At 70.9% G+C, this 55,980-nt stretch carries 49 protein-coding genes and 2 pseudogenes (2 of these 51 only partly in view); 23 read left to right on the top strand and 28 right to left on the bottom strand.

All coding sequences use genetic code 11. From position 1 onward, the window contains the following. Positions 1 to 238: the 3' portion of a S1 family peptidase gene (locus ACGFNI_RS06195; RefSeq protein WP_393681058.1), read on the top strand. Its footprint begins 578 nt before the window's first position; only the last 238 of its 816 coding nucleotides appear in the window; the start codon falls outside the window, past its left edge; its stop codon occupies positions 236 to 238. A 57-nt stretch (positions 239 to 295) separates the two neighbouring features. Here the strand turns inward: ACGFNI_RS06195 and ACGFNI_RS06190 are convergent, their stop codons facing one another. Then, positions 296 to 817 carry a CGNR zinc finger domain-containing protein gene (locus ACGFNI_RS06190; protein ID WP_393681057.1) on the bottom strand — a complete coding sequence of 174 codons (522 nt, stop codon included), beginning with the start codon at positions 815 to 817 and terminating at the stop codon, positions 296 to 298. A gap of 25 nt (positions 818 to 842) precedes the next feature. Between ACGFNI_RS06190 and ACGFNI_RS06185 the strand changes: the two genes are divergently transcribed. From ACGFNI_RS06185 to ACGFNI_RS06160, 6 genes are all read left to right on the top strand, one after another. Further along, positions 843 to 2,324, top strand: coding sequence for an MFS transporter (locus tag ACGFNI_RS06185; protein ID WP_393681055.1), 1,482 nt, complete (start codon positions 843 to 845; stop codon positions 2,322 to 2,324). 74 nt (positions 2,325 to 2,398) lie between these two features. Beyond that, positions 2,399 to 2,680, top strand: coding sequence for a hypothetical protein (locus ACGFNI_RS06180; RefSeq protein ID WP_393681053.1), 282 nt, complete (start codon positions 2,399 to 2,401; stop codon positions 2,678 to 2,680). 50 nt (positions 2,681 to 2,730) lie between these two features. Further along, a complete protein-coding gene (locus ACGFNI_RS06175) occupies positions 2,731 to 2,922 on the top strand; it encodes a hypothetical protein (protein WP_393681464.1) in 192 nt (63 codons plus the stop codon). 265 nt (positions 2,923 to 3,187) lie between these two features. Then, the gene (locus ACGFNI_RS06170) at positions 3,188 to 3,397 is read left to right on the top strand and encodes a hypothetical protein (RefSeq protein WP_393681051.1); all 210 of its coding nucleotides are present in this window, start codon (positions 3,188 to 3,190) and stop codon (positions 3,395 to 3,397) included. A gap of 38 nt (positions 3,398 to 3,435) precedes the next feature. Continuing rightward, complete coding sequence (locus ACGFNI_RS06165) at positions 3,436 to 4,116, top strand: restriction endonuclease (RefSeq protein ID WP_393681050.1); 681 nt, start codon at positions 3,436 to 3,438, stop codon at positions 4,114 to 4,116. A gap of 120 nt (positions 4,117 to 4,236) precedes the next feature. Further along, positions 4,237 to 5,067, top strand: coding sequence for a polysaccharide deacetylase family protein (locus ACGFNI_RS06160; RefSeq protein ID WP_393681048.1), 831 nt, complete (start codon positions 4,237 to 4,239; stop codon positions 5,065 to 5,067). 7 nt (positions 5,068 to 5,074) lie between these two features. Here the strand turns inward: ACGFNI_RS06160 and ACGFNI_RS06155 are convergent, their stop codons facing one another. The 6 genes from ACGFNI_RS06155 to ACGFNI_RS06130 form a co-directional block, all read right to left on the bottom strand. After that, positions 5,075 to 5,791 (bottom strand): alpha/beta fold hydrolase, encoded by a 717-nt coding sequence (locus tag ACGFNI_RS06155; RefSeq protein WP_393681046.1) that lies wholly within the window; start codon positions 5,789 to 5,791, stop codon positions 5,075 to 5,077. An 11-nt stretch (positions 5,792 to 5,802) separates the two neighbouring features. Continuing rightward, entirely contained in the window at positions 5,803 to 6,933 is a 1,131-nt protein-coding gene (locus ACGFNI_RS06150) for a C45 family autoproteolytic acyltransferase/hydolase (protein WP_393681044.1), read from the bottom strand. After that, on the bottom strand, positions 6,930 to 8,564 hold the full coding sequence (locus ACGFNI_RS06145; protein WP_393681042.1) for an amidohydrolase: 1,635 nt from the start codon (positions 8,562 to 8,564) through the stop codon (positions 6,930 to 6,932). Before ACGFNI_RS06145 ends, ACGFNI_RS06150 begins: the two co-directional genes overlap by 4 nt. A 54-nt stretch (positions 8,565 to 8,618) precedes the next feature. After that, positions 8,619 to 10,064: a purine-cytosine permease family protein gene (locus tag ACGFNI_RS06140; RefSeq protein ID WP_393681040.1), complete on the bottom strand. Its 1,446-nt coding sequence runs from the start codon at positions 10,062 to 10,064 to the stop codon at positions 8,619 to 8,621. 371 nt (positions 10,065 to 10,435) lie between these two features. Then, the gene (locus ACGFNI_RS06135; RefSeq protein WP_393681038.1) at positions 10,436 to 10,741 is read right to left on the bottom strand and encodes a hypothetical protein; all 306 of its coding nucleotides are present in this window, start codon (positions 10,739 to 10,741) and stop codon (positions 10,436 to 10,438) included. A 202-nt stretch (positions 10,742 to 10,943) separates the two neighbouring features. Further along, positions 10,944 to 12,347, bottom strand: a complete 1,404-nt coding sequence (locus ACGFNI_RS06130; protein ID WP_393681036.1) for a M14 family zinc carboxypeptidase — start codon at positions 12,345 to 12,347, stop codon at positions 10,944 to 10,946. 216 nt (positions 12,348 to 12,563) lie between these two features. Here ACGFNI_RS06130 and ACGFNI_RS06125 point away from each other — a divergent pair, with 216 nt between their 5' ends. Continuing rightward, a complete protein-coding gene (locus tag ACGFNI_RS06125; RefSeq protein WP_393681035.1) occupies positions 12,564 to 13,334 on the top strand; it encodes a methyltransferase domain-containing protein in 771 nt (256 codons plus the stop codon). Here ACGFNI_RS06125 and ACGFNI_RS06120 read toward each other — a convergent pair. The 8 genes and pseudogenes from ACGFNI_RS06120 to ACGFNI_RS06085 all read right to left on the bottom strand — a co-directional run bounded on the left by ACGFNI_RS06120 (position 13,325) and on the right by ACGFNI_RS06085 (position 20,634). After that, entirely contained in the window at positions 13,325 to 14,170 is an 846-nt protein-coding gene (locus ACGFNI_RS06120; RefSeq protein WP_393681033.1) for an urease accessory protein UreD, read from the bottom strand. The genes ACGFNI_RS06125 and ACGFNI_RS06120 overlap by 10 nt on opposite strands. Beyond that, positions 14,167 to 14,862, bottom strand: a complete 696-nt coding sequence (gene ureG / locus ACGFNI_RS06115) for an urease accessory protein UreG (RefSeq protein WP_393681031.1) — start codon at positions 14,860 to 14,862, stop codon at positions 14,167 to 14,169. Before ureG ends, ACGFNI_RS06120 begins: the two co-directional genes overlap by 4 nt. 34 nt (positions 14,863 to 14,896) lie before the next feature. Beyond that, entirely contained in the window at positions 14,897 to 15,571 is a 675-nt protein-coding gene (locus ACGFNI_RS06110) for an urease accessory protein UreF (protein ID WP_393681029.1), read from the bottom strand. A 91-nt stretch (positions 15,572 to 15,662) separates the two neighbouring features. Next, positions 15,663 to 17,405, bottom strand: coding sequence for an urease subunit alpha (locus tag ACGFNI_RS06105; protein WP_393681462.1), 1,743 nt, complete (start codon positions 17,403 to 17,405; stop codon positions 15,663 to 15,665). A gap of 20 nt (positions 17,406 to 17,425) precedes the next feature. After that, positions 17,426 to 17,785 carry an urease subunit beta gene (gene ureB, locus ACGFNI_RS06100; RefSeq protein ID WP_393681027.1) on the bottom strand — a complete coding sequence of 120 codons (360 nt, stop codon included), beginning with the start codon at positions 17,783 to 17,785 and terminating at the stop codon, positions 17,426 to 17,428. A 65-nt stretch (positions 17,786 to 17,850) separates the two neighbouring features. Beyond that, positions 17,851 to 18,159 (bottom strand): annotated as a pseudogene (ureA, locus tag ACGFNI_RS06095) (urease subunit gamma); the annotation flags it as partial. A 457-nt stretch (positions 18,160 to 18,616) separates the two neighbouring features. Further along, positions 18,617 to 19,663: a bile acid:sodium symporter family protein gene (locus ACGFNI_RS06090; protein ID WP_393681025.1), complete on the bottom strand. Its 1,047-nt coding sequence runs from the start codon at positions 19,661 to 19,663 to the stop codon at positions 18,617 to 18,619. Between the two features lie 113 nt (positions 19,664 to 19,776). Further along, positions 19,777 to 20,634, bottom strand: a complete 858-nt coding sequence (locus ACGFNI_RS06085) for an oxaloacetate decarboxylase (protein ID WP_393681023.1) — start codon at positions 20,632 to 20,634, stop codon at positions 19,777 to 19,779. A gap of 737 nt (positions 20,635 to 21,371) precedes the next feature. Here ACGFNI_RS06085 and ACGFNI_RS06080 point away from each other — a divergent pair. Then, a pseudogene (locus tag ACGFNI_RS06080) lies at positions 21,372 to 21,566 on the top strand (transcriptional regulator); the annotation flags it as partial. 399 nt (positions 21,567 to 21,965) lie between these two features. Further along, the gene (locus ACGFNI_RS06075) at positions 21,966 to 22,736 is read left to right on the top strand and encodes an SDR family oxidoreductase (RefSeq protein ID WP_393681021.1); all 771 of its coding nucleotides are present in this window, start codon (positions 21,966 to 21,968) and stop codon (positions 22,734 to 22,736) included. Positions 22,737 to 22,815: 79 nt separating this feature from the next. Here ACGFNI_RS06075 and ACGFNI_RS06070 read toward each other — a convergent pair whose 3' ends face one another. Further along, on the bottom strand, positions 22,816 to 23,712 hold the full coding sequence (locus ACGFNI_RS06070) for a LysR family transcriptional regulator (protein ID WP_393681018.1): 897 nt from the start codon (positions 23,710 to 23,712) through the stop codon (positions 22,816 to 22,818). 166 nt (positions 23,713 to 23,878) lie between these two features. Between ACGFNI_RS06070 and ACGFNI_RS06065 the strand changes: the two genes are divergently transcribed. After that, positions 23,879 to 24,688, top strand: coding sequence for an aminoglycoside N(3)-acetyltransferase (locus ACGFNI_RS06065; protein ID WP_393681016.1), 810 nt, complete (start codon positions 23,879 to 23,881; stop codon positions 24,686 to 24,688). Between the two features lie 83 nt (positions 24,689 to 24,771). Here the strand turns inward: ACGFNI_RS06065 and ACGFNI_RS06060 are convergent, their stop codons facing one another. Next, positions 24,772 to 26,547, bottom strand: a complete 1,776-nt coding sequence (locus tag ACGFNI_RS06060; protein ID WP_393681014.1) for an FUSC family protein — start codon at positions 26,545 to 26,547, stop codon at positions 24,772 to 24,774. 175 nt (positions 26,548 to 26,722) lie between these two features. Here ACGFNI_RS06060 and ACGFNI_RS06055 point away from each other — a divergent pair, with 175 nt between their 5' ends. The 4 genes from ACGFNI_RS06055 to ACGFNI_RS06040 all read left to right on the top strand — a co-directional run bounded on the left by ACGFNI_RS06055 (position 26,723) and on the right by ACGFNI_RS06040 (position 32,060). Then, complete coding sequence (locus ACGFNI_RS06055) at positions 26,723 to 27,355, top strand: DUF1345 domain-containing protein (protein WP_393681012.1); 633 nt, start codon at positions 26,723 to 26,725, stop codon at positions 27,353 to 27,355. A gap of 213 nt (positions 27,356 to 27,568) precedes the next feature. Continuing rightward, positions 27,569 to 28,597 carry a Dyp-type peroxidase gene (locus ACGFNI_RS06050; protein WP_393681461.1) on the top strand — a complete coding sequence of 343 codons (1,029 nt, stop codon included), beginning with the start codon at positions 27,569 to 27,571 and terminating at the stop codon, positions 28,595 to 28,597. Continuing rightward, positions 28,590 to 29,423, top strand: coding sequence for a family 1 encapsulin nanocompartment shell protein (locus ACGFNI_RS06045; RefSeq protein WP_393681459.1), 834 nt, complete (start codon positions 28,590 to 28,592; stop codon positions 29,421 to 29,423). The genes ACGFNI_RS06050 and ACGFNI_RS06045 overlap by 8 nt, the downstream gene beginning before the upstream one ends. 123 nt (positions 29,424 to 29,546) lie before the next feature. Further along, positions 29,547 to 32,060, top strand: a complete 2,514-nt coding sequence (locus ACGFNI_RS06040) for an ATP-dependent Clp protease ATP-binding subunit (RefSeq protein WP_393681010.1) — start codon at positions 29,547 to 29,549, stop codon at positions 32,058 to 32,060. A 45-nt stretch (positions 32,061 to 32,105) separates the two neighbouring features. On the opposite strand, the gene ACGFNI_RS06035 is transcribed toward ACGFNI_RS06040, so the two are convergent. The 4 genes from ACGFNI_RS06035 to ACGFNI_RS06020 all read right to left on the bottom strand — a co-directional run bounded on the left by ACGFNI_RS06035 (position 32,106) and on the right by ACGFNI_RS06020 (position 37,656). Beyond that, the gene (locus tag ACGFNI_RS06035; RefSeq protein WP_393681009.1) at positions 32,106 to 33,035 is read right to left on the bottom strand and encodes a LysR family transcriptional regulator; all 930 of its coding nucleotides are present in this window, start codon (positions 33,033 to 33,035) and stop codon (positions 32,106 to 32,108) included. A gap of 71 nt (positions 33,036 to 33,106) precedes the next feature. Next, positions 33,107 to 33,943 carry a formate dehydrogenase accessory sulfurtransferase FdhD gene (gene fdhD, locus ACGFNI_RS06030; protein WP_393681007.1) on the bottom strand — a complete coding sequence of 279 codons (837 nt, stop codon included), beginning with the start codon at positions 33,941 to 33,943 and terminating at the stop codon, positions 33,107 to 33,109. A 153-nt stretch (positions 33,944 to 34,096) separates the two neighbouring features. Beyond that, the gene (locus tag ACGFNI_RS06025; protein ID WP_393681005.1) at positions 34,097 to 35,296 is read right to left on the bottom strand and encodes an MFS transporter; all 1,200 of its coding nucleotides are present in this window, start codon (positions 35,294 to 35,296) and stop codon (positions 34,097 to 34,099) included. Positions 35,297 to 35,364: 68 nt separating this feature from the next. Beyond that, positions 35,365 to 37,656: an FdhF/YdeP family oxidoreductase gene (locus ACGFNI_RS06020; RefSeq protein ID WP_393681003.1), complete on the bottom strand. Its 2,292-nt coding sequence runs from the start codon at positions 37,654 to 37,656 to the stop codon at positions 35,365 to 35,367. A 543-nt stretch (positions 37,657 to 38,199) separates the two neighbouring features. Between ACGFNI_RS06020 and moaA the strand changes: the two genes are divergently transcribed. From moaA to ACGFNI_RS06005, 3 genes are all read left to right on the top strand, one after another. Beyond that, positions 38,200 to 39,276 carry a GTP 3',8-cyclase MoaA gene (moaA, locus tag ACGFNI_RS06015; RefSeq protein WP_393681001.1) on the top strand — a complete coding sequence of 359 codons (1,077 nt, stop codon included), beginning with the start codon at positions 38,200 to 38,202 and terminating at the stop codon, positions 39,274 to 39,276. Positions 39,277 to 39,400: 124 nt separating this feature from the next. Next, a complete protein-coding gene (locus ACGFNI_RS06010; protein WP_393681000.1) occupies positions 39,401 to 39,658 on the top strand; it encodes a DUF6457 domain-containing protein in 258 nt (85 codons plus the stop codon). Then, positions 39,655 to 40,917 carry a molybdopterin molybdotransferase MoeA gene (locus ACGFNI_RS06005; protein ID WP_393680998.1) on the top strand — a complete coding sequence of 421 codons (1,263 nt, stop codon included), beginning with the start codon at positions 39,655 to 39,657 and terminating at the stop codon, positions 40,915 to 40,917. The genes ACGFNI_RS06010 and ACGFNI_RS06005 overlap by 4 nt, the downstream gene beginning before the upstream one ends. A gap of 50 nt (positions 40,918 to 40,967) precedes the next feature. Here the strand turns inward: ACGFNI_RS06005 and ACGFNI_RS06000 are convergent, their stop codons facing one another. The 3 genes from ACGFNI_RS06000 to ACGFNI_RS05990 form a co-directional block, all read right to left on the bottom strand. Beyond that, positions 40,968 to 43,250: an FdhF/YdeP family oxidoreductase gene (locus tag ACGFNI_RS06000; RefSeq protein ID WP_393680996.1), complete on the bottom strand. Its 2,283-nt coding sequence runs from the start codon at positions 43,248 to 43,250 to the stop codon at positions 40,968 to 40,970. 176 nt (positions 43,251 to 43,426) lie between these two features. Continuing rightward, entirely contained in the window at positions 43,427 to 44,428 is a 1,002-nt protein-coding gene (cydB, locus tag ACGFNI_RS05995) for a cytochrome d ubiquinol oxidase subunit II (RefSeq protein WP_393680995.1), read from the bottom strand. 12 nt (positions 44,429 to 44,440) lie between these two features. Then, entirely contained in the window at positions 44,441 to 45,979 is a 1,539-nt protein-coding gene (locus tag ACGFNI_RS05990) for a cytochrome ubiquinol oxidase subunit I (protein ID WP_393680993.1), read from the bottom strand. A gap of 300 nt (positions 45,980 to 46,279) precedes the next feature. Between ACGFNI_RS05990 and ACGFNI_RS05985 the strand changes: the two genes are divergently transcribed. Beyond that, positions 46,280 to 47,182 (top strand): DUF389 domain-containing protein, encoded by a 903-nt coding sequence (locus ACGFNI_RS05985; RefSeq protein ID WP_393680991.1) that lies wholly within the window; start codon positions 46,280 to 46,282, stop codon positions 47,180 to 47,182. Between the two features lie 83 nt (positions 47,183 to 47,265). Continuing rightward, positions 47,266 to 47,922, top strand: a complete 657-nt coding sequence (locus ACGFNI_RS05980) for a maleylpyruvate isomerase N-terminal domain-containing protein (protein WP_393680989.1) — start codon at positions 47,266 to 47,268, stop codon at positions 47,920 to 47,922. Between the two features lie 31 nt (positions 47,923 to 47,953). Here the strand turns inward: ACGFNI_RS05980 and ACGFNI_RS05975 are convergent, their stop codons facing one another. The 3 genes from ACGFNI_RS05975 to ACGFNI_RS05965 are packed head-to-tail and all read right to left on the bottom strand — an operon-like array spanning position 47,954 to position 51,944. After that, complete coding sequence (locus ACGFNI_RS05975) at positions 47,954 to 49,102, bottom strand: CaiB/BaiF CoA transferase family protein (protein WP_393680987.1); 1,149 nt, start codon at positions 49,100 to 49,102, stop codon at positions 47,954 to 47,956. Positions 49,103 to 49,129: 27 nt separating this feature from the next. Further along, the gene (locus tag ACGFNI_RS05970) at positions 49,130 to 50,326 is read right to left on the bottom strand and encodes an acyl-CoA dehydrogenase family protein (protein ID WP_393680985.1); all 1,197 of its coding nucleotides are present in this window, start codon (positions 50,324 to 50,326) and stop codon (positions 49,130 to 49,132) included. A 31-nt stretch (positions 50,327 to 50,357) separates the two neighbouring features. Further along, positions 50,358 to 51,944, bottom strand: a complete 1,587-nt coding sequence (locus ACGFNI_RS05965; protein ID WP_393680983.1) for an AMP-binding protein — start codon at positions 51,942 to 51,944, stop codon at positions 50,358 to 50,360. Positions 51,945 to 52,076: 132 nt separating this feature from the next. On the opposite strand from ACGFNI_RS05965, the gene ACGFNI_RS05960 reads away from it, so the two are divergent. After that, positions 52,077 to 52,679: a TetR/AcrR family transcriptional regulator gene (locus tag ACGFNI_RS05960; protein ID WP_393680982.1), complete on the top strand. Its 603-nt coding sequence runs from the start codon at positions 52,077 to 52,079 to the stop codon at positions 52,677 to 52,679. 75 nt (positions 52,680 to 52,754) lie between these two features. Here the strand turns inward: ACGFNI_RS05960 and ACGFNI_RS05955 are convergent, their stop codons facing one another. Next, on the bottom strand, positions 52,755 to 54,080 hold the full coding sequence (locus tag ACGFNI_RS05955; protein WP_393680980.1) for an MFS transporter: 1,326 nt from the start codon (positions 54,078 to 54,080) through the stop codon (positions 52,755 to 52,757). Positions 54,081 to 54,403: 323 nt separating this feature from the next. On the opposite strand from ACGFNI_RS05955, the gene ACGFNI_RS05950 reads away from it, so the two are divergent. After that, positions 54,404 to 55,588 carry a serine hydrolase domain-containing protein gene (locus ACGFNI_RS05950; RefSeq protein ID WP_393680978.1) on the top strand — a complete coding sequence of 395 codons (1,185 nt, stop codon included), beginning with the start codon at positions 54,404 to 54,406 and terminating at the stop codon, positions 55,586 to 55,588. Positions 55,589 to 55,727: 139 nt separating this feature from the next. Further along, on the top strand, positions 55,728 to 55,980 hold the 5' portion of the coding sequence (locus ACGFNI_RS05945) for a DUF6153 family protein (protein WP_393680976.1). It continues 182 nt past the right edge of the window; only the first 253 of its 435 coding nucleotides appear in the window; it begins with the start codon at positions 55,728 to 55,730; its stop codon lies off the right edge, out of view.

Raw genomic sequence — 55,980 nt, 5'->3', positions numbered from 1 at the left:
CGGCTACGCGGGCAGGACCCGGCTGTGCACAGTCAGCCGGGTGCCGCACGCCATGGCCTGCTACGGGGACTCCGGCGGACCGCAGATCCAGCGGGGCAACGGCGGGCGGTGGGAGCTGATCGGGACCACATCGGGCCCCGGCGCCCCTGGCCTGGCCTGCGCGGACGGGCCGGGGCTCTACAGCAGCGTGCCCGCCTACGCCGGCTGGATCCGGAAGACGATCGCCCGGAACGGCTGATCCCGGCCGCCCCCGGACGCATCCCGCCGCTCGGGGACCGGTCCGCACGCGGGCGGTTCAGCCCGCCTTCCGGGCCCGGTGGCGGCGTACCGCGTCGCGGTTGGCGCAGCCGTGCGAGCAGTAGCGCTGCCGCCCGGCGCGGGTGAAGTCGGCGTAGGCGTGGGTGCATTCGGCCAGCGCGCAGCGGCCGAGGCGGTGCATGCCGAGGCCGGTCAGGTGCAGGGCGGTGCCGACCGATGCGACGGCGCGCAGCACGCCGCCGATGCCGATGCCGTCCTCGCGGTAGTGGATGTGCCAGCCGCCGTCGGCGTGATCGGTCAGCCGGGGGTGCGTCGAGGCGTCGGCGAGCAGCGCGTTGAGCAGCGCGGCGCGGTGCTCGTCGGTGGCGGCGTCGACGACCTCCGCCCAGCGGGGCAGGTAGTCCAGCACCTCGGCGAGGTCGTGGTCATCGACCGGCCGGTCGATGGCGAAGCCCGCGGCGACGCAGCGATCGGCCAGCTCGGCGGGGCTGCGCGGCGGCGCGTTGGTGAGCTGGGCCACAAACCGGACCGGGTCCTGCCCGTAAGGGTTCAACTGCATAAGACCATTACAGCAGGGTGAGGGCATGGACTCCCCCCTGGCCGGCCCGCGCCCCGGCACTGTCGAGCACCCCCTGCCGGGACGGCCCCCCGGCCCCCGGCAGGACCGCGGAAAGTGGCTGCCGCTGGTGGCCACCTGCCTCGGCACCTTCCTGCTGCTCGTCTACGCGACGATCGCGACCGTGGCCCTGCCCCGGATGGCCACGGACCTGCACGCCGACTTCGGCTCGCTCCAGTGGATCGTCGACGTCTACACCCTCGCGCTGGCCGGCCTCCTGCTGGGCATGGGCTCACTCGGCGACAGCCTGGGCCGCAAGCGGCTCTACGTCATCGGGCTGAGTGTCTTCACGCCCGCCACCCTCGCCTGCGGCCTGGCCCCGAACGTCCAGGTGCTCATCGTCGCCCGCGCCGTCCAAGGGCTCGCGGGCGCCGCGATGTTCGCGACCCTGCTGCCTCTGATCGGCTTGACCTACAGCGGCGACGATCGGGCCAAGGCGTTCGCCGTCTGGGGCGCGGTGGCGGGCGCGGCGGCCGGAGTGGGAAACGTCGCAGGCGGCATGCTCACCCAATTCCTCTCCTGGCAGTGGATCTTCTACGGCGCGGTCCCGGTCTGCGCCGCCACCCTCGCCCTGTCCGTCAAGGTGCTGGCCCACGACGCAGGCCGGCCCGCCCGCATCGACTGGCCGGGCATCTCAGCCTTCACCCTGGCCGCCGTCGGCCTCACCTTCGGCTTCCTCCGCGGCGGTGAAAAAGGCTGGTCGGACGCCTCGACGCTGCTGGGCTTCGCCGTCGGCGGCGTGCTGCTGGCCGCCTTCGTCCTCATCGAGCGGACCACGGACACTCCGATGATCCCGCCGGCACTGTTCCGCAAGCCCGCCTTCGACGGCATGCTCATCGCCTCCTGCGGCTACTACCTGGCCGCCTTCGGCTTCCTCCCGGTGCTCTCCCTGTGGCTCCAGAACGGCGCCGGACTCAGCTCCCTCGGCACCGCCCTGGTCCTCACCGTGCAGCCGGCCGCCTTCTTCGCCACCTCCGCCCTCGCCGGCCGCACCCTGCACCGCATGCCCGCCCGCTGGACCATCGGCGGCGGCACGGTAGTCGTCGGCCTCGGCAACCTGGCCCTGCTCGCGGTCGGCCCCGGCTCCTCCTGGCCGGCCCTGCTGCCAGGACTGGTCGTCACCGGGGTGGGAGCGGGCCTGGTCTCACCCGTCCTGCCCGCGGTCGCCATGTCCTGCGCGCCACCGGCCCACAGCGGAGTCGCCGCAGCCGCGGCCAACAGCGCCCGCCAACTCGGCCTCGCCCTGGGTATCGCCCTGCTCGGAACCGTCTTCCACCAGTACGTCCCGGGCACGGGCGCCGGCACCTCGCACGCCCGGTACGCCACGGCCCTGCACGCGGTCTTCCTGCTCGCCGCGGCCCTCTCGCTGGCCGGGGGAGCGGCGGCGATATGGCTGCTCGGCCACCGACCGGCGACGGCAGGCGACGCGGCGGGCAGGAGCCGTCCGTAGCCGCGCCCCACCCCGTCAACTCCCGGGCACAGCGGCGCGATGCGGGCGTAGCGTACGGACGCAAGGAGGTCATCATGGACGCCACCCTCAAGACCGTCATCGGCGGCCGGCTCGTGGAGCTGCCCGGCACCATCGCGGCCATCCGCGACACGATGGACGCCGGCCGCGCCGCCGAATTCGACCGCGACATCGCGCACGTCCCCGCGCCCGAACTCCCCACCGCCCTCGTGCGCTGGGCCCTGGCCGCCACCGGCGCCGACGACGAGGACGAGGCACTCTTCGAGCGCCTGGCACGCGACGAGGACATCGGCGCCACCGGCACCGGCACCGGCACCTCCCGCCCGGAGCCGATGTGAGCCGCTGCCGCGTCCAGTACGCCCCGCCCGCCGACCAGGCCCGCCACGCGATGCCCCGCACCCTGCAAAGCGCCTTCGACGCAGGGATGCAGTGCCTGGCATCCGATCCGTACGGCCACGACTCCGCCCCGGTCAAGGCCGACGGCGACCGCCGTGAGGCCACCGTCCGCGGTGTCGTCGTCCGCTACTACGTCAGCGCCACCGTGCTGACCGTCACCGTCGTCCGCGTCGTCTACATCTGAGACAGCTGAGAAATCCCGCTGCCCGGAAGGGAGTCGGGCACGCGGCGCCGGACGGACCCGCCGCGGCCCGTGGCTGCTTTCGTGCGGCCGTCCTGCCTGCCGTCGCATACCCGTTCACCTGCGGAATCCGGCCACCGGAAGGCTTTCTGCCAATCACAGGCAACTCCGCAGCGGCGCCGCCCGGCTCCGGCTACACAAGAGGGCCGAAGGGGCGTCCCCGCCGTGCGGGCGCGGACGCCCGTGGTCCGACGGGAGGTCAGGACGCTTGCTGACGATCAACTTGGCGGTACTGCTCGCCGTCATCGTGTTCCTGCGGCTGCGCCGCCGCACGCAGTCCAGGAGCCGGCGGGACGAGAAGCTGACCGTCGTCATCGTGCTGGCGCTCGGGGTGCTGATCGCCCCGACGGCGGTGGGGCACGGAATCCTGGACTTCCTGACGCAGCTCGCGCACGGCATCTCGGGCGCCGGCCAGTGAGGCCGCCGCGCGGACCGAGCACCGCACCCGGGGGACGCATGGCCACACCGGCACGACGCCGCCGCACCGGCGGCACCCGCCGCCCCGCCACCGGGCCCCGGCGCCGCACCGCCCGCCGCCGTACGCGCGAGGCCGCCGGCCAGCGTGTCATCGGCGCCGTCCTCATCCTGGCGACCGCCCTCGCGGCGATCCGCGAATACCCCGTCACCACCGGCATCGTGGCGGCCCTGGCCCTGGCCGCCGCCGTCCTCGTCCGCCGCGTCCGCACCGGCCGCATCCGCCTGCCGCTGCTCCGTGCCACCGGCCGCGCGGACTTCACCCACAGCATCGCCGCCTACCAGCACATGACCGGTACGCAGTTCGAGCACGCCATCGCCGACCTCGCCCGCCGCGACCCGGCCGTCCGCTCCGCCACCGTCGCGGGCGGCGCCAACGACCGTGCCCTCGACGTCCTCGTCCAGCTCGCCGACGGCCGCCGCATCGCCGTCCAGTGCAAGCGCTACGCCCCGTCGCACCGCGTCGGAGCGCCCGTCATCTACGCCGTGAACGGCACCTATCGCGCCTACCACCGCTGCGACCACGCCCTCATCGTCACCACCAGCGCCTTCACCCAGGACGCCCAGCGCGCCAACGCCGAACTCGACCACCCCCTGCGCCTGGTGGACGGCCGCGCTCTCGGCCGCTGGGTCTCGGGCGGCCGGCCGCCCTGGAGTACGTGACGCCTGCAGGCCCCTCGGACCACCGACCGGCAGCCACGTCCGTGAACTCCATTACGGAGCCGGGGTGTTCGCCCGGCCGCCGAGGCCGTGTCATTCCGTGAACCGGCGCGTTGGCCAGGTATGAACCGATTCATCCTCCGCTGTCTGGTCGCCGTCGCGCTCACCGTCGTGGGGACCGCAGCCGTACCGGTCGGTGGCCCCGCGCGGACCGCACCGAGTGCCGCGGTGACGGACTCCCCGGCACCGGCCCGCCCTGCCGCCCTGCCGCCCGCGCACGGGCATCCGAGGCCGTGGGAAGAACTCTTCGGCTCCGAGATCCGGCGGATGCCCACCACCCGGCGGGTGGTCGCGCTGACGTTCAACGCGGCGTGGGACGAGACCGGCGTGGCCGCGGCGCTGGCCGTGCTGCGCGAGCGGGGGGAACCGGCCACGTTCTTCCTCACCGGCAGGTTCGCCGAACGCCATCCGGCGGCGGCGCGCGCGATGGCCGCCGAGCACGGCGTCGCCAACCACTCGTACGCTCACCCCCGGTTCGGCGCTCTCACCACACGGGAGGTGTCGGACGAGGTGCTGCGGGCGGACCTGGCGATCCGCCGGGCGAGCGGGGCGACGCCGCTGCCGTTCTTCCGCTTCCCCTACAGCGCCACCACGCCGCGGGGCATCGCCGACGTCAACGCGCTGGGCTTCGCCGACATCGAGTTCACCGCCGACACCAACGGCTATCTCGGGACGGCCCGCGGCATGACCGTCCAGAAGGCGGTCGACCGGGCCATGGACGGCCTGACACCCGGCGAGATCGTCCAGATGCACGTCGGGACGCCCGACGGACACGGGCCCGCCCTGGACGTGCTGGCGCTGCCGCGCCTCATCGACGCCGTCCACGCCCGGGGATACCACATCGCCGACCTGCGCTCCCTGCTCGGGAAAGGGCAAGAGGCGGGCGTGAGTTGACCTCTCGTCACACCGTCGTGACCCCGGCCGGGTCCGCGTCGCCCAGCATCGCGCAGATGGCGGCGGCCACCTCGCCGGGGCGCGAGATCAGGGAGAAGTGGCCGGCGTTCAGCTCGGTGACCGTGGCGTTCGTCCGTTCGGCCAGCCACCGCTGGAGCCCGGGGTCGAAGATCTGGTCGTCGGCGGAGAGCACATAGGCGCACGGCAGGTCGCGCCAGGCGCCGGGCCCCGAGGGGGTGGAGAAGCACGTGAGGTGGGTCGGCCGCTGGGCCGCTGCCAGCGCCTTGACCGTCGCCTCCGGGAGGTCGGGGCCGAACGCTTCCCCGCAGAGGCCGGGGTCGAGGGTCGTCCAGCCGTCCTCGCCGAACCGGATCGCGGCGCGGCCACGGCGCTCCCCGCCGTGGCTGTTGAGCGTGACGCTGCTCTCGGCTGCGTCGGGCGCGTAGGCCGCGACGAAGACCAGCGCGGTGACCTGGGCGTTCTGATGCGCGACCGCGGATATCACCACGCCGCCGTAGGAGTGCCCGACCAGCGTCACCGGCCCGTCGACGGTCGCCAACTGCTGCCTGGTCCACGCGAGGTCCGCTTCCAGGGAAGTCATCGGCAGCCGCACGGCCAGTACCCGGTGCCCCTGGTCCTGGAGGGCGGCCGTCACTCCGTCCCAGACCGACTCGTCGCCCCAGGCCCCGTGCACCAACACGACGTTCGCCACTGCTGCCTCCATGTTTCCTCTGGTCAAGTGGCGGTCCCGTGACCGCTGTTGTCCTGGGCGTGAAGGTACCGCCAGGGGCGGGTGCCGGCGTCCGCCGGGGTGCCGTCCAGGATGCGGGCGGTGCGGGAAGCGGGTTCGAGGATGACCGTGGCGAGGCTCGCCCACCGCTGCCCTTCGGGGAGGCCCATGTCGGGGAGGCAGGTGAGGGCGGCCTCGCCCGCACCCGACACGAGGAAGCGGACGAGTTCGTCGGCGGACCGGGGCGGGGCGGTGTCCGTGAGGCGCTTGCGGAGGAGCGTGTAGCGGTTGCCGGAGTCCGGCTGGTAGAGCCAGGTCTTCTCGTTGGCCGCCGGGACCGGGGTGAGGAAGTGGTTGGTGCGCACGAGCGTGCCGTTGTCGGGTTCGAGCGCGAAGACGCCGTCGGGGCTCAGGTCGAGGAGCACGGCGTCGGTGGTGTCGAAGAGGGTGAACGAGCCCGAAGAGGCGATCGGGGCGCTGCGGACGATCTCGACGGCTTCCGCCACGCTGCCGGCCTCTTCGAGGACGACGGCGGCGAGGACGTGCACGGGGATGCCGCCGGCGCCGTCCTCACGGTGGCCGAGGATGTTGAAGTGCAGTGCCAGACCTGCGCTGTTGACGCCGATCTTGGCGAGGATGCCGTGCTCGGTGAGGCCGACGACGTCGTGGGTGCCGCCGCGGGATTCCAGGGTGTGCCAGAAGGGGGTGAGTTCGACGTGCCAGTCCCAGGTCTGGATGCCGAAGGTGCGCGGGGAGCCGGTGGCGTCGTCCTCGGTCCTGCGGACGAGCGTCGAGCACTCGCCCGGCGGGACGGTGGTGCTGCGGGCGAGGATTTCGGTGCGTGCGTTGAGCGCGGCGATCCGCCGGACGTCGACGCCGGCGCCGTGGGCGATGCCCTCGATCTGGGCCCGCGCGTGCGGCCGGAACCCGCCGATCGTGTCGAGGGTGCGCTCGGCGTCGTCGCGCACCTGCTGCGGGCTGATGCCGCCGATCCGGAAGAAACGGTCGTACCCGGCGATTCCTCCGGCGAGTACGTCGCGCAGTTGCTCGCCGCGGGCGACCCCGCGGGCGAAGGGGTCGGGCGAGGTGACCGCGATGTGGAGGCGGTCGGCGGGGCGGTCGATCCGGGTGCTCACGAGCGTCCTCCGGTGGTGGTGTGGTGGTACAGGGCGCCCCCGACGGACGTGGCGAGGACGGCGTTGGCGGCTTGCGCTTCGGGGCTCAGGTGCAGGGGGTTCGCGGCGAAGACGGTGAAGTCCGCGAGGTATCCGGGCTCGACGCGGCCGAGTTCGCCCGGCCGGCCGGCGGCTTCGGCGGCGGCCCGGGTCATCCCCGCGTACGCCTCCCGCGCGGTGAGGGCCTGCTCCGGTTGCACGGGAGGCGTCCCGGGGGCTTCGACGGGGCGGCGCAACTGGCAGTCGGCCAGCGCGATGCGCGGGTCGCCTGGGCCGATGGGCCAGTCCGAGCCGAGCGCGACGACCGCGCCGTGGCGGAGCAGGTCGCGGGTGCGCCAGCCGTGGGCGGCCCGCTCGGGGCCGATGCGCTGCGACCAGTTGTCGTTGCCGTCCGCGCGGGTGTGCCGGGTGCCGTGCACGGGCTGGAGGCTTGCGACGACGCCGAGTTCGGCGAAGCGGCCGATGAGGTCGTCGGGCAGCGACTCGACGTGCTCGATGCGGTGCGGCCCCTGGGCGACCGGTCCCGCTGCGGCGATGACGTCGAGGGCGACCCGGACGGCCTGGTCGCCGATGGCGTGGGTGGCGCTCGGGACGCCGCGCCGCGCGAAATAGCGCACGGCGTTCCGGTACGCGTCCACGTCGCGCCACAGCGAGGTGTCGTTCTCGCCGTGGCTGTCGGGCCGGTCGAACCAGGCCGTCCCGTTGTCCGCGGTGCCGTCGAGCATGAACTTGACACCCTCGACCCGCCAGCGCCTGCCGTGCATCCCCTGGAGATCCGCGACCGCCTGCCAGACGTCGGGGCCCGAGTCGGCGGGGACGAGCGGCGAACAGCGGATGCGCAGCGGCAGTTCGCCCTCCGCCTCGATCGCGCGGTACACCTGTTCGCTGGGGTCGGTGAAATCCATCGCGTGCAGCCCGGTCAGGCCGCAGCCCGCCAGGGTCTCCAACTGCCGCAGGACGTAACCGGCGGCGGTGGCGACCGGGACCTCGGGGTAGTGCGCGAAGACCAGGTCCATCGCCTGGAGTTCGACGACGTAGCCGGTGGGCCTGCCGTCCGCGCCGACCTCGACGGATGACTTGTCGCCGAACGTCTCGCGCCCGGTCAGACCGGCGAGTTCCACGACCCGCGGGCTCACCACGAGGGCGTGCGCGTCCCGGGTCATCAAGGAGACGGCGCGGCCGGGAAAGCGTTCCCCGAGCACCGCACCGCTCGGCGGGCCGGGGAAGAGGTTCAGGTCGAGGTCGTATCCCGTGACCCAGGCGTCGTCCGGGCGGCCTTGCAGTGCGTCCGCCACGGTGGCGAGCACCGCCTCCAGGCTGTCGGCGCCGGACAGGTCGATGCCGCTGCCGACCTCGACCGACCCCCATACCGGGTGCGCGTGCGCGTCGGTCAGGCCGGGCAGCAGCACGCCGCCCGGGAAGTCGTGCAGTGCGGTCGCTGGCCCGCGCAAGGACGCGGCCACCTCTTCGCCGCCGACGGCGAGGATGCGCCCGTCGCGCACCGCAACGACCTGCGACGCGGAATGCGCGGGACCGGGGGCGTCGTCGAGCGTCTCGACGTGCGCCACGCGGACAAGGGCATCGGCATACATGAACGGCCTTCTTCTCGTAAGGATCTCGTAGGGACAGGGAGTCGGTGCGTGTGGTCAGGTGCCAGGCTCGGTGATCGCCGAGCGGCGCCGGGCGCGGCCGAGCCCCCAGTAGACAGCGGCGGAGACCACCAGCCCCCCGATGAGGGACAGGTTCGCGCCACCGAACAGCGAGGAGACCGGCCCCGTCCAGAAGCTCGTGCTGACGCACAGCACCCCGGCGGCGGCACCGGCGATGAACGCCGCCACACCGGCCCGGTTCACTCCCGCGTCGTACCAGAACGGGCCGCCGCGCCGCACGTCGAGCAGTTGCCTGCCGTCGTAGCGGTTGCGGCAGATGCAGATGTCGGCGACGTAGACGCCGACGGACGGCCCGGTGACCACCACGACGAGTTCCAGCATGGTGTTCACGCTGGTCAGGAAGTCGAACACGAGGAGGGCGTAGAGCGTCATCGCGGTGGCCAGCACGCCGATGACGAGCACGGCGGTGACCCGGCCCAGGCGCACGCCGATCGACTGGAGGGTGAGGCCCGCGCTGTACGCGGTCAGGCCGTTGTTGGCCACGGTGTTGAGGACGACCGCGATGACGAACACCGGGACGAACCAGCCCGGCAGGATCTTCTCCAGCGCCGCCTGCGGGTCGCTCATGTCGAGGGTGGTGGCGGCGAGGGCACCGATGCCGGTGAACAGCACGCTCGGCAGGAAGGCCCCGAGCGCGGTCCATCCTGCCACCGCCAACGGCTTGCTGCCGCGCGGCAAGTAGCGTGCGAGATCAGGGCTGTTGCTGTACGAGAGCGGGGTGGAGGCGATCAGCGCGAAGCCGCCGGCCAGCGCCACCCGGAGCGGGCCGCCGTGCAGCGGCTCAGCGGGGTGGTACGACCAGTCGGTGTGCCCCAGCACGTACCCGCTGACCACCACGAACACGACGGTGAGTGCGACGCTCAGCACGGCGTAGAGCCGCACGATCGTGGCGTGCCCGTACACGCTGACCACGAGGGTGGCCGCGGCGATCCCGCAGATGATCACGGCGTCGAGCAGCGGGCTCTCCGGTGCTCCGATGCGTCCGGCCAGGCCGATCCCGGCGACCGAGGCGGCGGACCAGTTGAGCGCCAGATACGCCGCGGAGATCAGCCACCCGGTGAGCGCGATGACGGCCTTGTTCCCGACGATTCCGTACATCGCACGGGAGATGACCGAGCCCGTCGTGCCGGCGGCCGGTCCGCTGACGGCCAGGACGCCGGTGAGCACCCACAGCAGGTTGCCGGCCACGATGACCGCCAGAGCCTGACCGAGCGTGAGCCCCATGAGGATCAGGGCGCCGCCCACCACCAGGCTCAGATAGCTCACGTTGGGCGCCGCCCACACCGAGAAGAGCTGCCGGGGCCGGCCGTGGCGCTCTTCGTCGGGAATGTGGTCGATGCCGTGGGCCTCCAGCTGACCGGCCTGGTCAGCGGCCACGCCCGCACCGTTCCCCGCGGTGTCCGTCAGGTCTTCGGTCGCCATCGCGTCCTCCAGGGAAGCAGCGGAGCCTTCCGGGCCCCAACGCTATTGGCTGTATGCTCAATAGGGGGGATCCAATAGCGACCGGACACGCGGCGTCAAGGGTTTGCCGGCCTGCCCGCGCAAGACAACGGAATCCGTCGCGCCGGGGTGGAGCCGGGGCCTGTCGTCGAACTCCCGCCGTCCGCCCGCAGGGTCGGGGCACCTCCCGGACGGAGCCTGGGGGAGGGAGTTTGCCGACAGGCCCCAGGGCGCTCCTCCCTCCGCGGAGATCCGTCGGAAGCGCCCTGGACGCCGGACGGCCCGCCACTCGAAGTGGCGGGCCGTCCGGCGTCGGGCCGCCGCAGGCCGGGCGCCCGATGGAAGGGGAGGGGTCAGTCGTGGTCCTCCCCGGTGGTGAAGCGACGAGCCTCGTGCCGCCCCGCGTAGCGTTCCTTGCGGTTGTGGGTCTTGACCATCTCCTGCCACTCCTTGGTGCAGGAGCGCACGGTGCACCCCGAACAGCAGGTGTGGCCGAACAGTTGGCTGCCCGGGTGTTCCCACCGGCAGCGCGTGTCCGTCTCCTCGCGCGTCGGGTGCGGCGGCAGGTCGCAGGCGCCGTAGCGGTGATCATGGACCGGCTGTGGGCGGTGCTCGGCGTGGCGCACCCACAGTGGCTTTGTCCTGTCCGTACGGGACATCTCGTTCCTTCCGGAACCGCCGCCCTGACACCGGACTTTCCGGGCGGGCGGCTGGGTTCGCCCCTTCATGGCGACCCCCTTCCTTCCTCCTGACGTGATGTCAATCTGCGGTAGCAGAAAGCCTTTCAGGATATCGGGACGCTCCGGACGCAGGCAAGGAATGCCCAACGGGCGCAGCCCGCACGGAGGTGCGGGGCGTTCCTCAGCGGCCCTCGGACGTCGTCCGGTACGGTGCCGCGGACTGCTGGGCCGCGTACAGCAGTGCGGGCTTCATCTTCGGCCAGAAGTAGCTTTCCTGGCAGGAGAACTTCGGGGTGAAACCGGAGCAGCCGCGTCCGTCGACATCGCCGATCTCGATGGTGAGGCTCGCGAGCCCCAGCTTGTCGTACGTCCAGTCGTCGTTGCCGCCCGAGGCGTCGTAGAGGATCTCGCCGGCTTGTCCTGACGGGTAGTCCGTGAGCGAGCCGAGCTTTCCGGAGAGCGCGCGGAGGGCGGCGTCATTGCCGGTGTGGCGGGTGTGGTCGGCCTGCCAGGGGAACAGGACCATGCCGGCATCGCTGTGGAGGCTGATCATCATGCCCTTGGCGGTGGCCGGCGCCGGGTCGCTGTCGCCGGTGCCGGTGCGCACCGCCGGGTACAGCTTGCGGAACAGGCCCTCCAGCGCGGCGTTCTCCGGTTCGGAGTCGGCCTTCGGGCCGAGGTAGATCTCGCTGCACGGCTCGGTGGATGTGCCTTCGCCGCCCCAGTGGGTGTCCGCGTTGCGGTTGAGGTCCACGCCGGTCTGGCCGTTCGTGCCGCAGTCGCTGCCGTTGGAGTCATTGGCGTTCTTGCGCTGGAGGATGGGGTTGTCGCCGCCCTGGGCGACGATGTCGACGCCGTCCGGGTTGCTGATCGGGACGACCCACATCTCGGTGGAGTCCATCAGGGCGGTGATGTCGGGGTCCTTGCCGTAGTCCTTCGTCAGGGTGTCGATCCAGCGCCAGGAGACCTCGCCCGTGGTGATCTCCCGTGCGTGGATCTGGCTCATCAGGAAGAAGCGCGGCTTGGCCGATTCGGGGTTGAGTTCGCAGTCGCCCTTCTTGATCTTGGTGATGCAGATGGCCTTGAGGTCGTGGCCACCGCGGCCCTTCTGCTTGAGCCAACTCTGCCCGTAGGTGACGACCTTGGCCATGTCCGGGTGCTGGGAGGCCGTTTGGTCGAGGTGCGCGTAGTGCGCGTCGACGGTGTGGTAACCGCCGTAGTAGGTGTCGTCGACGCCGCCGGCCGGGCGGGCCGTGTGCGACGTGCGGGGGAGCGGCTTGTGCATCGTCTCGGCGGTTGTGGGGGCGAAGCCGAGCCGGCGCAGCCCGTCCGCCGTCGCCGGACCGCCCATGACGAACAGGTCGTTGCCCTGGCGGCGTTCGATCAGGTCATATCCGGAGGAGATCAGCTTCTTCGCGTCCGCGGGGTCATGGGTGGGGACGCGGTAGACGACCACGGTGTGTTCGCCGGGCGCGCCGGCTCTGTCCTGCGTACCGGCGAGGGCTGTCGGGGACAGTGGGGCGAGCGCCGTGAACGCCGCGACCATCGCTGCCGCGGCCGTGGTCACGAGGGTTTTCCGGAGCATGGCATGGCCTTCCGTGGGGGGTGTGGGGCACATGCACGCGAAGGAGACGCGGTCCTCACGCCTCGCCCGCGACGGCTCCCGGAAAGCCGGACCATGCGGCGCTCCGGGCGCCTTGGTCGGCGCCGGTGGGCAGTGGGCCCACGGGCCACCGGGAGGCATCGTGCCATGGTCATGCCATGTTGAGAAGGTAGGGTTCCGGGCGTTCCGTCGCCCGCAATGTCACCCCACCCGATCCGCCCAATAGGTCTTCGTCGCGGGTCGGACGGCGCCGACGGGGGACGCGCCGTGTTTCGCTCAGCAGACACAGCTACCGCAGCGAAGGGGAGTGGCGATGACCGCACCACCTGTCGGCGATCACGACGAGATCTCCACCGGCTACCAGCAGTGGGCGCCGTGGGCTGTGACCTGCCCCCGGCCATGCTCGACCACGCCCGCGCCAAACCCCACGCCGACCAGGTGCGCTTCGAGGAAGCGGACCTGCGCCACCTGCCCGACTGGGGCGAGTTCGATGTCATCTGCGCGGTCACCAACCCCATGGACCACCTCCTCACGGACGAGGACTTCGCCTCCGCGCTGCACGGCATCGTGCGTTCCCTGGCCCCCGACGGCGTCTTCCTCTTCGACCAGCTCTCCGAGCGGGCCCACCACCGTTCGGTCCGGCACCCCGCGGTCCGTGAGAGCGACGGCCAGTTCCTCACCTGCCGCACCTGGCAGCACACCTTGCCCACCGAACCCGAGCCGGTCTTCACCCGGCGCATGGACCGCTTCGTACGCCACTCTCCCGGCCAGTGGCACCGGATCGCCCATCAGAACACCTTCCGGGCCCGGTCCGAGACCTCCGTGCGGCGCCTGCTCACCCGGGCGCACCTGGACTGCGTCGCCGTGCACCCCGTCAGCCGGCTCCGGCAGGGCGGGCAGCGCGACCGCTCCGACGAGGGCGTCCTGTTCGTGGCGCGGCATCAACCCCGCCAGGGGCGTCACAGCTGACGGCCGGGCTCGGTGGGCACCCCTGTTGCCCGGTGGCCGCGGTCCAGCAGGCGTTGGAGGGTGCGGTTGTCGGCCGCCGCCACGGAGATCAGGACGGCGGGTCCTGCGAGGGGCGTGAGGACGGCCTCGCCCTGGTCGGAGTCGGTGGACAGGAGCTGGGGCGGTGGCCTGTGGTCGGCGAATTCGGGCGTGACGATGAGGAGTTGGCCGGTCAGGCGGTACTCCGCGAGGACGGCTGGGCCCGACCAGCCGGGGGCGCCGGGGCCGAGCGAGAGTTCCTGGTCGAGCAGGGGGCGTGCGGCCAGCCGGACGGACAGGCGGGTGCGCAGCCGCCCCGGGGGTTCGCCGGTGCGGCCGAGTACCTGCTCCTCCCGTAGGACCAGCCGTGCCCGGGGGGCCAGTTCGGCGCGGACGGCCGTCACCAGGTCGCTGCCCGTGACGGAGATCAGGGGGTCCGGCGTGTAGTGCAGTTCCGCGTCGTCGTCCACGCGGAGCAGCACGTCATGGGTGGCGGTGCCGCCGTAGGGGCCGGGCAGGGCGAGGGTGGCGCCGATGGTGTCGAGGTGCAGGCGGGCGCCGGTGCGGACGTCGACCCGGAGGCTGAGCCGGTCGCCGCCGAGAGGGGAGCTGACCGCGCCGGTGAGGGCGACTCGGGCGTACGGGCCGCGGGCGTGGAGGCGGCGGGGGATGAGTGCCCGCCGCCCGTACAGCACGGGCAGCGCCGTGCCGCCGCGCGGGTCGGGGACGGCGACGATCCGCGCGGCGGAGGAAACCCCTGGGGCGGGTGCGGCAGGTGCTGCTGTGCGAGGTGGCAGCTCTGCGGACGCGGGGTTCATGCGGCGCCCGTGGTCCAGCAGGACAGGCGGGCACGCACCCAGTCGCAGACGGGCCGCACGCCCCCGTCGGCCTTCAAAGAGGTGAAGGCGACGGGGAGTTCGCCGCGTTGGGCCTTGGCGTCGCGGGCCATGCCCTCCAGGTCGACGCCGACGTAGGGGGCGAGGTCGGTTTTGTTGATGACGAGGAGGTCGGCGGTGGTGACGCCGGGGCCGCCCTTGCGGGGGATGTCGTCGCCGCCCGCGACGTCGATGACGAAGATCTGGGCGTCGACCAGGCCCTTGGAGAAGGTGGCGGTCAGGTTGTCGCCGCCGGACTCGACGAGGATCAGGTCGAGCGGGCCGACCGCCTCTTCCAGGTCCTCGACGGCTTCGAGGTTGGCGGAGATGTCGTCGCGGATGGCGGTGTGCGGGCAGGCACCGGTCTCCACCGCCTGGATACGGTCGGCGGGCAGGACCGCCTCGCGGAGCAGGAACTCGGCGTCCTCACGCGTGTAGATGTCGTTGGTGACGACGGCGATGGACAGTTCATCGCGCAGCGCCCGGCACAGCGCGGCGACAGTGGCGGTCTTGCCGGTACCCACCGGCCCGCCCAGACCGATACGCAACGCCCGCCGGGAACCGTCGGAACGCTTCGGGGCGGCGGCGCTGTAGCTGTGCCGCTCGGGGTAGGTGTGGGCATGGTCGAGGTGCATGGGGCTCCGGTGTTCCGTGGTCGGTGCGGGCGGGTCAGGAGGCGAAGAGGCGAACCGGCCAGGCCGCGTGCTGTTCGGCGGTGATGTCCAGCAGCGGCGCGGACGCAGCGGGCAGCGCGTCAACTCCCTCCAGCGGGACGCGTTCGGCGGCCCGAGCTGCCTGCGCGGCGACCCGGTCCAGCTCGCCGGCCAGGCGCGCCAGGACGGCGGTGGCATCGAAGGGGTCGAGGCTCAGCAGGCGTACGACGGCGGTGGCCGGGCCGCTGACGTTCTCGTACGCCACCGCGTACGCGGCATCCAGCGGCGACAATCCGGCCGAGCGGGCCGCGAGTCCCGTCACAACGGGCTGGTGGGCGCCGCGCGGCCGGGCCGCGGCCAGGGCGTCCAGCGCGTCCGACGGCCAGGTCGCGCGGGCGGCCCGCATCATCTGCCGCCCCAGCCTGCGGGCCACAAGTCGCAGGGCGGGGGAGGGGGTTCGGGCGTCGGCGGCCTCGTCCAGCAGCAGCGGGTCGCAGCCGGCTGCCGCCGCGGCGGCCAGGCCCGCGCCGACCAGCCCCGCGGTGTGCAGCCGGCCCCGGCAGAACGCCTCCAGGGTGGGCGTGTCCCTGATGCGGCCCGCGGTGACGGCCGGTTCGGCGCCCCCGGAGTGCGCATGGCCTCCGGCGGGGAACCGGCCGTCGGCGAGCACCAGCAGCGCCGCGCGGCTCATCGCGCCTCCCTGCGGGGACGGCAGGGGCGGCAGTGCCGACGGCGATCCGGCAGGTACGCCGCGGCACTCGGGACGGCGTTCGCGGTGGCCATCAGACGAGGAAGTACCGCTGGGCGAGCGGAAGAACCTTCAGTTCGTCCTCTGGGCAGACGTGCTCCACATCCTTGCCGTCGATGGTGACCTTGAAGGTGTCGGCGTCGACGATGATGTCAGGCGTCGCGTCGTTCTCCTTCATGTCGGTCTTGGCGAGCGTCCTGGTCTCCTTGATCTCGTGGAACGGCTTGGCCACGCCGAGTCCGCTCACCAGACCGCCCTTCCCCAGCGCGAGGTGCGTGACGAAGTTCAGCGAGAGCGAGGTCGGCGCCCGGCCGACCGCGCCGTAGGCGGGGCGGGGCAGCACGGGCTGCGGGGTGGGGATGGAGGCGTTGGCGTCGCCCAGCTGCGCGTACGCGATCTGCCCGCCCTTGATGACCAGATGCGGCCTGACGCCGAAGAACTTCGGTTCCCACAGCACCAGGTCGGCGAGTTTGCCCTTCTCCACCGATCCGATGAGGTCGCCGACGCCGTGGGTGATCGCCGGGTTGATGGTGTACTTCGCGATGTAGCGGCGTACCCGGTGGTTGTCGGAGCGCCGGGTGTCGCCGGCCGCGGCGCCGGTGCGCTCCTTCATGACGTGGGCGAGCTGCCAGGTGCGCAGGATGGTCTCGCCCGCGCGTCCCATCGCCTGGGCGTCCGATGACGTCATCGACATCGCGCCGATGTCGTGCAGGATGTCTTCGGCGAGCATGGTGGTCGGCCGGATCCGCGACATGGCGAAGGCCAGGTCCTCGTCGACCTTCGGGTTGAGGTGGTGGGCGACCATGAGCATGTCGAGATGCTCTTCCGCGGTGTTGTACGTGTACGGAATGCTCGGGTTGGTGGAGGACGGCAGTACGCGGCAGTGGCCGGCCACGGTGATGATGTCCGGTGCGTGCCCGCCGCCCGCGCCCTCGGCGTGGTAGACGTGAATGCTGCCCCGGTCCTTGAGGGCGTCGAGGGTGCTGTCCACGTAACCGGCCTCGTTCAAGGTGTCGGCGTGGAGGGCGAGTTGGGCTCCGCTCTCGTTGCAGACGTCCAGCGCGGCGCGGATCGCGGCGGGGGTCGCCCCCCAGTCCTCGTGGATCTTGAACCCGAAGGCTCCGGCGCGCAGTTGGTCGCGCATCGACTCCTTGTTGACCGTGCTTCCCTTGCCCGTCAGGCCGATGTTGACGGGGTAGGCGTCCAGCGCCTCGAACATCCGGGCCAGGTACCAGGCCCCCGGCGTCACCGTGGTGGCTTTGCTGCCCTCGCCGGGCCCGGCGCCGCCGCCGATGAGGGTGGTGACGCCGGAACCCAGTGCCTCGGGGATGACCTGCGGGTCGACGAAGTGCACATGTGTGTCCACGGCCCCCGCGGTGAGGATCTTGCCGTTGCCCGCGATGATCTCCGTCTCGGGCCCGATGACGAGGCCCGGGTGGATCCCGTCCATGATGTCGGGGTTTCCGGCCTTGCCCAGGGCGACGATCCGGCCCTCACGGATGCCCACGTCGGCCTTGACGATGCCCCAGTGATCGACGACCACCACGCCGGTGATGACCGCGTCCGGCGCCCCGTCCCTGCGGCTGAGCAGGGACTGACCCATGGACTCGCGCAGCACCTTGCCGCCACCGAAGACCGCTTCGTCCCCGGCCAGTCCAGGCCCTCCGGAGCGGTCCTCCTCGATGCGGATCCACAGATTGGTGTCGGCGAGCCGGATGCGGTCGCCGGTCGTCGGGCCGTACAGCTCGGCGTACTCACCCCGGTACATCGGCTCCAGCCTGCGTTGGGAATTCTCCGTCATCGCTCCGCCCCCGGTTCCGTGCCGTCGTCCACCGGTCCCGCGGTCTCGCCGCGCAGTCCCGGCACCACCCTCTTGCCCGCGAGCGGTACGAGTTCGACATCGCAGTCCGCATGGGGCTCGAAGCGCCTCGCCGTGCCCGCCGCGATGTGCAGCCGCAGTCCGCGCGCCACACCGCGCGGCAGGGGCAGGTCGTCCGCCGACAAGAACGTCAGGCTGTGATTGACCTCGGCGAAGTGGTAGTGGGAGCCGACCTGGACGGGCCGGTCCCCGTCGTTCCGCACGGTCAGCACCGTGACCGGCTTGCCCTCGTTGATGACGACATCGGGCCCGTCGAATTCGATTTCTCCAGGAATCACGACTGCCCTCCCGCGGCCATCGATGCGGGCTCGGGTTCAGGGCCTGGCAGCTCCACCAAATCGGGAACCACCAGCTCACGCACGGAGCACAGTTTGCTCCCGTCGGGGAAGGTCGCTTCCACCTGGAGGTCGCGGACCATCTCGAAGACGCCCTCCATCAGTTGCTCCGGGTGGAACAACCGGGCCGCTTCATGGGCCAGTTCCAGCACCGGCTTGCCCCGGCGCGCCCCTTCCATGATGTGCACGCTGATCAGCGCGACCACCTCGGGGTAGTTGAGCTTCACGGGCTCTTCCGGATCCCGCCAGCGTTTCGCCGCGATGTCGGCGGCCACGTAAAGGAGCAGTTTCTCCTGCTCATGGGGCGTCAGATGCATCCACTCCACCTTGCGGTTCGTCCGGCGCCGCCATGACCTCACGGCGGATGGGGCGAAAGGTAGGGGGAGCGCACAACCGTCAGTGCGGAAAAGTGGCCATACGGCCTGCCGGGAACGCGTGGCCTGCTATGCGACAAGGTGCCGTGCCCGGCGGGGTGGGAGTGCCCAGGGCGGCAATCGACGGAATTGTCGAGACCGTCACCGGCGGGCATGACGGATCGGAACCGGCCAAGGAGCGGTACGTATCCGGTGTCTCTCTGATGACATGCCCTGTATTTCGTCAGTTGCCGCAATTTTCAGCTGATGGAGATGACTGGTTCTCGCCGTCACGCTCGGGCCGGCCTCCCACGAACGGGTGAATTCGCAGCACGGAGTGCCGGACGCGGAACGCGTCGTGCGGCCCGGAGCGGGGTGCTTCCCCCGGGCCGCACGAGTGGCGTGGAGCGACGCGGGGCGATCACCCTGGTCGTTCCCCCGTGGCGGAAGGTGCGGCTGTGACGAGAGTGGGCGTCGGATCCTCGGGGGAGGCGGCCGACGGCCAGCGGCGGGCCAGCCAGGTGCACACCACCAGTTGGAGGGTGTGGTACAGCATCAACGGCAGGACGAGGAGGCCGAGTTCGCTCTCCGGGAGCAGGACGGTGGCGATCGGCAGACCGCCGGCCAGGCTCTTGGTCGATCCGGCGAACACGGCGGTCACCCGGTCCTCGCGCGGCAGCCGCAGGAGGCGCGCGGCGCCGTAGGTGAGAGCCAGGGCGACCCCGAGCAGCAGCAGGCACACCACCGCCAGTGTGACGATCCGCGCCGGGGGGATCCGCTGCCAGATGCCGGCCGTCATGCCCTGGCTGAAGGCGGAGTAGACGACGAGCAGGATGCAGCCCCGGTCGCAGAGCGTGGTCAGCAGGCGGTGCCGCTGGATCCACCCGGCGATCCAGCGCCGCGCCACCTGGCCGACGAGGAAGGGCAGCAGGAGCTGGACGACGACGTCCCGCGCCTGGGACGGCGCGAACGTCAGGCCGCCGGACGTGCCCTGTTGCAGCAGCAGGACGGCCAGCAGCGGGGTGAGCACCACACCGAGCAGGGTGGAGAACGACGCGGAGCAGATGGCGGCGGCGACGTTGCCGCGGGCCATGGAGGTGAGCGCGACGGACGACTGGACGGTCGACGGCAGCACGCTCAGGAACAGGATGCCGGTCGCGAGGTCGCCGCCGAGCACGGAGTGCGGCAGCAGGCCCACGGCCATCCCGGCCAGCGGGAAGACGAGGAAGGTCAGGGCGAGGATCGGCAGATGCAGCCGCCAGTGCCGCAGGCCGTCGTAGGCGGCGCGGGGGGAGAGCCGCGCTCCGTAGAGGAAGAAGAGCAGCCCGACCATGATGCGGGCGGTCAGGGCGAGGCCGTCGGCCGTTGCCCCGGAGGCGGGCAGGAGGGTCGCACATCCGATGACGGCGAACAGTGCGACGAGGTACCAGTCGATGCGGCGTACCGCGCCGCGCGGCCAGCTGGGCATGGGGGGTCCTTCCGGGCGACGCCGGCGGCGTCCGGAAGGCCGCCCCGGGCGGGTGTGTCCCGCCCGGGGCGGCCGGTGACCGGACGCCGGCCGGGGTCAACGGGGCGTGCGGGTCACCGGGCGGCCGGAACCTTGGCGTGCGAGCGGCTGATGTTCTTCTCCAGGAGGGCCAGGCAGTCGGTGACGCCGACGCTCTGCGGGGTGTGCTCCGGCAGGCGGCCGTCGTCCTCCTTCAGCACCGAGAGCGCCTGGTCGATCGCGGTCTGGGCGGCGAACAGGCACGGGGTGCTGTAGATGGCCACGTCGACGCCGAGCGCGGTGAGTTCGCTCAGCGACAGGCGGGGCGACTTGCCGCCGGCGATCTGGTTGAAGAGCAGCGGCTTGTCGCCGATGACCTCGCGTACCCGGTGGATCCGCTCGACGCTGCGCACGCCGTCCACCAGGATCACGTCCGCATCGGTCTTGGCCAACGCCTCGGCCCGTCTGAGGATTTCGTCCTCCTCGGTGGCGTCGGTGCGGGCGACGACGAGCAGGTCGCTGCGGGACTCCAGGACCAGGTTCAGCTTCTCCAGGTAGTCCTCCAGCGGGAGCACCTGCTTGCCGTCGACGTGGCCGCAGCGGCGGGGCCGTTGCTGGTCCTCCAGGATGACGCCGGAGGCACCGATGGCCTCCAGCTGCTGCACCACGTGGCAGGCCGTCTCCGGGTCGACGTACCCGTCGTCGATGTCGACGAGCAGGTGCTGCCGGGGGAAGGCCAGCCGCAGCCGCTGGACGAAGGCCACCATGTCGGGCCAGGCGATGAAGCCGATGTCGGGCAGCCCGTAATGGGACGCGGCGAAGCCGAATCCGGAGACGAACATGCCGTCGTAGTGCTGGGCCGCCACGGAGGCGGAGAACATGTCGAAGACGCCGATGAGGGGTGTCGTGCCGTCCTCTTCGAGCGCAGCGCGTAGCCGCTGTGGGTGATTCACGGTACCCTCCGATGTTGGTCGCGTTGACTCGCTTCATTGCCGACCCGATGCCTGCCAAAGCCGGGGTCGGCGTCATGACGTCACGTGCCGAGTGGCCGGGGAACTTGCCTGTCAGGGCATGGCACCCCGGCCGCTTCCTTGCGCGGGGCGTGCCCCCTGATGTCGCAGGTGGGGGCGTGCCCAGCACCCTCAGGTTAGTCAAGTCGAAGTAATGAAACAGTAGTTCCTCTGTAAAATACCGGCCGATGGCGTCGTTCACGCCATTTCTGATGCCGCCCGGCGCGGGAGGTAAGACCGCAGGTCACGGGCCGCGGACAGGGCTCAACAACGTACCGCCCGGCCGGATTTCCGGCATTTGCGCATGTCCGGCGCCTCCGACCGGCCCCGGCCGCTTCTCAACGGCGGTCGCGGGGCGCACGGGTGCGGCGCCGCGGGGCCGCTGCGCCTCCGTCCGAGATTGGCCGGGAGGACCGTGTCCGGGAACTGTTCCCCGTACGGGGGCTTTTGCTGTCCATCCTCCCTGCGCAAGGGCGACCGCCGAGGCGGCATCGCCGCAGGTCGGCCACGGGTCAGCCGCGACCCCGACCGGAGAGGCCCACCGGGCCGTTCACCCGCGCGACACCGGACCCGACGGGTGCGCGCGGTCGTAACCGGCCGTTGACGGCAGGCGCCCCCGCCCGGGAAGGGCAGGGGCGCAGGGGCCGGCGCCGGTGAACGGCGTGGCTGTCACGGGCGACCACCACGTCGCCACCCGCAGCAGGGGCAGCAAGGTCCTGCGCCACCCCGTCGCCGGTGAACTCACCCTCGACTGGGGCGCCCTCGCCTGTGTCGGTGACCCCGACCAGCAACTCGTCATCCGGACCGCCGAGCCCGGCGCCCCCTCCCACGACGGCCTCCGCATCCTCGCCTCCTGGAGCGCGGGCCCCGACCGCTCGGCGGCGGAACACCAGGACTTCGGGCCGTGGCCGGCCGCTCGGCCCCGGTACCCGCGGGCAATCGCCGCGCCGGCTCGCCGCAGGGAGTCCGCATCGCCGGTGAGCGTGCTGTCGGTGATGGCCGGCACGGTGGCCAGGCCAGGTTCCGTGGAGCCCACCGCGGCGTGCATCGGAACGCCGCTGCGGGCCGCCCGGCGGAGCACCGCCATGTTGGATGCCATAGGAATTCCCTATAGCGTCCGCTGAGATTTCGTCTTTGCCTCTCCTCCTTTCCCGTACGTACCGTGAAACAGCTCGACGAGGTGCTCACCGCGAATTCTCCGAAGATTCGCGCTCTGTGCACATCGATCCTTCTTTTGTCGAGCGGACGAACACGTAATGGAGAGGACCGGTGGCATGACCACGACCGAGAACGGATCGGGAATGCGAGAACTCGCGGGAAAGCGGGCCCTGGTCACAGGCGGTTCTCGCGGAATCGGGGCGGCCGTCGTGCGCCAACTCCTGGACGCGGGCGCCGAGGTGCTCACGACCGCGAGGTCGGCGACGAGCAAGGCGCCGGACGGGGCCACCTTCGTGGCGGCCGACGTGCGGACACGGGCCGGCGCGGAGGCGCTCGCCGCGGCTGCGCAGGAGGTGCTCGGCGGGGTGGACATCCTGGTCCACAACGCAGGTGGGGCGGAACCGTACAAGGGTGCTCTGGCCATCCCTGACGAGGTGTGGCAGGACGCGCTGGACCTGAACTTCCTGGCGTCGGTGCGGCTGGACTCGCTGCTGGCACCGGGGATGCGGGAACGGCGTTCGGGGGTGATCGTGCACGTCTCATCGGCCGCCGTTCCCACCGTGGCACCACCGTTCCTGCACTACGTGACGGCCAAGGCGGCACTGGAGACCTACAGCAGGGGGCTGGCCGCCGAGTTGGCCCCGTTCGGTATCCGGGTCAACACCGTGTCTCCCGGCAGAACCGCCACCCCCGGCGGCGAAGCGACGCGGGAGCAGTGGGCGCGCCTGAACTCGGGGCCGGGCCAGGACACCACCACCCCGCCGCTGGGGCGTGATGGCCGGCCCGACGACATTGCCGACGCGGTGCTGTTCCTCATGTCCGACCGGGCGGGCTGGCTGACCGGGAGCAATCTCGTCGTGGACGGCGGCGAATTCCCCAGGGGCTGACGCCGGCGGAATTCCGGAACGCCGGCTTCGGCAAAAGGAATTCCAAGGAATGCAGCGGCGCCCGCTTTCTTCTCGGCCGTCAGGACACCGGCGATGAGAAAGCGGGCTCGGACCAGGTCTCCTGACGCAGGAGTTCGAGCAGGGCCGTCTCCGCCGGGCCCGCACCGTGCCGGAGCACGGCGATGACGGGCTGGGACACGACCGGGAACACCGGGCGCACGAGGTGCTCGTGACCGTGGGGCACCGCGGAGGCCGGGACGAGCGTCACCCCAAGACCGTGGGCGGCCCAGCGCACGGCCGTCGCCGTCTGGGACACGCGCGCGGCCGTGGCCGGGGCCAGCTCGTTGTCCCGCAGCACGTTCAACAGCACGGCGTCGAGCGCGCTGTCGCGGTCGAACCGCACCCACGGCTCGCCCTCCAGTTCCCGCAGCTCGACCCGGTCCGCGGCGAGCTGCCGGTGCCCGGCGGCAAGGACCACGACGAACTCCTCGTCGCCGAGGTGGTGGGCGTCGGCGGGGCTCTGTTCGCACGCCGCCATCAGGGCGAGATCCAGCACGCCCCGGCGGCACAGCCGATCCAGCTCGGCGGAGCTCGGCTCCTCGAAGACGGTGACCTCAAGGCGCGGGAAGCGGCGGCGCAGCGCGCCCAGCGCGCCAGGCAACTGCCGCGTGCCGAAGCCCATTTGCGCCGCGACCACCAGCTCGCCCACCAACTCGTCGGCACCGGCCCGCGCCGTCGCCCGCGCCCGCCGCGCCGCGCTCACCGCGGCCTCCGCCTCCCGCAGGAACGCGCGGCCGACCACGGTGGGCACAAGCCCGGTCGGCGTACGGGCGAACAGTTCCACGCCGAGTTCCCGCTCCAGGCCGCGGATCTGCTGGGACACCGACGGTTGAGCGACGTGCAGCAGCTCCGCCGCCGCCGTCACCGAGCCCTCCTCGGCAACGGCCAGGGCGTACTCGAACTGACGAAGGCTCATCGGCTCCCATCCCCTCCCTGCGGTGGACCGCGGTCCACCCCCGCCGTCATCGCTATCGCTGTAAGAGTAAGTGGTCATCAGGCGCCGCTCCTTACTCCACGGAGATCCGTCAGAGGCGCCCCGACCCTGTGGCCAGCGGATTCCGGAGCCTGCATACTCGCCGGATATGCCGACGACGTTTCCCCCAGGCCCGATGTGCACCCGCGACTCGCTCGCCTCCGCGCTGCGTGATCTCGGCCTGCGCTCCGGCGAGACCCTTCTCGTGCACTCCTCGCTCCGGTCGCTCGGGTGGGTGAGCGGCGGTCCTGTCACCGTCGTCCTGGCGCTGCTCGACGTGCTCGGAGCCGACGGGACTCTGGTGGTGCCGACGCACTCCGGCGACAACTCGGACCCGGCGCACTGGGAGAACCCGCCTGTTCCCGAGGCGTGGTGGGACGGCATCCGTGCGTCGATGCCGGCCTATGACCTGTGGACCACACCCACCCGCGGCGTCGGCGTCATCCCCGAGACCGTCCGCAACTGGCCGGGCGCCGTGCGCAGCGCTCACCCGCAGACGTCCTTCGCGGCGGTCGGCCCCCGCGCCGCCGCGCTCGTGGACGGCCACGCGCCGGACTGCCGGTTCGGTGAGCGCAGCCCGCTCGCCAGGCTGGAAGAGGCCGACGCGCGGATCCTCCTCCTGGGAGCGGGATTCGACGCCTGCACGGCGTTCCACCTGGCCGAGTACCGGACCCCCGCGCCGCGGGGCGACAACTCCTTCGCGGCCATGACGCCCCGGGGCCGCCGCTGGATCACCGTGCGCGACACCCAGGTCGACGAGGACCGCTTCGACGACCTGGGCGCGGCCTTCGAAAAGGAGCGCCCGGTGCGGCGCGGCACGGTCGGAGCGGCCGACTCCCGGCTGTTTTCCCTGGCCGATGCCGTCGCCTACGCCCAGAAATGGCTGCCGGAGCACCGGCCGTACACGGTCGCGATCTGAGACGTTCCGGCGCCCGCAGCGGCGTTCCGGGAGTGGTGGTGCCGCCGTCCGGGACGGCAGGCGACGCGGCAGGTCGGAGGCCGCTACCGCCAGGGGTGGAGCCGCTCCAGCAGGAGGTAGGCACGCTGCTCGGCGCCCGCGAGTTCGGCGGGGTCGATACCCGCGGGCCACAGCTCGCCCGCAGCGGCGTCATCGGCGTCGCGCAACTCCACCACCGCCACCACCAGACGCACCTGGACGATCGGGAGGGACGCCCCGCAGGGTTCGGTCAGCGCCCGCTCCGCCTGCTCGGCCGCTTCCGTGCAGGCGGCCAGCGCCCGCTCCACCCGCAGTGCGGCACGGTCGTGTACCACCAGCAGCGCACAGACCAGCCCGACGGCGATGCCCAGCACGCTGCCCAGCACCCGGGCACGGACGAGTTCCCCGGCGGGGGCGGGCGAGGCCAGATCGCTCAGCAGCAGCGCCAGCGGCGTGAGGAACACGACGCCGAGACCGTAGTTGCGGGCCACCACGTACTCCAGCAGAAATTCCAGGAGCACGACCACCAGCGTGAGCGCCACGGGAGCCGGGTGTGCGGCCAGCACGCCGAGGGCGAGCAGCAGCCCGGCGATGGTGCCGAGGGTCCGCTGGACGGCACGCTGCGCCGTCGTACGGAGGTTGACCGAGTGCAGCACGGCGGCGGCCGAGACCGACGCCCAGTAGCCGTGCTCCAGGCCGAGCAGCACGGCAAGCCCGCCCGCGACCCCGGTGCCCAGGACCATCCGCAGTGCGGGAACGGCCAGTACGGCGAAGTGGCCGGTGCCACCGGGGCGGTGCCCCACCAGCAGTTCGGACGCGCGCCCTGCGACCGGATCGGCCGGCGCCGCATCCGTCCCGGCCGCGCGGTGCGTCACGCCGTCCTGTGCCGCCGGAGCCGGGAAGGCCAATTCGGGCAGAACGGAGGGCAGTCGGCGGCGTCGGCCGGTGAGGAGGCGGGCCTGTCGGCGCAGGTGGTGTGCCGTGGCGGTGAGGTCGTCGGGCAGCCGGCGTGCCGAGCGGACCAGCAGCGACCAGGACAGGTCGGTCAGGCGCACAAAGGTCGCGTCCCGGCCGGTCTGCTGCGCTTGCGTCGGCGGCGCGAGACCGAGGGAGTGGTAGGCCCGCAGGACCGCAACGGTCGCCCGGTGCCGCGTCTGCCGGGCGCCGCCGCCCGCGTCCAGCAGCTCCGCGAGTTCGCGCAGGGCCGTGGCCACCGCCAGCCGCTGCGGGCGGTCCGGGTGCACGAGCCGGCCCGACATGCCGAGCAGCCACGCAACCGCCGCCCCCGCAGCGGCCAGCGCGGTCTGCGGGAGGACGTCGGAGGGAAGCGGCGAGCCGTTGGCCGCCACCGCGAAGGAGAACAGCAGCAGCACCGCGCCAAGACCGCTCAGCCGCGTCGCATCGCAGATGCCCTTCGCCAGCCCGGCGACCACCGCCGTCGCCGCCACCACGACGGTCGCCCCGGCTCCTCCCGCCCACGGACGGGCCCACGCGGCGAGCGCCGAACCGCAGCCCACGCACGCGACCATGGCCACCGCGACCAGCGCGAGCACGCGGGCGCGGCGCGGGTAGGGCAGGTTGCGGCCGAACGTGGTGGTGAAGGCGCCCAGCATGGCGTAGACGGCGAGATCGGGCCGTCCCGCCTGCGCCACCGGCAGCGCCACCAGCGCCATGGCAAGGGCGGCGCGCACGGCGAAGAGGAGTGCTCCGTCGACCTTGTGCAGCGCGAGTGCGCCGCGCGGGGAGAGCGCACGCGCCGCGCCCGCGACGGAATGCCGCCCACCCTTTCCGGTCCCACCCTTTCCGGTCCCTGCCGGGACCGCGCGGCGCGAAGAAGGCATATCCGGTATATATCACTTGCGGGGTTCGGTCCCCTTATGGCGGGGGAGCGCAGGGAAGGCCCCCGCGCCGCGGTCGGGGCGCGGAAACCGCCGCCCCGCGGACGCTGCTCATCCGGCTGTCCCCGATACGGGCTCGCCGGGCCGGTCGGCAAGGAGACGGCTACTGTGGTGGCCCGTGAGCACCTGGCTGCCGCTGTCCGCGGTTCCCCGCCTCGGCGGTGCGGTGGTCATCGGAGCGGCGGTCGGCGCGATCGTCGGATTCGCGACCGGCATTCCGCTCGGGATTCTCGCCGGTATCGCCGCGACGGAACTGCTTTTCGTCGTCGCGGGCTGGATGGTGCTGTGGCCGATGAATGCCACGGCCACCCATGACAACGCCAGGCGTGAGGACTTCCGGCCCGTCACCGACGAACTCGTGGTCGTGGCCGCCGCCCTGTGCGGGCTGGTGGCCATCGTGCTGCTGCTCCTGCTCGGGAAATCCGGCACAGGACATTCCGCAGCCGCGGCGGCGCTCGCCGGTGCCTTCATGTCCTGGGCCGCGCTCCATCTGATGTACGCCACCCGTTACGCGTACCTGTACTACACATCAGCGGGCGGAATCGACTTCAACTCCGATCAGCCGCCCGCCTACCGGGACTTCCTCTATTTCAGTTACAACCTCGGCATGACCTACCAGGTGTCCGACACCGACGTGTCGAGTGCGACGATCCGAGCGGTGGTGCTCCGGCACACCCTGCTTTCCTACGTCTTCGGCACCAGCATCCTGGCCACCACCATCAACCTCGTCACGGGAATCGTCACCGGCTGATCAGGGCCCGCCCCGTTACGCGCGGCCGGTCGGCCGCGCGTAACGCGACCGCTGTGCCGGGCCGGCCGGGAGGCACCGCGCTCGATGTCAGGACATCATGAATGCACGCCGAGCGAGCGGGAAAGCGGAGCAGGAAACAGAGGGATCGGTGGATCGGCCGCTTCGGGACGCGGTACCCCGGCCCGACCCATTTCCGTCCTGCGTGCGCACCCCATGAGGAGGAAAGCTCCTGTGCCTGAATTGCAACCCGTGATCTCTCTGCCTGCCAGGGCCGCCGTGTTCCTTGTCGTCACCATGGAGCCGGGCGGTGAGGGCACGGTGCGTGACCTTCTCCAGGAGGTATCGGCTCTGCGGCGCTCGGTCGCTTTCCGCGCCCCCGACCAAGGGCTCGGCTGCGTCGTGGGCATCGGATCGGCGGCCTGGGACCGGCTTTTCGGCGGACCGCGCCCGCGTGAGTTGCATCCGTTCGCGGAATTGGCGGGTCAGCGCCACACAGCTCCGGCCACGCCCGGCGACATCCTTTTCCACGTGCGAGCCCAACGCATGGACCTCTGCTTCGAACTGGCCCGCCTGGTCACCGATCGACTCGGCGCAGCGGTCAGGGTCGTCGACGAGGTGCACGCCTTCAAGTATTTCGACGAGCGCGATCTCCTCGGCTTCGTCGACGGCAGCGAGAATCCCGAAGGGAACGCCGCGGCCGACGCCGTGTACATCGGTGACGAGGACCCCGACTTCGCGGGGGGAAGCTATGTGATCGTCCAGAAGTACGTGCACGACCTGGCGGCCTGGGACGCCCTGCCGTCGGACGAACAGGAAAAGGTCATCGGCAGAACGAAGACCGCCAATATTGAACTGCCTGACGACGTGAAGCCCGTGGACTCCCATGTCGCGCTCAACACCATTACCGACGAGGACGGCACCGAACGCAAGATCGTCCGGGAGAACATGCCGTTCGGCAATGTCGGACAAGGGGAGTTCGGCACCTATTTCATCGGCTACGCGCGCACCCCCGACGTGACCGAACAGATGCTGAAGAACATGTTCACGAACGCCCGGCCAGGTCTGCACGACCGGATCCTCGACTTCTCGACGGCGGTTACCGGCTGCCTGTTCCACGTGCCGACCGCCGACTTTCTCGATGACCTCCCCGACGCACCCGGCGTCGCCGTGATGACCGACGGTTCCCTGGGGATCGGCAGCCTGAAGGAGTCCGACCATGACCACGCTCAACGGTATGCATAACCTCCACCGCGAACTCGCCCCGATCACCCCACAGGCGTGGGCGGAAATCGAGGACGAGGCACGCCGCACCTTCCGCCGGAACCTCGCGGGCCGGCGGGTCGTGGACGTCTCGGAACCCGAAGGGCCCGGACTCGCGGCGGTGGGGACGGGCCATTTGTCCGCCATCGAGGCACCGGGAGCGGGGGTGACGGCACAACTGCGCGAGGCGCGGCCCCTGGTCGAATTGCGGGTGCCGTTCACCGTGAGCCGTGCCGCGGTCGACGACGTGGACCGGGGCGCGAAGGACTCCGACTGGCAGCCGGTGAAGGACGCGGCGCGCGCCATGGCGTTCGCCGAGGACCGCGCCATTTTCGACGGATACCGGGCGGCACACATCGACGGGCTGCGCAGCCGTACATCCAACCCCGTTCTGCGTCTCCCGGCAGAACCCCGCGAATTCCCGGACGCCGTGAGCCACGCCCTGACCACGCTCCGCCTGGCCGGCGTCGGAGGCCCGTATTCGCTGCTGCTGGGCGCTGACGCCTACACCGCCGTGAGCGAGACCTCCGACCACGGCTACCCGATCGCCGCGCATCTCGGGCGCATGCTGGACGGCAATCTGATCTGGGCTCCGGCGCTCGACGGCGCCTGCCTTCTGTCCACGCGGGGCGGGGATTTCGAGCTGAAACTCGGCGAGGATCTGGCGATCGGTTATACGGCGCACAGTACGACCGATATCGAACTCTACTTCCGTCAGACGCTGACGTTCCTGGTGTACACCGACGAAGCCGTGGTGACGCTCGTTCCGGCGGCAAACGGGAGTGCCGACGCAAGGGAGAAGGGGTGAAGCGCAGGTGCGTTCCCGTGGCAGCCACTCCTGGGGCCTGCGAGGCGTTCCGCTTGCAGAGCAGCGGACATCGCGATTGAGTTGCAGAGACACCCTCGGCACCCCTCGGCACCAGGAGCTGCCATGTCGATGCCCTTCGGTTCGGGATTCGGTTCTTCCGACCCCTTCAGCGAGTTGTTGAACCGGTTCTTCGGAATGTCACCGGCATCGTCGCCGCCGGCCGTCCAACGCGTGCCCATCGGACGGCTCTTGACGGATTCCTCGCAGGAACTCCTCAATCTGGCCGCCCGAAGAGCGGTCGAGGACGGCACCTCCGATCTCGACACGGAACACCTGCTCTGGGCGGCCACAAAGGTCGAACCGGCACGGAAATTGCTCTCTCAAGCAGGCGTGGACCCCGATACGCTCGCTTCGGAAGTCGCCGAGGTCCTGCCGCGGGAATCCGGTGAGCCGTCCGCGGAACCAGGACTCACCCCCGCGGCCAAGCGCACACTCGCCACGGCCTACGCGCACTCACAGGAAACCGGGGCTTCGTACATCGGGCCCGAGCACATTCTCGGCGCGCTGCTGGGCGACGGCGACACCGGCGCCGCCCGGCTGCTGCGCGCGGAGGGCCTGGACCCGCAAAAGGTGGCGGGCCTCGCGGAACAGGCGTCCGGCCCGGACGGGTCGCCGGCCGCCGGGAAGAAACCCGCCACGACCCTGGACGAATACGGGCGCGACCTGACGGAAGAAGCGAAAGCCGGCAAGCTCGACCCTGTGGTGGGACGGGCCGATGAGATCGAGCAGACCATCGAAATCCTCTCGCGGCGCTCCAAGAACAACCCCGTCCTGATCGGTGAGCCCGGCGTCGGGAAAACCGCCATCGTCGAGGGGCTGGCCCAGCGCATTGTGGCGGGCGAAGTCCCGGAAACCTTGAAGGACAAGAGAGTTGTCGCCCTCGACCTCTCCGGGATGGTGGCCGGCGCACAGTACCGCGGGCAGTTCGAAGAGCGCCTGAAGAAGGTCATCGAGGACGTCCAGGCGGCCGGCGGCGACATCATTCTGTTCATCGACGAACTGCATACGGTCGTGGGCGCGGGGGCGACCGGCGAGGGGGCGATGGACGCGGGCAACATGCTCAAGCCGGCGCTCGCACGCGGCGAACTCCACGTGGTGGGCGCGACGACCATCGACGAATACCGCAAGCACATCGAGAAGGACGCAGCCCTGGAACGCCGCTTCCAGCCGGTACTGATTCCGGAACCCACCGTCGAGGAAACGGTGCAGATCCTGGAAGGGCTGCGGGACGCATACGAAGCCCACCACCAAGTCCGTTTCGCCGACGGTGCGTTGGCGTCGGCGGCCGAACTGTCCGACCGTTACATCAGCGACCGGTTCCTGCCCGACAAGGCCATCGACGTCATGGACCAGGCAGGCGCCCGCGTACGCCTGCGCAGCGCCGGCCGTTCCACCGAGATCGTCAGCCGTGAGGACCGCATCGCCAAACTCAGGCGCGAGCAGGACCACGCCGTTGCCGGTGAGGACTTCGAAAAGGCATCGCAGGTCAAGCGGCAGATCGCCGAGGCGGAAGGGGAACTCGCCGGGATCGAGGAACGGCGCGAGGGCGTCGTCTCCGTCACCGCCGCGGATATCGCCGACGTCGTTTCCCGCCGCACCGGTATCCCGGTCTCGCAACTCACCGCGAGCGAGAAGGAAAAGCTTCTCCATCTCGAAGAGGAGATGCACGCAAGGATCGTCGGCCAGGACGAAGCGGTCACCGCAGTATCGGCGGCGGTGCGCCGAAATCGCGCGGGCATGGGCGACCCGAACCGACCGGTGGGCTCCTTCCTCTTCCTGGGCCCCACCGGCGTCGGAAAGACCGAACTCGCCAAGACGCTCGCCGAGTTGCTGTTCGGCGACGAGGATCACATGATCCGTTTCGACATGAGCGAGTTCCAGGAGAAACACACCGTCGCCCGGCTGGTCGGCGCCCCTCCGGGATATGTCGGCTACGAAGAAGCCGGCCAGCTCACCGAGAAGGTCCGCCGGCAGCCCTACAGCGTGGTGCTCTTCGACGAGGTGGAAAAGGGCCACCCCGACGTCTTCAACACGCTGCTGCAGATCCTCGACGACGGCCGGCTCACGGACGCCCAGGGCCGCACCGTCGACTTCCGGCACTGCGTCATCATCATGACGTCCAACATCGGCGCCCACCGCATTCTGGCGCACCAAGGTGATGTGTCCGAGATCAAGGGCGCGTTGATGGAAGACCTGCGGGCACGGTTCCTGCCCGAATTCCTCAACCGCATCGACGACACCATCATCTTCCACAGCCTCACCGAGGACGACCTGTCGCGGATCGTCGACCACCTGCTGGACCGGAGCAAGCACCGGGTGCACGCACAGGGCATGAAGCTGGACGTCACGGACGCCGCCAAGCGGCTGCTCGTCGCCCACGGCCACCAGCCGGAATTCGGTGCGCGTCCGCTGCGCCGCACCATTCAGACCGAGTTGGACAACCGCATTTCCTCGCTGCTGCTCAGCGGTGAGGCAGAGCCGGGAGAGACCATCGTCGCCGACGTGGTGAACGACTCGCTGCACTGCACCGTGCGCAAGGACGAAGCCGCCGCCGCGGAGCAGGGCGCCGGGCAATAGGCACCCACCCCCGGGCTGGGCGCCGGGCGCCGGGCGGACACGCGTCTACCGGTGCCCCGGTTCCCCGGGGAGGCGTTCCAGAGCGGCGGCGACGTCGGTGTGCCGGGCGGTTTCCGTGAGAGCGCGGGCCATGACCGACCCCGGCTCCCGCGCGGTGGTCACCAGACCCACGGGCACCGTCCGGGCGGGCTCGACCATCGGCACCGCCCGCATGCCGTGCGGGACGCCGAAGACGTGCAGCCAGGCGTGCGGCACGATGCTCGCCCACCGGCCCGTCCGCACATGGGCGAACAGGGCGGCCACCGAATCGGTCTCGACCCGGGGCGACGGGCTCAGCCCGGCCTCGGCGAACAGTTCGTCCAGCACCCGGCGCCCCTGCATGACCTCGCTCAGCAGGCACAGGGGCAGCCGTGCGGCATCGGCCCAGGTGGCCGTGGTCCGATGGGCCAGGCCGTCGGCGGCCGTGATCAGCAGCACGTACCGTTCCTGATACAGCGGGACCGCCTGGAAACCCTCCGGAAGTCCCTTGTGCAGATAGGTGATTCCGGCGTCGATCTCGAAATTCTGCAGCTGCCGGAGAATGTCCTGTGACTGGAGGTCCGCTATCACCTCCACGGTGACCAGCGGGTGTGCCGCGCAGAACGGGCCGGTCAGCTGCGAGACGGCGCCGGACGCGGTCGGCACCGAGCCGATCCGGATCCTGCCGCTCAGCCCGGTGCGCAGGGCACCCACCTCGTCCTTGAGCGCGTCGCGATCGGCGAGGATCCGCTGGGCCCACACCACGATGCGCTCGCCCTCCGGCGTGAGGCCCTCGTACTTGCGGCCCCGCCGGACCAGCGGCACGTCCAGTTCGTCCTCCAGCTTGCGGATCGCCTCCGAGAGCGCGGGCTGGGAGACGTAGCAGGCTTGGGCGGCGCGGGCGAAGTGACGCTCCCTGGAGAGGGCCACCAGGTATTCGAGTTGGCGAAACAGCACGTCATGGGTCTACCCGACGCTCCGTCGGAACGCCAATCGAGGGCCGTGCGCCGCACCGGACGCCGCCGCCGTCAGGCCACCGGCTGCTGTTGCAGGCGTTCGGCGCCGGTGTAGACGTTCATCGAGTCGCCGCGCAGGAAGCCGACCAGGGTCAGCCCGCCCTCCGCGGCGAGGTCGGCGGCGAGCGAGGACGGGGCGGAGACCGCCGCCAGCATCGGGATGCCGGCCATCAGTGCCTTCTGCACCAGCTCGAAGGAGGCCCGGCCGCTCACCATCAGCACCGTCCCCCGCAGCGGCAGCAGCCCCGACCGCAGGGAGTGGCCGACGACCTTGTCCACGGCGTTGTGCCGGCCGACGTCCTCACGCAGGCAGAGCAGCTCGCCGTCGGCCGTGAAGAGACCGGCGGCGTGCAGACCGCCGGTGCTGTCGAACACCCGCTGGGCGGCCCGCAGCCGGTCGGGGAGTGCCGTCAGCGCCTGCGGACCGATGCGCAGCGGGTCATCGGCGACGGACCACGCCGTCGAGGTGCGCACCGCGTCCAGGCTCGCCTTGCCGCACAGCCCGCACGAGGACGTGGTGTAGAAGTTGCGCTCCAACGAGGCGTCGGGAGCCGCCACGCCGGGGCCGAGGACGACGTCCACCACGTTGTAGGTGTTGCCGCCATCGGCCGTCGCCCCCGCGCAGTAGCGGATCCCGGCCACGTCGTCGGCGGCGTGCACCACCCCCTCGCTCACCAGGAATCCGGCCGCGAGGTCGAAGTCGTCGCCCGGGGTGCGCATGGTCACCGTGAGCGGACGCCCGCCGACCCTGATCTCCAACGGCTCCTCGACGGCCAGGGTGTCGGGCCGCTGCGAGGACACTCCGCCCCGCATCCGCAGCACCCGCCGCCGCGCAGTCACGCGTCCCATGATGTTGCTCCTCTTCCCGGAGCTGCGCTCCGACGGTGTGACGGACGTGAACCGGAACCGTGCCTTCTCGCGGACCGTGTCACCGCGGCACCGTCCGGTTCGACGGCCGTCGACGATATGACGTGCGGCGTACCCGGCCGCGCCGCCACGCCCTCACGGCAGGCTCCGACGGCTGTGGCGTGCCGTGACCGCCAGGCACAGCAGGCCGATGGCCGCGAGTCCCGCCAGCAGGGCGGGGTAGGAAGCGGCCCAGGCACCGGCGGTGACGGCGAGCAGGAGCGGGGTGAGAAAGCCGCTGTAGGTGGCGCCCTGGTGCAGAAAGGCCGTGGAACGCAGGGCTTTCGGAGGCGCCAGCCGTTCGATCTCCCGCAGCCCCGAGGCCAGCGTGAGGCCGTATCCGGCGCCGAGCAGGACGGCCGCGCCCAGCACCAGACCCACGGAGCCGTCGTGCACGGCGCAGGCACCCACCAGGAGCCCCCCGATCACGGTGATCATGCCGACGAGGGTGGCCCGCGCGCTGTGGGCATGGTCCAGCCGGGCGGCGAGGGGCTGGACGGCGATGCCCGTCGCGAGCGTCAGCGCCGTCACCAGACCGCTGAACACCGGCTCGTATCCGGGAACCCGGTCGGCCACCAGCGGCGGCAGCACGACGTACGCCACGGTGGCGGCGCCGAAGACCGCGGGGCTCGCCGGAAGCACCACCCACATGAAGCGGGGGTTCCTGACGACCGCCCGGTACAGGCCCGCGAGGCGCGGCCTCACCGGGGCGGCGGCCGGCACCCGCGCCGTGTCCGGTACGCGGCCGGTCGCGCCGCACACCAGCAGGGCCAGCAGGCAGTGCACGAGGCAGGGCAGCACCATCGGCTGCGGCAGCCACGCGGTGAGCGCGCCCGCCGTCAGCGCCCCCGCGGCGAAGCCGCCGCCGGTGGCGTAGGTCGCGCGGCGGCCACCCGCGTCCGGCCGCCCGGCCCTCGCGGACAGTTCGAGCAGCCACTTGGTTCCCGCGGTCAGGACGATGCCCGCCGCGATGCCGGTGCCGAGCCTGCTGGCGTAGACGAAGGTCCGGGAGACGGGCGCCGCCGCCAGCAGGGCACTGGCGACGGCGGACAGGACCAGTGCGGGCCGCACCGTGCGCCGCCTCCCGAACCGGTCGGCGGCCGGGCCGCCGAGCAGCAGTCCCGGGAGCAGTCCCAGCAGGTAGGTGGTGAACATGGCGGCCACCGGGACGGGCGGCCAGTGCGCCTGCGTCCGGTACACCACCGAGAGCGGGGTGAACTGGTTCGCGCCCCACCCGGCGGCGAACACCGCAGCCGCCGCCGGGAGCCAGCCGCGCGCGGCGCGAGATGCGGGCATGCGGGGCAGTACCTTTCTGAATGCGGTGTTTCATGTTCCGTACGCGTGCCTCCTCGGAGGCCGTGGGCTCAGCCGGCGGTACGGGCGGGCTCCAGGCGGACCACAACTCCCTTGGACGTGGGGCAGTTGCTGATGTCGGCGACGCTGTCCAGCGGCACCAGGACGTTGGTCTCCGGGTAGTAGGACGCCGCGGAGCCGCGGCTGGCCGGGTAGCCGACGACCCGGAAGTTCTCCGCGCGGCGCTCCGTCCCGTCGCGCCAGATGCTCACCAGGTCCACCTCGTCGCGGTCGGTGATGCCCAGCGCCTCCAGGTCGGCCGGGTTGACGAGTACGACGCGGCGGGCGTTGTGGATGCCGCGATAGCGGTCGTTCGGGGCGTACGGGATGGTGTTCCACTGGTCGTGCGAGCGCAGGGTCTGCAGCAGCAGATGGCCCTTGGGGACGTCCGGCATGGTGAACGCGTTGCAGGTGAAGACGGCCTTGCCGCTCGGGGTGGGGAAGACCTGCGAGTTCACCGGGTTGGGCAGCCGGAAGCCGCCGGGCTCGGCCACCCTGGTGGTGAAGTCGTCGAAGCCCGGCACGACTCGGGAGATACGGTCGCGGATGGTGCCGTAATCGGCCTCGAAGTCCTCCCAGGGGAGGGCGGGCTTCTGCCCCAGGGTCCTGCGCGCCAGCCTGCTGATGATCGCCACCTCGCTGAGCAGGTGCGGGGAGGCCGGCGGCAGCTTCCCCCGGGAGGCGTGCACCTCGCTCATGGAGTCCTCGACGGTGATGAACTGCTCGCCGGTGGCCTGCACGTCCCGGTCGCTGCGGCCGAGGGTGGGAAGGATGAGGGCGGTGTCGCCGCAGACGGTGTGGGAGCGGTTGAGCTTGGTGGAGATGTGCGCGGTCAGCCGGCACTTGCGCATGGCCTCCTCGGTGACCGCGCTGTCGGGCGTGGCCCGCACGAAATTGCCCGCGACGCCGAGGAAGACCTTGGCGCGGTCCTCGTACATGGCACGGATGCCGTTCACCGCGTCCAGGCCGTGGCGGGTGGGCGGGGTGAAGCCGAACTCCCGCTCCAGGGCGTCCAGGAAACGCTGCGGCATCCGCTCCCACACCCCCATGGTGCGGTCCCCCTGGACGTTGCTGTGGCCGCGCACCGGGCACACACCGGCGCCCGGCCTGCCGATGTTGCCGCGCAGCATGAGGAAGTTGACGACTTCACGGATGGTGGGAACGCCGTGCTTGTGCTGGGTGAGCCCCATCGCCCAGCACACGATCACCTTCCGGCTCCGCAGGACCCGCTCGTAAACGGCCTGGATCTCCTCGCGGGACAGCCCGGTCGCTTCGCGTATGTCCTCCCAGGAGATCTTCCGCGCGTGCTCGGCGAAGTCGGCGAAGCCGGTGGTGTGGGCCTGGATGAACTCGTGGTCGAGCACGGTGCCGGGCGCGGCGTCCTCGGCCTCCAGCAGCATCCGGTTCAGGGCCTGGAACAGCGCGAGGTCGCCGCCGGCACGGATGTGCAGGAACTGGTCGGCGATCGTCGTGCCGCGGCCGATCACCCCGCGCGGGCGCTGCGGGTGCTTGAAGCGCATCAGCCCGGCCTCGGGCAGCGTGTTGACCGCGACGACCTGCCCGCCGTTGCGCTTGGTCTCCTCCAGCGCCGACAGCATCCGCGGGTGGTTGGTGCCTGGGTTCTGCCCCACGACGAAGATCAGGTCGGAGGTGTGGATGTCGTCGAGCGAGACGCTTCCCTTGCCGGTGCCCAGGGTCTCCTGCATCGCGGCCCCGCTGGACTCGTGGCACAGGTTGGAACAGTCCGGCAGGTTGTTGGTGCCGTACGCGCGGGCGAAGAGCTGGAGCAGGAAGGCGGCCTCGTTGTTGAGCCGGCCCGACACGTAGAAGAGGGCCTCGTCGGGGGAGGCCAGCGCCTTGAGTTCCCCGGCGAGCAGGCCGAGCGCCTCGTCCCAGCCGATCGGCTCGTAGTGGGTCGCGCCGGGCCGCTTGACCATCGGTTCGGTCAGCCGGCCCTGCTGGTTGAGCCAGTAGTCGGACTTGCCGTCCAGCTCGGCGATGGAGTGCTCGCGGAAGAAGTCGGCGGTGACGCGGTGCGAGGTGGCCTCGTCGTTGATGTGCTTGGCGCCGTTCTCGCAGTACTCGTTCATGTGCCGCTTGCCCGGTGCGGGCTCGGGCCAGGCGCAGCCGGGGCAGTCGATGCCCTTGGCCTGATTGATGTTCAGCAGTGTCAGCGCGGTGCGCCGCACCGACGTCTGGCCCAGCGAGTACTCCAGTGCGTGCGTCACCGCGGGAACACCGGTCGCCCAGGTCTTGGGCGGGGTGACCGACAGGTTGTCGCTCGGGTCCTCGTTGCTGCTCATGATCTGGTCTGCCTCTTTCTGCCATGCGCCGGTACGGACAGGTCCGTTCGGCGGCGAGTGCCGGAAGGCTCCGTCGCGTGCGGGACACCCCGGCCCGGGAAACGGCGGCCCGTTTCCCCTCATTACGAGCCAGAAATCGTGCGCCGAATATTCTCCTGCATGGACTGCGGATATCCGGATTCTGCTGCCGGAACAGCTTCCGGCAATCCATGGGGAGAAGTCAAAGAGGTCTTTTTGATGAGCTGATAGGTGCGGCTTATCGCTGCACCTGTCGGCGTTCTCCGCCGGGCGGATGGCGCCTGCCACCTGGACGTACGCGGCCCCGGAGCCCTTCCGTGCGGCGTCCGCACGTCCGGATAACTCCAGCCGATCACGTCATCGAGACCCCCTCTTTGACTTCTACCGTAAATTCTCCGATGGTGATCGATGGATTGATGGACCGATGGATTGACGGGCCGCTGGCTTGATGGCCCGGTGGATCGATGAGCGAGAAATTCGATGCCGGCGGTCAAAAGCCCCGGGCAGAGGAAGAAGGCAGCCCCCATGCCCCGACCACACCCCGACCACAGCGCCGATCCGGCCAGGACCGGTCCGCCCCGGCACCACTGCGCCGAGCCGCGCCCCGGCACCCCGTCCCCGCTGACGGACCGCTTCGGACGGATCCACACGGACCTGCGGGTCTCGCTCACCGACCGGTGCAACCTGCGGTGCACGTACTGCATGCCGGCCGAGGGGCTCGACTGGCTGCCCCGTGCGGATGTGCTCACCGACGACGAGGTCGTGCGCCTGGTCCGCATCGGCACCCGGCGCCTGGGAATCACCGAGGTCAGGCTGACCGGCGGCGAGCCGCTGCTGCGCCGCGGCCTGCCCGGCCTGGTCGCCCGCATCGCCGCCCTGGACCCGGCCCCCGCACTCTCGCTCACCACCAACGGCATCGGCCTCGCGCGCAGCGCCGCCGCCCTGCGCGAGGCCGGGCTGAGCCGGGTCAACGTCAGCCTGGACACGCTGCGCCCCGAGCGGTTCGCCGCGCTCACCCGGCGCGACCGGATCACCGACGTGCTGGCGGGCCTGGCCGCCGCGCGGGACGCGGGCCTGGCCCCCGTCAAGGTCAACGCGGTCCCGGTACGGGGCGTCAACGACGACGAGATCGCCGAGCTGGCCGCCTTCGCCGCGGAACACGGGTATCGGATGCGGTTCATCGAGTCGATGCCGCTCGACGCCCAAGGCGCCTGGGACCGCGACCGCATGGTCACCGCCGCGGAGATCCTGGAACGGCTCGGTGACCGCTTCGCACTCGTTCCGGTCGAGCGGCGGGACAACGCACCCGCGGAGGAGTGGCGGATCGCCGGTACGACGGCCGTGGTGGGTGTCATCGCCAGCGTCACCCGCCCGTTCTGCGGCGGTTGCGACCGAGTGCGGCTGACCGCCGACGGGCAGCTGCGCAACTGCCTCTTCGCCACGGAGGAATCCGACCTGCGGGCGCTGCTCCGCGACGGCGCCGACGACGCGGCAGTGGAGGCGGCCTGGCGGACCTCGGTCGCGGGCAAGGGTCCGGGCCACACCATCAACACCCCGGAGTTCCGCCGCCCGGACCGCCCGATGTCGGCCATCGGCGGCTGACGGCCCGTCGCCGCCCGCCGCCCCCGCCCGCACCACCCGGAACCGGCGACGCGACGACACGAACCGCCCAAGACAAGACCGGACGAGACCCGACGAGACCGGACAACACGACAAGGTGAGCCAGATGCGCAAGTGGATCGAAGCGGCCAAGGCCGAACTGGGCGTCGACCTGGACGTCGACGTCGCGGAGCTGCTCGACATGACCAAGGTCGTCGCCCACGGCGTGGCACGCCCCGCCGCCCCCCTGACCTCCTTCCTGGTCGGCTATGCCGCCGCGCGGGAAGGCGGCGGCCCCGGCGCCGTCGCCGCGGCGAACCGCAAGGTGACGGCGCTCGCCGCACGCTGGACGGCCGAGCACGAGAACGGCTCGGCGACCGCATGACCGGGGCACGCACGAGCACCCTGGACGGCACACACCGGCACACGTCCCGGGCGGATGGGTACGCGACGGGCCCCGCCCCGACGTGGGAACAGGCCAGGTCGATCGCCCGGGACTGCGCGGGACAACCGCTGCCGGCCGTCGCCCGCCCGCTGCCCGACGCCCTGGGCCGGGCGCTCGCCGAGCCGTTGGCCGCGCTCACCGACCTGCCGCCGTTCGACACGTCAGCGATGGACGGCTGGGCCGTGGCGGGCCCGGGACCGTGGCGGGTGCGAGGCGCCGCCGTCCTGGCCGGCGACCGGCCCGAGCCGATCGGCGACGGCAGTGCCGTCCCCATCGCCACCGGCGCCCGGCTGCCGGCCGACGCGACCGCCGTACTGCGCAGGGAGCACGGCGACACCGGCACCGGCGAGCTGCACGACCGCTCCGCAGAACCCGGCCCGTTGCCTCCTGGCCGCGACATCCGGCCGCGCGGCCAGGAATGCCACGCGGGCGAACCGCTGCTCCCCTCCGGCACCACCGTGACCCCGGCGGTACTGGGCCTGGCGGCAGCGGCCGGATACGACAGGCTCGTCGTCCACCGCCGCCCGACCGTGGAACTGCTCGTACTCGGCGACGAGTTGCTGCACTCAGGACCGCCACGGGACGGACGGGTCCGCGACGCACTCGGCCCGCTGCTGCCGCCCTGGCTGCGCGGCTTCGGCGCCGAGGTGACCGGATGCCGCCCGGTGGCGGACGACGCGGAGCTGCTGATGGAGGCCGTACGCCACTCGGCCGCCGATGTCGTGGTCACCACCGGCAGCACGGCCGCCGGTCCTGTGGACTTCCTGCACGACGTCCTCGGCAAGGCGGGCGCCCGGCTGCTGGTCGACTCCGTAGCCGTGCGGCCTGGCCACCCCATGCTGCTGGCCGAGCTGCCGCCGGCCGACGGTGGACGGCCCCGGCTGCTGATCGGCCTGCCCGGAAACCCGCTGGCCGCCGTGGCGGGCACGGTGACCCTGGCCGCGCCGCTGCTGCGCCGCCTCGGCGGGCACCCGGACGCGGAGCCGCGCCGCACGACCGCGGGCGCCGCGCTGCCGGGGCACCCGCGGGACACCCGCCTGCTGCCGGTGCTCCGCGGCGAACACGACGTCGCGCCGCTCCCGTTCGACGGCCCGGCGATGCTGCGCGGCCTCGCGTTCGCCGACGGCCTCGCGGTGGTCCCGCCCGGCGGCGTGGCCCCCGGCGACGCCGTGCAGGTCCTGGACATACCCGGACGCTGACCGAACCTCCGCCCCGCCCGGCCCGAGTGGACGCCAACCCCGATACGCGGTCAGGCAGCCGGGACGACGGTGACCTTGACGTGCTTCATGATCGGCTGGTCGCTCTGGGTGCTGTAGTCGCCGAGCGCGCACAGGACGTTCATCTCGGGCATGTAACCGGCCGCGCAGCCGCGGGGGATGTTGTAGGGGATGGCGAGGTAGCCGTTGAGGTGGCGGTGGCTGCCGTCCTTGGCGGTGCTGGTGATGTCGACGGGGTCGAGCTCGCCGATACCGCGTTCGCGCATGTCGTCCTTGTTCATGAAGACGAGGGTGCGCAGGTTCTTGACGCCGCGGTAGCGGTCGTTGTCGGAGTAGATGGTGGTGTTCCACTGGTCGTGGGAGCGCATGGTGCCCAGCGCCAGCGTGCCGGGCGCGGGGACCACGTCGGGCAGCGGCGCGGTGGAGAACTCGGCGCGTCCGGACGGGGTGAGGAAGACCAGTTCCCGGGCGGGCTGCTTGATGCGGAAGCCGAGCGGCAGGCGCACCCGGCGGTTGAAGTCCTCGAATCCGTCGAGGACTTGGGCCATGGTGTCCCGGATGCGGTCGTAGTCCTCGATGTACCACTCCCAGGGAGTGGAGCTGGCGGGCAGCGCCGCGCGGGCCATGCCGGCGACGATGGCGGGCTCCGAGAGCAGGTGCGGTGAGGCGGGGCGCTTCATGCCGATGGACAGGTGGACCATGCTCATCGAGTCCTCGACGGACGTGCTCTGGACCCCCTTGCGCTGGTGGTCCTTCTCGGTACGGCCAAGGCACGGCAGGATGAGGGCCTGCCGGCCGTGGACGAGGTGGCTGCGGTTGAGCTTGGTGCTCACCTGGACGGTCAGGTCGCAGTTGCGCAGGGCCCGGTAGGTGTAGGGCGTGTCGGGCGCCGCGAGGGCGAAGTTGCCGCCCATGCCGACGAACACCTTCACATCGCCGCGGTTCATCGCCTGGATGGTGCCGACGGTGTCCAGACCGTGCTCACGCGGCGGCTCGATCGTGCAGGCAGCGGCCAGCCGGTCGAGGAACTCGTCGGCGGGACGGTGATCGATACCGCAGGTGCGGTTCCCCTGGACGTTGCTGTGCCCGCGCACCGGGGAGGGACCGGCGCCCTCACGTCCCAGATTGCCGCGCAGCAGCAGCACGTTGACGATTTCCCGGACGGTGTCCACGCCGTGCTCGTGCTGGGTCAGGCCGAGGCACCAGCTGACGATGCTGCGGTCGGCCTCGCCGTACACACGCGCCGCCTTGAGGATGTCGTCACGGCTGACCGCGGACTGCTTCTCGATCTCCTCCCACGACGTGGCCTCGCACAGGGCCCGGTACGTGCCGAACCCGGCCGTGTGCCGCTCGATGAACTCCCGGTCCAGCGCCTTGGGGTCGGTGGCGGACTGCTCCAGGATCGCCTTGGCCATGCCGCGCAGCAGCGCCATGTCGCCACCGATGCGCGGCTGGAGATTCAGGGTGCTGGTCCTGGTCGTCTTGAAGAGCGCCATGTCCGTGAAGTCGTGCGGGACGATGGTGCGGGTGGCGGCTGCCTCGACCAGCGGGTTGATGTGCACGATCTGAGCGCCGCGGTGGTACGCCTCGGCAAGGGCGGTGAGCATCCGGGGCGCGTTGGACGCGGCGTTGACCCCCAGGATGAACAGCGCGTCCGCGCTCTCCCAGTCCTTGAGGTCGACGGTCCCCTTGCCGGTGCCCAGGGATGCCTGGAGGGCGCGTCCGCTGGCTTCGTGGCACATGTTGGAGCAGTCGGGAAGGTTGTTCGTGCCCAGCTCACGGGCCATCAACTGGTAGAGAAAAGTGGCCTCGTTGCCGAGCCTGCCGGACGTGTAGAACGACGCCTGATGCGGGTTGTCCAGTCCGCGCAGAGCACGGCCGACCACCTCGAACGCGTCCTTCCAGCTGATCGGAACGTAGTGGTCGGATCCGGGGTCGTACGCCATCGGCTCGGTCAGCCGGCCCTGGTTTTCCAGGTCGTAATCGCTCCACCCGGAGAGTTCGGTCACCGAATGGGCGGCGAAGAATTCCCGCCCGACGCGCTTACGCGTCATCTCCCACGTGACGTGCTTGATGCCGTTTTCACAGATGTCGAGGTGCAGACCCTTGGTGTCGTCCGGCCACGCGCATCCCGGACAGTCGAATCCGGTGTTCTCGTGATTCATCCGCATGATCGCCCGCGGCCCGTCCACCAGCGCACCCTCACGCACCAGGAACCGGGTCACGCTCTTCGCGGCGCCCCATCCGGCGGCGGGGTGGTGATAGGGATGGAATTCCGGAGCGTCTGTGGGGGTGGGGCCCACATGGGACTCCATTCGATCCTGTTCCTCGGGGGACGCGCTCAAGATTCTCACCCTTCCGCCACGCGGACGTGGGCCGGCGGACGACATTTCCGCTCAGGCTAAATGCGGTGATAAATCCGTGCCACTCGGCCCTCGGAATGCCTGTGCGGGGCATATGGGTGAGCCGGGTGAACCTTTCCCGGACGGGATCAGTGGGCCGCCGGGATGTGCTGGACGCCGATCCGCTTGCGGAAGACCCAGTACGTCCAGCACTGGTAGAGCAGCACGACCGGCAGGAAAACCGCCGTCACGACGGTCATCACCGTCAAGGTGTAGCTCGCCGACGAGGCGTTGGCGACCGTCAGCGACCAGTCGGCGTTGAGCGTCGAAGGCATCACGTCCGGGAACAGCGAAAGGAACAGCATCGCGAACGACGAAACGACGGTCAGCCCCGACAGGATGAAGGCCCAGCCGTCCCGCCCGAGCTCGTTGGCGATCAGCGCCCCGGCTGTCGCCGCCACCGCGACGATCAGCGCGCCCAGGCTCCAGCCGCCGCCCGAGTGCGCCTGCGTCCAGATCAGGAAGACCAGTGCCAGTACGGCGGCGACCGCGCCCAGCGCCCGTGCCCGCGTCCGCGCGCGGGCACGGATGTCACCGACCGTCTTCAGCGACGCGAAGACCGCGCCGTGGAAGGTGAAGAGCACCAGCGTCAGCAGCCCGCCGAGCACCGCGTACAGGCCGAACAGGTCCCCGAAGCCGCCCACGTACGACTGGTGTTGGTCGATGGCGATGCCGCGGACCATGTCGGCGAAGATCACACCCCAGAGGAACGCGGGCAGCAGCGACGCCCAGAAGATGGCCAGCTCCCAGTTGCGCTGCCAGCGTTCGCCCGTCCGCTTGGCCCGGTATTCGAAGGCCACACCCCGGACGATCAGACAGATCAGGATGATCAGCAGCGGCAGGTAGAAGCTGCTGAACAGCGTGGCGTACCAGTCGGGGAAGGCCGCGAAGGTCGCACCCGCGGCCGTGATGAGCCAGACCTCGTTCCCGTCCCACACCGGGCCGATGGTGTTGATCAGAACCCGTCGTTCGGTGGTGTCACGGGCCATGAGCCGGGTGAGGATTCCGATGCCGAAATCGAATCCCTCAAGGAAGAAATAGCCCGTCCACAGCACGGCGATCAGAATGAACCAGAGATCGTGGAGATGCATGGCGATCCGTTCTCAGTACGCGAAGGCGAGGGGCTTGTCGGAGTCTTCGTCGGAAGGGCCGCGCAAGGTCGGGTCCTTGGCCGGGGGACGCTCGTCGGTGTCGGGTCCTGCCGCGGCGTACTTGGCCATGAGCCGCACCTCGATCACCGCGAGTACCGCGTAGAGACCGGTGAACGTGGCCAGTGCGCCGATCTGCGTGCCCACACCGATATTGGGGGAGACGGCGTCGGCGGTGCGCATCAGCCGGAAGACGACCCAGGGCTGACGGCCCATTTCGGTGAAGATCCAGCCGAAGCTGTTCGCGACCAGCGGGAAGCACATGGTGAGGATGCCGATCCGCCAGCTCCACCTGGTGAAGAAGACGTTCATCTCGCGGTTCCTGGTGAGCATCAGCCGTGGTGGTTCGTCCTCGCCGGTGCGGTACCGGGGGGCGAGCCAGAATTTCCTGCGGGTGGTCCACAGACCGATCAGGGCCGCGACGAAACTGGTCATACCGAAGCCGATCATGAGGCGGAATCCCCAGTACGTCATGAAGATGTTCGGGAGGTAGTCGTGCGGCCGGCCACCGAATTCGGCCGCCTCCTCACGAGCCCTGTTGTTGATTCCCGGGACCGGGGAGGAGAAGTCGTCCTTGGCGAGAAAGGACAGCGCTCCGGGGATCTCCAGCTCGACGGCGTTCCGTCCTTGGGAGACGTCGCCGACCGAGAAGACCGAGAAGGGGGCGGGAGCCTGCGTGTCCCAGAGTGCCTCGGCGGCTGCCATCTTCATCGGCTGCTGCTCGAACATGACCTTGCCGAGGCGGTCGCCGCTGATCGCCGTGCCGAGACCCGCCACCACGGCGATGACCAGGCCGAGCCGCAGCGAGGTGCTCATGACGGTAATGGTGCGGCGGTTGGTTTCCGTGCCGCGTTTGGCTCGCCACAGGTGGTACGAGGCAATGCCGATCACCAGGGCCGCGCCGGTGAGGAAGGCCGCCGTCAGTGTGTGGAAGACCTGGACCAGGGTGGTGGTCTGGAAGAGAACCCGGCCGATATCCGTGAGTTGGGCCTTTCCGGTGACGGGGGCGATCTTGTATCCGACCGGGTGCTGCATAAAGGAGTTGGCCGCCAGAATGAAGTACGCGGAGAGCAGGGTGCCGATGGCGACCAGCCAGATGCACGCGCAGTGCAGCTTCTTCGGCAGCCGGTGCCAGCCGAAGATCCACAGCCCGATGAACGTGGACTCGCAGAAGAAGGCGATCAGCGCCTCCATCGCCAGCGGGCCGCCGAAGACGTCACCGATGAAGCGGGAGTAGGCGGACCAGTTCATGCCGAACTGGAACTCCTGAAGGATGCCGGTGACGACTCCCATCGCGAGGTTGATCAGAAAGAGCTTTCCCCAGAATTTCGTGGCGTGGAAGTACGTGTCCTTGCCGGTCCTTACCCAGGCGGTTTCCAGCCCTGCCACGATGGAGGCCAGGCTGATGGTGAGAGGGACGAAGAAGAAGTGGTAGACGGTGGTGATGCCGAACTGCCACCGCGCGATGGTCTCGTGACCGATTGCCAACTCCACTGCATCCTGCTCTCACTCGGTTTCGCCGCGTTCCGGGGCATAGGTATCTCTAGTGCATGGCACCCGCGAATCGGGTGAAGCCTGTCTGAGGGCGCGGGTGAACGTTCCTTGCAATCGCCGGATCGGCCCCCTGGCGGCTTTACGCGGTGCGGCGGCCCATTACCGGCTCCTCGCTGACGTGAACGCGCCTCTCCCGGACATCTGCCACGTGTTCGTGTTCGCCGGAATGCCCGTCCCGGCGCGATACTCGCCCTCATGATGCGCCTGAGAGTGGTGTGCGAATCACGCCACAGTGCCGCCGTGACGGATCTCCTGAATACCGAACCGGGGGTCGCTCACCTCACGGTCGCCAAGGGAATCGGCCGGCATCCATCCGGTGACGTCATCGAAGCCGTGGTCGCGCGTGAGGTCGCCGAGGACATTCTGATCCGGTTGGCGCAGCGCGGCGTACAGCGTCGCGGTGAGGTCAGTCTCCAGCCGATCCATACGATGCTGTCCGATACGGCCGAGGCCGCCGAACGCGCCGCACCCGGTGACAGTTCCGATGCCATCATCTGGGACGACCTGATTTCCACCACCGGCGAAGAGAGCCAACTGAGCCCCGTTTTCCTCGCGTTCCTGACCATCGCCTGTCTCCTCGCCGCGGTGGGCGTGATCACCGACTCCGCGATCACCCTCGTGGGGGCCATGGTGGTGAGCCCCGACTTCGGACCGCTGGCAGCGCTCGCGGTCGCCATCGTCGGCGGGCGGCGCGACCTCGCGGCCCGTGCCGGGCTGGCCCTCGGGGTCGGATTTCCGCTGGCGATGCTGGTCACCGCCGCGTTGACGCTCCTCGCCAGGATCGGTGGCCTGTTCGAACCCGGCGAACTGTCCCACCTCCAGCAGGTGTCGTTCATCTACCAGGTGGGGCCGTTCTCCGTCATCGTCGCGCTGCTGGCCGGTGCCGCAGGAATGATCGCGCTCACCTCGGAGAAACCGGGCGCGCTGATCGGGGTCTTCATCTCCGTCACCACCGTGCCCGCCGCCGGGTTCGCGGTACTCGCCGCGGTCGCGGGCGACTGGCTCCGCTGCGGCGAAGCCGCCCTCCAGCTCCTCATCAACCTCGCAGGCGTCACCCTCGCCGGCGCCCTCACCCTGCTCATGCGACGACGGCACATCATCCCCGGCACCGGCGCCGCTCCCGCCGGCGCGTCACACGGGTAGCCGCCCGCCCGATGTCACGCGGGTACCCGAGCGGCCGTCCCCCTGGCTTGTCCACCGTTCCTGGACCGCACTACCTTGCCGCTGTGGATCTCTTCTCACGCTCGTGGACAGCGCTGCGCACAGCGGTCGCCGCACTCCCGGACGAGGACTTCGCACGGCCGTCCGGCTGCACCGGCTGGCTCGTGCGCGACCTCGTGTGCCACCTGATCATTGACGCGCAGGACGTCCTGATCACCCTCGTCACCCCCGCCGCAACGGAACCCACCGTCGACGCGGTGACCTACTGGACCGTCGCGGACCAACCGCCGACCGGCGACGACCCGCTCGACGCGCTGATCGTCCGGCTGGCCGCCGCCTACGAGGACCCGCACCTGCTCACGTTCCACTTCGACGACGTCGGCGCCGCCGCCGGACGCGCCGCCGAACTCGCCGACCCCGGCGCCCGGGTGAGCACCCAGGACATGGTCCTCACCGTGGGCGACTACCTCACCGCTTACGTCCTGGAGTGGACGCTGCACCACCTCGACCTGATCGCGCACCTCCCGGGCGCGGCGGAACCGCCGGCGGACGGCCTGGCCCGCGCCCGCGCGATGCTGGAAGAGATCGCCGGCGCCGCGTTCCCCGCGTCGTTCACCGACAAGGACGCGCTCCGGGTCGGCACCGGCCGCCGCCAGCCGACCGAGGCGGAACGGGCCGAACTCGGCGAACTGGCCGGGAAGTTGCCGTTCGTCGTCGGCTGACGGACCCGCGGCGGTGCGCCGAGTGCCCGGGTCAGGTGTTCGCGCGGCGGTCCGGTGGCGCCTGGCGGTGGCCGAGGAGTTCCTGGGTGTGCCGGCCGAGGGCGGGGGCCGGGGTGCGGAAGGTGTCGAGGCCGGATCCGAAGGTCACGGGGAAGCGGGCCTGTGGGCAGGCGGCGGGGTCGGCGGGGGTGGTGAACAGCTGTCTGGCGGTGGCGTGGGGGTCAGCCAAGAGTTCGTCCGGGCTGGTGAGGACGGGTGCCCAGGGGGCGTTGAGGCCGTCCAAGCGCTCTTGCCACCAGGCGTAATCGCGGGCTTGGAAGATGCCGTGCAGCAGGTCGCTCACGGCCTGCTTGGCGGCGGTGCGGGCGGCGCGCCTGTCGTAGGCGGGGGTGTTCAACGCGGGGAAGTCACCTGCCAGTTCGGTGCGGAAGCGGTGCCAGAACTTGTCCTCCAACGTGGCGAGGGAGAGGCGGTGTCCGTCGGCGGTGGTGAAGAGGTCGTTGTCGCCCTGGACGAGGCCCGCTTCGAGCGGGTCGGGGACGTGCCGCAGCGGCAGCGCGAAGAGGGAGCACCAGGCGGTGATGGATTCACTGAGGGATACGTCGATGTGCTGGCCATCGGCGCCGCTGCCGAGCGCGGCGGTCAGGGCGAGAGCCGCGTGCAGGGCGCCGGCCAGGTCGCCGATCCGTACGCCGGGGCGGGTGATGTGCCCGTCGAGGCGTCCGGGGACGGCGAAGAAGCCGGACAGGCCGAGGAAGTTGAGCTCGTGGCCCGGCTTGTGCGCGTACGGCCCGCTCTGCCCGTAGCCGCTGAGCGAGCACAGCACCAGGCGCGGGTTGACCTCGTGGAGCGCGTCGAAGCCCAGGCGCATCCCGTCGAGGACGCCGGGGCGGAAGCTCTCCACGACGGCGTCGGCGGTGCGCACCAGGTCGAGGAAGGCGCTTCGGCCTTCGTCGGTGCGCAGATCGACGGTCACCGAGCGCTTGTTGCGGTTGAGCGCTTCGAAGAGGTCGGGGGCGGCCCGCAACGGGTCGCCGGTGTGCGGAGTTTCGACCTTGATGACGTCGGCGCCGAGGTCGGCGAGCAGGGACGTGGCATAGGGGCCGGGCAGCAGCCGGGAAAGGTCGAGTACGCGTGTGCCCGTCAGTGACGACCAGGCGGGGGGCGCGGGGGTTGTCATCGGTGTACCTGTCTTGCGGGGGAGGGGTCAGGACATGAAGGCGAGGCCGTGGGCGATGCCGTTGCGCTGGATCTCGGAGGTGCCGGTCAGGATGCGGAACATGCGGATCTTGCGGAACAGGAACTCGATCTCGTTGCCCTGGGTGAGTCCTTCCTTGCCGTGGATCTGGACGGCCTGGTCGAGGATGCCGAAGGCGGACTCGGCGACGAACAGCTTGCACATGAACGCCTCGGTGCGGACCTCGTCGCCCCGGTCGAGAGCGGCGAGCGCGGCGTAGGTCATGGAGCGGGCCGCGTACAGGTCGGTGGCCATGTCGGCGACCTTGTGCTGGATGGACTGCAGGGTCAGCAGGGGCTGTCCGCCGGCGACTTGGCGGGTGCGGGTGCGTTCCAGGGTGAGGCCGAGGGCGCGGCGGGTGGCGCCGATGACGGTGGGGCAGTGCAGGAGCCGGTTGGTGGTGACGCGGCCGAGCGCGATCCGCATGCCCTTGCCTTCCTCGCCGATGAGGTTCCCGGCGGGGACGTAGCAGTTGTCCAGGACGATGTCGCTCTCGATGTGCTCACCGGACATGGGTGTGGCACCGTCGGCCACCCGGCAGCCGGGGCTGTCGAGGTCGACGAGGAACGCGGAGAAGGACGGTTTGTCGCCTTCCTGCTCGCCGGTCCTGGCCATCCGGGCCACGACGATGGCGAAGTCGGCGAACGGGCCCGCCGAGGAGAACACCTTGTGGCCGCTCAGGCGGAAGCCGTCGCCGTCGCGGACGGCGGTGGTGCGCATGGCACGGACATCGGACCCGGCATCGGTCTCGGTCAGCGAGAAGCAGCAGGCGCGCTCGCCGCGGACCAGCGGCAGCAGGTACGTCTCCAACTGGTACGCGGTGGCGTGCCGCAGGATGTCGCCGGCGCGCAGCGGGCCGCCCATGTCCCCCAGCACGCTGTGGCCCAGCACGCGTCCGCTGGCGCCGACCTCTTCCTTCAGGGCGGCCAGCGCGGAGTAGGAGAGGTTCTGCCCGCCGTAATCCTCGGGCAGGTGGATGCCGTAGAAGCCCAGCTCGCGGCTGCGCCGCCAGACGGGTTCGAGGTCGGCGCGGGTGAGGCGGCCCTCATGGGTGAGGCCGCGGTCGCGCTCGTAGTCGGCGAGTTCGCCGTCGAGGTAGTCGCGCAGTCGGCCGACGAGATCGCTGACCTGGGGGTCGTCGTAGGAGGGGCGCAGGGAGAAGGTCATGTCGTGGTGGTCCTTGCCGGTCGGATGGCGGTCAGTTCACGCGGCGGGCGGTGCCCGCCCAGAACGGTTCGCGCACGGCCTTGCGGTCGAGCTTCCCGTTGCGGTTGTGGGGCAGTTCGCCGACGAAGTCGACGGTCTTGGGCTTCTTGAGGCGGTCGAGGCGCTCGGCGCAGAACGCGGTGATCTCGTCGGCGCTCAGGGTGTGGCCGGGACGGGGCACGACGACGGCCTTGACCGCCTCGCCCCACGTCTCGTCGGGCACGCCGACGACGCAGACCTCCTGGACGCCGGGGTGTTCGTAGAGGGCGGCTTCGACCTCGGTGGAGTAGATGTTGAACCCGCCGGAGATGATCATGTCCTTCTTGCGGTCGACGAGGAACAGATAGCCGTCCTCGCGCATCCAGGCGAGATCGCCGGTGTGGACCCAGCCCTCGCGGAACGTCTGCGCCGACAGCTCGGGCTCCTGCCAGTACTCGCGCACGCAGTCGGGGCCGCGGACGATGAGTTCACCGACCTCGCGCGGCGGCAGCGGCCGGCCGGCGTCGTCGACGATCCGGATCTCGGTGTCGTACGTCGCCCGCCCGCAGGACTGCAGCAGCTCGGGTTCATCCGCCACGGCGTGCGCGATTTCCTGGCTGCTCAGCCCCGCCACCACGCTGGTGGTCTCGCCCAGGCCGTACCCCTGCGCCACGACCGGGCCGAAGAACTGCACGGCGTCCCGCAGGCGTTGCGGCGAGATGGGCGCGCCGCCCACCCGCACACCGGTCAGGCTGGACAGGTCCCGTTCGGCCGCGCCCGGGTGGGACAGCACCATGTTGACCATGGCGGGGACGAGGAACGTCGTGGTGATCCGCTCCTTCTCCACGGTGTCCACGAACGACTCGGCGCTCCAGGACGGCAGGACGTGGGTGGCCGCCCCGGCGAACACGTTGGCCAGCAGCGTCATGCCGGTGGCGTGCGTGATGGGACCGCAGGCGAGGTAGCGGGTGCAGGGCCGGGGCCTGGACTCGTCGCTCATCAGCAGTTTGCGCATGTTCGCGAGGCGGTTGCCGAAGGTCTGCACCGCCGCCTTGAGCGCTCCGGTGGATCCGGAGGTGAAGTTCAGGACGCACGGCGCGTCCTCGTCCACGTCGACGGCGACCGGGCCGGCCCCGCCCGCGCCGAGCAGGGCCCGGTAGCCGAGCACCCCGTCGGCGCCCGGTACCGCACCCGTTGCGGACGCCGGTTCGTCGTCGAGGAGCACGGGAAGGCAGCCGGTGTCCGCAGCCTCGATGGCGGCCAGCGCGTCCTCGCGGTGCGCCGCGTCGAACACCAGGGCGCGCACCGGCGCGTAGCGCAGGATGTGCTCGATCTCGCCGCGCCCCAGACGGGCGTTGACCGGCGCGCGCACCAGTCCGGCCTTGTAGAGGGCGAATTCCACCTCGACCAGCTCCCCGCGGTTCCAGGCCAGGGAGGCGACCGCGTCGCCGGGGCGCAGTCCGCGGGCGATCAGGGCCGCGGCGAGCCGGTCGGTGGCGCCGTCCAGCTCCGCGTACGTCCAGGAGCGCTCGCCGCAGACCAGGGCGGTCGCGTCGGGCCAGTAGCGGGCGCTGCGGGTGAGGTAGGTGCCGAGGTTCATCAACTCTCCAACCGTGCGATCTGACCAATTCAATACAGCAAGAACGTTTACAGACAGAGTGTTTTGTATCTTGTGAGCTGTCAAGAGCCGTCTAGACTGTGCGTGCATCACGAACAGGGCGAAGGGGGCCGCATGGCCGAGGACAGGCGCACCAGACGCACCCGCAGGGCGCTGGGTGCCGCACTGGTGGAACTGGTGCTGGAACGCGGCTTCAGCGGGCTCACCGTCGAAGACATCACCGAGCAGGCCGACGTCGCACGCGCCACGTTCTACGCGCACTTCAAGGGCAAGGACGATCTGTTCGCACGCGTCACCGCCGACCTGCTGGAACAACTCGCGCAGCGCCTGGAGCCGGTGGTCTCCGGCAGCGCCATCGGGTTCACCGGCAAACCGCTGCTGGAGATGTTGCGGCACGTCAGCGACGAACGGGACGTCTACCGCGTCGTCCTGCGCGGCGAAGGGGACGGCAAGCCCCTCCAGATGTTCGTCGACTCCTGCGCCGCCGCGACGGCACAGGAGTTCAAGGCCCGCGCCGAACGCAACGACGTCAAGCCGCGCATCGACGCCGACCTCCTGGCCCGCGCCTGGGTCGGCGAACAGGTCGCCGTACTGCGCTGGTGGGCCGAGCAGGACACCCCGCCGATGCCCGCCGAAGAGGCCGTGCGCATGCTCCTGGACCTGGCCCTGCACGGCCGGTACTGGGCCAGCGGCTTCACCGCACCGGAGACGAACTGACCTGCGCCCGACCGGAGCTGACCGTGACCGTGATCCGACCGGAGTTGACCGTGACCGTGATCCGGGCGGTCGCGGTCAACGCGCTGCACGGCCTGCGCCCAGGCGCGCCGCGTCGCGTGCCGGGTGGATGCAGCAGACGGCCACCACCCCGCAGACGATCATGACGACCGCGGTCAGGGCGAACGACTGCGCGTACCCCGCACTCGTCGATGGCGCTGTATCCAGCAGACGCCCGGTCAACGACGGGGCCAGCAGCCCCGGAAGCGTCCCCGTCGCCGCCACGATCCCGAAGAGCGCGCCGCGCCGGGAGGCGGGCACGACCGCCGCGACCGTCATGTAGTGCAGCGGGAACGCGACGGAGTGCGCTCCGAAGGCGACCGCGATCACCGCCAGCCGCACCGGCAGCGGGCCGACGAAGGGGAACACCGCCATCGCCGTCCCCGCGCACGCCACTGCCAGCCCCTGCGGCACGCCGCTCGACAGGCGCAGCGACACCCCGCGCCGCGTCAGCCGGTCGATCACGGGGGACAACCCCAGCAGCAGCACGAGGCTGAAGGCGGCAATGGAGCTGAGCACCGCCGCCGCCGACCCCGGGCTCATCGCCAGCTCGTTCCGCAGATACGACGGCAGCCACGCCTGACTGAGCGTCATCGCCCACGACGCCCCGAAAGCGCTTGCCACGCTCCCGATCACGGTGCCGCACAGCAACACCCGGCGATAGGGGACGCGTTCGGCCCCGCAGGTCGCGGCCGGCCCGCGCGCGGACGGCCGGTCGTAGGGCCCGTCGTGCCCGGCGAACCACCACACCGCACTCCACGCCAGACTCATCACGGCCAGCGCGGCAAACGCCGAACGCCACCCGAACCGGGTGATGAGCCAGGTCACCACGGGCGCCGCGATGAGCGTGCCGAGCGCGGCACCACTGATCTGCAGGGCCGACGGCAGGCCGCGCCGCCCCGCCGGAAACCATTTATAGAGGGCGTGCATCGACATCGGCGCGGCCGGTCCCTCGGCCGCGCCGAGCAGCATGCGCCCGGCGGCCAGCGTCGGCACGGCCGCCACGACCAGGACGGGCAGTTGGGCCAGACCCCACACCAGGCACATCACGAACAGCAGGACCCGGCTGGAGATGCGGGCGGAGAAGAAGCCGACGACCAGCCCGGAGAGGCTGAACAGGACCGAGTAGGCGCTGGAGATCAGGCCGTAGGTGCTGTGGCTGATGCCCAGTTCATCCATGATCGGGTCGGCGGCCAGCCCGAGCACCGACTTGTCCGCGAAGTTGACGATCATGAACGAGACGATCAGCGCGGTGACGAGCCAGGCGCGACGCCGGTCGAACGCCGGCGCCTCAAGGCCGCCGGACGCGTCGAGGGTCAGCGGCGGTGACGGCTGCGAGGGCATGGGAAGACTCCTGCGATTCGGGAGAGGCAGGGGCGACTGCTCTGTCACGGGAAGGCCGGCGTCGCACGGACACGGACCGCGGCCCCGCCCCCGCACACCCTGCGAGAAAGTGAACTCAGCGTCTGCTAACAGTCTGCTGATTCGGAAACGTAACGGGCTGGCCACTTCCGGTCAATGGTTCGGCGGACGGGTTCGGCGGACGATCGAGGTATTCCCGCGGGGAGTGCGCCCATCGGAGCGGGAGTGCAGGCCGATGGCATCTTGCCTTTCCGGACAGTGTGTATGGTAACGATCGGATAGTCGCTCAACGTTGAGGAGTGCACATGGCTGACGCACCGCTGGCGGACCTCCACTGGTCCCGCGGCTACACCGACCCGGCATGGATCCGCCGCTACACCTCGGCGGGCCGGGAGTTGCTGCCCAGCCGGCGGGTGTGGCGCGGAACGGCCCCCGCCCGCAGCCTGCCGACGGACACCGCGGGCATCGACCAGCTCACGATCACCGCACCCGACGGCCGCGCGCTGACGCTCCAGGACCTCTACGCGGCTGCCCGGACCGACGCCCTCCTGGTGATGCACCGGGGCACCGTCGTCTACGAGAAGTACCTGTACGAACTGGAGCCGCACGACGCCCACTTCAACGCCTCGGCGGCCAAGTCGTACCTCGGTCTCCTGGCGGCCACACTGGCCCACCAAGGGGTCATCGACCGTGCCGCGACGGCCACCAAGTACGTCCCCGAACTCGCGGGCACCGCCTTCGGGGGCAGCACCGTCGACCACCTGCTGCACATGGGCACCCACGTCGCCTACGCCGGGCGCCCCTTCGACAAGCCCGTCGAAGCCCAGCGCTACCACGCGGTCATCGCGCCGCCCTTGCGCCCCTACGGCTACAGCGGCCCCACGAGCATCCGCGAACACCTCGCCACCGCCCGCGCGACAGCCGCACCGGGAACCGAGTTCCGCTACGAAAACGGCAACGTCGAAGCGCTCGCCGAAATCCTCCGCCGCGTCACAGGCACCACCACCTCCGCCCTGCTCAGCGAGATGATCTGGTCCCGCATCGGTGCCGACGAAGATGCCTACTACGTCCTCGACAGCGAAGGCGTCGAAGCCGCCTGTGGAGGATTCAGCGCCACCGCCCGCGACGTGGCCAGGCTCGGCGAGCTGATCCGCTGCGGCGGTGCCATCGCGGACCGGCAGATCGTGCCGAGCGCCGTGGCCGCCGCCATCCCCGACGCCCCGGACGGCTACGCCCAGCACGTCCGCTTCCCCGCCGCGCCTCCCAGTGCCCCCGCCAACCTCTCCTACCACGACTACTGGTGGATCCTGAACGACCCGTACGGCTCCTTCATGGCCAGCGGCATTCACGGTCAACGGCTCTTCATCTCACCCGAGTTGGAAACCGTGATCGTCCACTACGGATCCCAGGTGATGTCCCCGGTCGCCCCCGTGGCCCCGCTCGTCCCGGCATTCCAGCAGATCGGCGTCCACCTGCAGCGCACCCGCTGACCTCGGCGGGGGTCGGCGGCGCGGCCGGGTCGCAAGGCGTCCGGTTCCCGTCAGGTCACGGGATCTTGCCCGGCCGTCGTCGCGTATGCCCCCGGGGGGTAAGGTGGCGATCTCGGGGACACGGCCACAAGGGGAGTCGATGACGCAGCGGAGAGCTGGTGGCGGCGGTTCGGCCGTGCGCTTCGCCTTCGCCGCGCTCCTGGCCGTGTGCGTCGCGGTGGCGGTGCTGATCCACCACGAAATGCCGATGCTCGTCGCCCCGCCTGCGTCGGCCTCCTCCGGCCATGCCGCGCATGCCGTCATGGACGGGGCCGCGGACGACAAGGCGCCGAGTGCGGCAGAGCCGTCCGTGGCGAGTCCCTCGGAACGCAGCGCAGGCGCGGCGGGATGCG

It is taken from the genome of Streptomyces sp. NPDC048644 (assembly GCF_043199105.1).
GTDB lineage: Bacteria > Actinomycetota > Actinomycetes > Streptomycetales > Streptomycetaceae > Streptomyces.
This window is presented reverse-complemented; position numbering and strand designations above follow the sequence as displayed.

What these genes read in the sequence shown, in the direction of transcription:
- ACGFNI_RS06135 (WP_393681038.1), bottom strand. Translation starts at nt 10,741, where the DNA reads ATGTCCCGTACGGACAGGACAAAGCCACTGTGGGTGCGCCACGCCGAG.
- ACGFNI_RS05975 (WP_393680987.1), bottom strand. Translation starts at nt 49,102, where the DNA reads ATGACAACCCCCGCGCCCCCCGCCTGGTCGTCACTGACGGGCACACGC.
- ACGFNI_RS06185 (WP_393681055.1), top strand. Translation starts at nt 843, where the DNA reads ATGGACTCCCCCCTGGCCGGCCCGCGCCCCGGCACTGTCGAGCACCCC.
- fdhD (WP_393681007.1), bottom strand. Translation starts at nt 33,943, where the DNA reads ATGGGACGCGTGACTGCGCGGCGGCGGGTGCTGCGGATGCGGGGCGGA.
- ACGFNI_RS06005 (WP_393680998.1), top strand. Translation starts at nt 39,655, where the DNA reads ATGACCGGGGCACGCACGAGCACCCTGGACGGCACACACCGGCACACG.
- ACGFNI_RS06010 (WP_393681000.1), top strand. Translation starts at nt 39,401, where the DNA reads ATGCGCAAGTGGATCGAAGCGGCCAAGGCCGAACTGGGCGTCGACCTG.
- ACGFNI_RS06060 (WP_393681014.1), bottom strand. Translation starts at nt 26,547, where the DNA reads ATGCCTTCTTCGCGCCGCGCGGTCCCGGCAGGGACCGGAAAGGGTGGG.
- ACGFNI_RS06110 (WP_393681029.1), bottom strand. Translation starts at nt 15,571, where the DNA reads ATGAGCCGCGCGGCGCTGCTGGTGCTCGCCGACGGCCGGTTCCCCGCC.
- ACGFNI_RS06165 (WP_393681050.1), top strand. Translation starts at nt 3,436, where the DNA reads ATGGCCACACCGGCACGACGCCGCCGCACCGGCGGCACCCGCCGCCCC.
- ACGFNI_RS06065 (WP_393681016.1), top strand. Translation starts at nt 23,879, where the DNA reads ATGCCGACGACGTTTCCCCCAGGCCCGATGTGCACCCGCGACTCGCTC.
- ACGFNI_RS06020 (WP_393681003.1), bottom strand. Translation starts at nt 37,656, where the DNA reads ATGAGCAGCAACGAGGACCCGAGCGACAACCTGTCGGTCACCCCGCCC.
- ACGFNI_RS06040 (WP_393681010.1), top strand. Translation starts at nt 29,547, where the DNA reads ATGTCGATGCCCTTCGGTTCGGGATTCGGTTCTTCCGACCCCTTCAGC.
- ACGFNI_RS06000 (WP_393680996.1), bottom strand. Translation starts at nt 43,250, where the DNA reads ATGGAGTCCCATGTGGGCCCCACCCCCACAGACGCTCCGGAATTCCAT.
- ACGFNI_RS05965 (WP_393680983.1), bottom strand. Translation starts at nt 51,944, where the DNA reads ATGAACCTCGGCACCTACCTCACCCGCAGCGCCCGCTACTGGCCCGAC.
- ACGFNI_RS06075 (WP_393681021.1), top strand. Translation starts at nt 21,966, where the DNA reads ATGACCACGACCGAGAACGGATCGGGAATGCGAGAACTCGCGGGAAAG.
- ACGFNI_RS06025 (WP_393681005.1), bottom strand. Translation starts at nt 35,296, where the DNA reads ATGCCCGCATCTCGCGCCGCGCGCGGCTGGCTCCCGGCGGCGGCTGCG.
- ACGFNI_RS06090 (WP_393681025.1), bottom strand. Translation starts at nt 19,663, where the DNA reads ATGCCCAGCTGGCCGCGCGGCGCGGTACGCCGCATCGACTGGTACCTC.
- ACGFNI_RS06070 (WP_393681018.1), bottom strand. Translation starts at nt 23,712, where the DNA reads ATGAGCCTTCGTCAGTTCGAGTACGCCCTGGCCGTTGCCGAGGAGGGC.
- ACGFNI_RS06125 (WP_393681035.1), top strand. Translation starts at nt 12,564, where the DNA reads ATGTCACCCCACCCGATCCGCCCAATAGGTCTTCGTCGCGGGTCGGAC.
- ACGFNI_RS05955 (WP_393680980.1), bottom strand. Translation starts at nt 54,080, where the DNA reads ATGCCCTCGCAGCCGTCACCGCCGCTGACCCTCGACGCGTCCGGCGGC.
- ACGFNI_RS05960 (WP_393680982.1), top strand. Translation starts at nt 52,077, where the DNA reads ATGGCCGAGGACAGGCGCACCAGACGCACCCGCAGGGCGCTGGGTGCC.
- ACGFNI_RS06180 (WP_393681053.1), top strand. Translation starts at nt 2,399, where the DNA reads ATGGACGCCACCCTCAAGACCGTCATCGGCGGCCGGCTCGTGGAGCTG.
- ACGFNI_RS05950 (WP_393680978.1), top strand. Translation starts at nt 54,404, where the DNA reads ATGGCTGACGCACCGCTGGCGGACCTCCACTGGTCCCGCGGCTACACC.
- ACGFNI_RS06155 (WP_393681046.1), bottom strand. Translation starts at nt 5,791, where the DNA reads ATGGAGGCAGCAGTGGCGAACGTCGTGTTGGTGCACGGGGCCTGGGGC.
- moaA (WP_393681001.1), top strand. Translation starts at nt 38,200, where the DNA reads ATGCCCCGACCACACCCCGACCACAGCGCCGATCCGGCCAGGACCGGT.
- ureG (WP_393681031.1), bottom strand. Translation starts at nt 14,862, where the DNA reads ATGCACCTCGACCATGCCCACACCTACCCCGAGCGGCACAGCTACAGC.
- ACGFNI_RS06190 (WP_393681057.1), bottom strand. Translation starts at nt 817, where the DNA reads ATGCAGTTGAACCCTTACGGGCAGGACCCGGTCCGGTTTGTGGCCCAG.
- ACGFNI_RS06045 (WP_393681459.1), top strand. Translation starts at nt 28,590, where the DNA reads ATGCATAACCTCCACCGCGAACTCGCCCCGATCACCCCACAGGCGTGG.
- ACGFNI_RS06160 (WP_393681048.1), top strand. Translation starts at nt 4,237, where the DNA reads ATGAACCGATTCATCCTCCGCTGTCTGGTCGCCGTCGCGCTCACCGTC.
- ACGFNI_RS06175 (WP_393681464.1), top strand. Translation starts at nt 2,731, where the DNA reads ATGCCCCGCACCCTGCAAAGCGCCTTCGACGCAGGGATGCAGTGCCTG.
- ACGFNI_RS06050 (WP_393681461.1), top strand. Translation starts at nt 27,569, where the DNA reads ATGAGGAGGAAAGCTCCTGTGCCTGAATTGCAACCCGTGATCTCTCTG.
- ACGFNI_RS05970 (WP_393680985.1), bottom strand. Translation starts at nt 50,326, where the DNA reads ATGACCTTCTCCCTGCGCCCCTCCTACGACGACCCCCAGGTCAGCGAT.
- ACGFNI_RS06130 (WP_393681036.1), bottom strand. Translation starts at nt 12,347, where the DNA reads ATGCTCCGGAAAACCCTCGTGACCACGGCCGCGGCAGCGATGGTCGCG.
- ACGFNI_RS06140 (WP_393681040.1), bottom strand. Translation starts at nt 10,064, where the DNA reads ATGGCGACCGAAGACCTGACGGACACCGCGGGGAACGGTGCGGGCGTG.
- ACGFNI_RS06120 (WP_393681033.1), bottom strand. Translation starts at nt 14,170, where the DNA reads ATGAACCCCGCGTCCGCAGAGCTGCCACCTCGCACAGCAGCACCTGCC.
- cydB (WP_393680995.1), bottom strand. Translation starts at nt 44,428, where the DNA reads ATGCATCTCCACGATCTCTGGTTCATTCTGATCGCCGTGCTGTGGACG.
- ACGFNI_RS06145 (WP_393681042.1), bottom strand. Translation starts at nt 8,564, where the DNA reads ATGTATGCCGATGCCCTTGTCCGCGTGGCGCACGTCGAGACGCTCGAC.